The sequence below is a fragment of the Candidatus Polarisedimenticolaceae bacterium genome (assembly GCA_036376135.1).
Taxonomy (GTDB): domain Bacteria; phylum Acidobacteriota; class Polarisedimenticolia; order Polarisedimenticolales; family DASRJG01; genus DASVAW01.
The window spans coordinates 1-46,906 of the sequence record DASVAW010000102.1; the positions used below are offsets into that span (position 1 = coordinate 1).

The 46,906-nt window shown below is 71.6% G+C and carries 42 protein-coding genes; 16 read left to right on the forward strand and 26 right to left on the reverse strand.

All coding sequences use genetic code 11. The features are described from left to right. From VF139_10275 to VF139_10285, 3 genes are all read left to right on the forward strand, one after another. On the forward strand, window positions 1–453 hold a 453-nt coding region (locus tag VF139_10275), incomplete at its 5' end, for an elongation factor 4 (GenBank protein HEX6851776.1). Window positions 454–498: 45 nt separating this feature from the next. Continuing rightward, window positions 499–3,432 (forward strand): M1 family aminopeptidase, encoded by a 2,934-nt coding sequence (locus VF139_10280; GenBank protein ID HEX6851777.1) that lies wholly within the window; start codon window positions 499–501, stop codon window positions 3,430–3,432. 47 nt (window positions 3,433–3,479) lie between these two features. Beyond that, window positions 3,480–6,449 (forward strand): M1 family aminopeptidase, encoded by a 2,970-nt coding sequence (locus VF139_10285; protein HEX6851778.1) that lies wholly within the window; start codon window positions 3,480–3,482, stop codon window positions 6,447–6,449. Here VF139_10285 and VF139_10290 read toward each other — a convergent pair. The 3 genes from VF139_10290 to VF139_10300 are packed head-to-tail and all read right to left on the reverse strand — an operon-like array spanning window position 6,446 to window position 9,170. Then, the gene (locus VF139_10290) at window positions 6,446–7,120 is read right to left on the reverse strand and encodes a methyltransferase domain-containing protein (GenBank protein ID HEX6851779.1); all 675 of its coding nucleotides are present in this window, start codon (window positions 7,118–7,120) and stop codon (window positions 6,446–6,448) included. The genes VF139_10285 and VF139_10290 overlap by 4 nt on opposite strands. Continuing rightward, window positions 7,117–7,869: a polysaccharide deacetylase family protein gene (locus VF139_10295; GenBank protein HEX6851780.1), complete on the reverse strand. Its 753-nt coding sequence runs from the start codon at window positions 7,867–7,869 to the stop codon at window positions 7,117–7,119. The genes VF139_10290 and VF139_10295 overlap by 4 nt, the downstream gene beginning before the upstream one ends. Beyond that, the gene (locus VF139_10300) at window positions 7,866–9,170 is read right to left on the reverse strand and encodes a fatty acid--CoA ligase family protein (protein HEX6851781.1); all 1,305 of its coding nucleotides are present in this window, start codon (window positions 9,168–9,170) and stop codon (window positions 7,866–7,868) included. Before VF139_10300 ends, VF139_10295 begins: the two co-directional genes overlap by 4 nt. A 63-nt stretch (window positions 9,171–9,233) precedes the next feature. Here VF139_10300 and VF139_10305 point away from each other — a divergent pair, with 63 nt between their 5' ends. From VF139_10305 to VF139_10325, 5 genes are read left to right on the forward strand one after another with little or no spacing between them, the layout of a single operon-like run. Next, window positions 9,234–9,521, forward strand: a complete 288-nt coding sequence (locus VF139_10305) for a phosphopantetheine-binding protein (protein HEX6851782.1) — start codon at window positions 9,234–9,236, stop codon at window positions 9,519–9,521. Further along, on the forward strand, window positions 9,511–10,734 hold the full coding sequence (locus VF139_10310; protein ID HEX6851783.1) for a beta-ketoacyl-[acyl-carrier-protein] synthase family protein: 1,224 nt from the start codon (window positions 9,511–9,513) through the stop codon (window positions 10,732–10,734). Before VF139_10305 ends, VF139_10310 begins: the two co-directional genes overlap by 11 nt. A 2-nt stretch (window positions 10,735–10,736) precedes the next feature. Further along, entirely contained in the window at window positions 10,737–11,930 is a 1,194-nt protein-coding gene (locus VF139_10315; protein ID HEX6851784.1) for a beta-ketoacyl synthase N-terminal-like domain-containing protein, read from the forward strand. Continuing rightward, window positions 11,927–12,628 carry a glycosyltransferase family 2 protein gene (locus VF139_10320; GenBank protein HEX6851785.1) on the forward strand — a complete coding sequence of 234 codons (702 nt, stop codon included), beginning with the start codon at window positions 11,927–11,929 and terminating at the stop codon, window positions 12,626–12,628. Before VF139_10315 ends, VF139_10320 begins: the two co-directional genes overlap by 4 nt. A gap of 38 nt (window positions 12,629–12,666) precedes the next feature. Continuing rightward, window positions 12,667–16,056 (forward strand): MMPL family transporter, encoded by a 3,390-nt coding sequence (locus VF139_10325; GenBank protein HEX6851786.1) that lies wholly within the window; start codon window positions 12,667–12,669, stop codon window positions 16,054–16,056. Here VF139_10325 and VF139_10330 read toward each other — a convergent pair. Beyond that, window positions 16,031–16,741, reverse strand: a complete 711-nt coding sequence (locus VF139_10330; GenBank protein HEX6851787.1) for a hypothetical protein — start codon at window positions 16,739–16,741, stop codon at window positions 16,031–16,033. The two genes, VF139_10325 and VF139_10330, sit on opposite strands and share 26 nt — an antisense overlap. Before the next feature lie 4 nt (window positions 16,742–16,745). Continuing rightward, the gene (locus VF139_10335) at window positions 16,746–17,507 is read right to left on the reverse strand and encodes a class I SAM-dependent methyltransferase (protein HEX6851788.1); all 762 of its coding nucleotides are present in this window, start codon (window positions 17,505–17,507) and stop codon (window positions 16,746–16,748) included. A gap of 102 nt (window positions 17,508–17,609) precedes the next feature. On the opposite strand from VF139_10335, the gene VF139_10340 reads away from it, so the two are divergent. After that, window positions 17,610–19,781, forward strand: coding sequence for a DUF1565 domain-containing protein (locus VF139_10340; protein ID HEX6851789.1), 2,172 nt, complete (start codon window positions 17,610–17,612; stop codon window positions 19,779–19,781). 14 nt (window positions 19,782–19,795) lie between these two features. Next, the gene (locus tag VF139_10345) at window positions 19,796–20,389 is read left to right on the forward strand and encodes a hypothetical protein (GenBank protein HEX6851790.1); all 594 of its coding nucleotides are present in this window, start codon (window positions 19,796–19,798) and stop codon (window positions 20,387–20,389) included. Between the two features lie 24 nt (window positions 20,390–20,413). On the opposite strand, the gene VF139_10350 is transcribed toward VF139_10345, so the two are convergent. After that, window positions 20,414–22,999, reverse strand: coding sequence for a prolyl oligopeptidase family serine peptidase (locus VF139_10350; protein ID HEX6851791.1), 2,586 nt, complete (start codon window positions 22,997–22,999; stop codon window positions 20,414–20,416). A 62-nt stretch (window positions 23,000–23,061) separates the two neighbouring features. On the opposite strand from VF139_10350, the gene VF139_10355 reads away from it, so the two are divergent. From VF139_10355 to VF139_10365, 3 genes are all read left to right on the forward strand, one after another. After that, window positions 23,062–24,435, forward strand: a complete 1,374-nt coding sequence (locus VF139_10355) for a phospholipase D family protein (protein HEX6851792.1) — start codon at window positions 23,062–23,064, stop codon at window positions 24,433–24,435. Window positions 24,436–24,817: 382 nt separating this feature from the next. Then, window positions 24,818–25,171 carry a hypothetical protein gene (locus VF139_10360; GenBank protein HEX6851793.1) on the forward strand — a complete coding sequence of 118 codons (354 nt, stop codon included), beginning with the start codon at window positions 24,818–24,820 and terminating at the stop codon, window positions 25,169–25,171. Beyond that, complete coding sequence (locus VF139_10365) at window positions 25,168–25,407, forward strand: hypothetical protein (GenBank protein ID HEX6851794.1); 240 nt, start codon at window positions 25,168–25,170, stop codon at window positions 25,405–25,407. Before VF139_10360 ends, VF139_10365 begins: the two co-directional genes overlap by 4 nt. On the opposite strand, the gene VF139_10370 is transcribed toward VF139_10365, so the two are convergent. After that, window positions 25,385–26,311: a LysR family transcriptional regulator gene (locus tag VF139_10370; protein HEX6851795.1), complete on the reverse strand. Its 927-nt coding sequence runs from the start codon at window positions 26,309–26,311 to the stop codon at window positions 25,385–25,387. The genes VF139_10365 and VF139_10370 overlap by 23 nt on opposite strands. A 102-nt stretch (window positions 26,312–26,413) precedes the next feature. On the opposite strand from VF139_10370, the gene VF139_10375 reads away from it, so the two are divergent. Next, complete coding sequence (locus VF139_10375) at window positions 26,414–29,410, forward strand: AIR synthase-related protein (GenBank protein ID HEX6851796.1); 2,997 nt, start codon at window positions 26,414–26,416, stop codon at window positions 29,408–29,410. Continuing rightward, a complete protein-coding gene (locus VF139_10380) occupies window positions 29,403–30,257 on the forward strand; it encodes a phosphoribosylformylglycinamidine synthase subunit PurQ (protein ID HEX6851797.1) in 855 nt (284 codons plus the stop codon). Before VF139_10375 ends, VF139_10380 begins: the two co-directional genes overlap by 8 nt. A 6-nt stretch (window positions 30,258–30,263) precedes the next feature. Here VF139_10380 and VF139_10385 read toward each other — a convergent pair whose 3' ends face one another. Genes VF139_10385 through VF139_10445 form a run of 13 tightly spaced genes read right to left on the reverse strand, consistent with a single transcriptional unit; the run spans window position 30,264 to window position 39,373 of the window. Further along, on the reverse strand, window positions 30,264–30,722 hold the full coding sequence (locus tag VF139_10385; GenBank protein HEX6851798.1) for a hypothetical protein: 459 nt from the start codon (window positions 30,720–30,722) through the stop codon (window positions 30,264–30,266). Beyond that, entirely contained in the window at window positions 30,694–30,885 is a 192-nt protein-coding gene (locus VF139_10390; GenBank protein ID HEX6851799.1) for a hypothetical protein, read from the reverse strand. Before VF139_10390 ends, VF139_10385 begins: the two co-directional genes overlap by 29 nt. A 28-nt stretch (window positions 30,886–30,913) precedes the next feature. Further along, window positions 30,914–31,621, reverse strand: a complete 708-nt coding sequence (locus VF139_10395) for a cytidylate kinase-like family protein (protein HEX6851800.1) — start codon at window positions 31,619–31,621, stop codon at window positions 30,914–30,916. A 53-nt stretch (window positions 31,622–31,674) separates the two neighbouring features. After that, window positions 31,675–32,922, reverse strand: coding sequence for an MFS transporter (locus VF139_10400; protein ID HEX6851801.1), 1,248 nt, complete (start codon window positions 32,920–32,922; stop codon window positions 31,675–31,677). Window positions 32,923–32,926: 4 nt separating this feature from the next. Then, window positions 32,927–33,469, reverse strand: coding sequence for a DUF1579 domain-containing protein (locus VF139_10405; GenBank protein HEX6851802.1), 543 nt, complete (start codon window positions 33,467–33,469; stop codon window positions 32,927–32,929). A gap of 21 nt (window positions 33,470–33,490) precedes the next feature. After that, window positions 33,491–34,063 (reverse strand): SRPBCC domain-containing protein, encoded by a 573-nt coding sequence (locus VF139_10410; protein HEX6851803.1) that lies wholly within the window; start codon window positions 34,061–34,063, stop codon window positions 33,491–33,493. Further along, the gene (locus VF139_10415; protein ID HEX6851804.1) at window positions 34,060–34,533 is read right to left on the reverse strand and encodes an SRPBCC family protein; all 474 of its coding nucleotides are present in this window, start codon (window positions 34,531–34,533) and stop codon (window positions 34,060–34,062) included. The genes VF139_10410 and VF139_10415 overlap by 4 nt, the downstream gene beginning before the upstream one ends. Beyond that, window positions 34,520–34,825: a metalloregulator ArsR/SmtB family transcription factor gene (locus VF139_10420; GenBank protein HEX6851805.1), complete on the reverse strand. Its 306-nt coding sequence runs from the start codon at window positions 34,823–34,825 to the stop codon at window positions 34,520–34,522. Before VF139_10420 ends, VF139_10415 begins: the two co-directional genes overlap by 14 nt. A gap of 42 nt (window positions 34,826–34,867) precedes the next feature. Continuing rightward, window positions 34,868–35,461, reverse strand: a complete 594-nt coding sequence (locus tag VF139_10425) for a 2-hydroxychromene-2-carboxylate isomerase (GenBank protein HEX6851806.1) — start codon at window positions 35,459–35,461, stop codon at window positions 34,868–34,870. A 2-nt stretch (window positions 35,462–35,463) separates the two neighbouring features. Continuing rightward, on the reverse strand, window positions 35,464–36,357 hold the full coding sequence (gene ilvE, locus VF139_10430; GenBank protein ID HEX6851807.1) for a branched-chain-amino-acid transaminase: 894 nt from the start codon (window positions 36,355–36,357) through the stop codon (window positions 35,464–35,466). 2 nt (window positions 36,358–36,359) lie between these two features. Next, entirely contained in the window at window positions 36,360–36,956 is a 597-nt protein-coding gene (pdxT, locus tag VF139_10435; GenBank protein HEX6851808.1) for a pyridoxal 5'-phosphate synthase glutaminase subunit PdxT, read from the reverse strand. Then, the gene (gene pdxS, locus VF139_10440) at window positions 36,956–37,846 is read right to left on the reverse strand and encodes a pyridoxal 5'-phosphate synthase lyase subunit PdxS (GenBank protein ID HEX6851809.1); all 891 of its coding nucleotides are present in this window, start codon (window positions 37,844–37,846) and stop codon (window positions 36,956–36,958) included. Before pdxS ends, pdxT begins: the two co-directional genes overlap by 1 nt. A gap of 12 nt (window positions 37,847–37,858) precedes the next feature. Continuing rightward, window positions 37,859–39,373, reverse strand: a complete 1,515-nt coding sequence (locus VF139_10445; GenBank protein ID HEX6851810.1) for a PLP-dependent aminotransferase family protein — start codon at window positions 39,371–39,373, stop codon at window positions 37,859–37,861. 112 nt (window positions 39,374–39,485) lie between these two features. Between VF139_10445 and VF139_10450 the strand changes: the two genes are divergently transcribed. Then, entirely contained in the window at window positions 39,486–40,127 is a 642-nt protein-coding gene (locus VF139_10450; protein HEX6851811.1) for an exopolysaccharide biosynthesis protein, read from the forward strand. Here VF139_10450 and VF139_10455 read toward each other — a convergent pair. The 6 genes from VF139_10455 to VF139_10480 all read right to left on the reverse strand — a co-directional run. Then, window positions 40,124–40,972 carry a DUF2785 domain-containing protein gene (locus VF139_10455; protein HEX6851812.1) on the reverse strand — a complete coding sequence of 283 codons (849 nt, stop codon included), beginning with the start codon at window positions 40,970–40,972 and terminating at the stop codon, window positions 40,124–40,126. The genes VF139_10450 and VF139_10455 overlap by 4 nt on opposite strands. Then, window positions 40,969–42,597, reverse strand: a complete 1,629-nt coding sequence (hflX, locus tag VF139_10460; GenBank protein HEX6851813.1) for a GTPase HflX — start codon at window positions 42,595–42,597, stop codon at window positions 40,969–40,971. Before hflX ends, VF139_10455 begins: the two co-directional genes overlap by 4 nt. A 155-nt stretch (window positions 42,598–42,752) precedes the next feature. Further along, entirely contained in the window at window positions 42,753–44,645 is a 1,893-nt protein-coding gene (locus VF139_10465; protein ID HEX6851814.1) for a hypothetical protein, read from the reverse strand. 19 nt (window positions 44,646–44,664) lie between these two features. Next, complete coding sequence (gene arcC / locus VF139_10470) at window positions 44,665–45,627, reverse strand: carbamate kinase (GenBank protein HEX6851815.1); 963 nt, start codon at window positions 45,625–45,627, stop codon at window positions 44,665–44,667. Window positions 45,628–45,692: 65 nt separating this feature from the next. Beyond that, window positions 45,693–46,616 carry a nucleotidyl transferase AbiEii/AbiGii toxin family protein gene (locus VF139_10475; protein HEX6851816.1) on the reverse strand — a complete coding sequence of 308 codons (924 nt, stop codon included), beginning with the start codon at window positions 46,614–46,616 and terminating at the stop codon, window positions 45,693–45,695. Continuing rightward, a partial coding sequence (locus tag VF139_10480) for a hypothetical protein (protein HEX6851817.1) occupies window positions 46,613–46,906 on the reverse strand: 294 nt, incomplete at its 5' end. The genes VF139_10475 and VF139_10480, both read right to left, overlap by 4 nt.

Here is a 46,906-nt window from a genome sequence, read left to right on the forward strand (position 1 = left end):
CCGCTCAACGAGATCGTCCTCGACTTCTTCGACAAGCTGAAGTCGATCTCCCGCGGCTACGCCTCGCTCGACTACCACCTCGCCGGCTACAAGCCCGACCGCCTGGTGAAGATGGACCTGCTCGTCAACGGCGACCCGATCGACGCGCTCGCCGTGATCGTGCACGAGGACAAGGCGGAGCTGAAGGGGCGCGCGCTCGCGGTGAAGCTCAAGGAGCTCATCCCCCGCCAGCTCTACGAGGTCGCGATCCAGGCGGCGGTCGGGTCGAAGATCCTCTGCCGGACCAACGTGAAGGCGATGGGGAAGAACGTCCTGGCCAAGTGTTACGGCGGCGACATCTCCCGCAAGCGCAAGCTCCTCGAGAAGCAGAAGGAAGGCAAGAAGCGCATGAAGCGCGTCGGGCGGGTGGACATCCCGCAGGACGCGTTCCTGGCGATTCTCAAGGTGGACTGAAGGCCGCTGCGTTATCCTCGCGTCACGCTCGCGAGGGATCGCACCGTGGCTCGAATCGTCGTCGCCCTGTTCCTCTCTTCCACGCTCGCCGCCGCCGCGGAGACGCCCGTCCTGAACGCCGCCAGGGCCGTCGTTCTCGAGAACGTCGCCTGGAAGGTCGGGGACGCGACGCTGCGGATCGAGAAGGGGTGGGCGGCACCGTTCGCCTCGAAGGACGGGAAGCCGCTCGAGGTCGCCTTCGCGGGACGCGCGACGCTCGAGTGCCTCCCCCGCGAACGGGTCGAAGCGAACTACCTCGCGGTCTTCACCGGATCCCCCGCGCTCTCGCTCGAGGTGGACGCGGCCGTGCTCGCGCTCGGCGACCCGGGGGCGGCGGAACGCTTGCTCTCCGGCCCCGTTGCCGCGGACTCCCCCACGGCGCCCGCCGCGGCAGAGTCGTTCGCGCGTGCGTGGCTTGACTCGCCTGAACGGCGCGGGCTCGAGCTGGAGCTGCTTCGGTGGCGTTCGGCGTTCGACGATCCCGTCGTGAATCGCTTTCAGGCCCTGGCCGTTCGAACTCCGCGCTTCGGTACGGTGTACGCCGCCGTCGACCCGGAGTCCGAGGAGCCCTTCCAGCTCGGCCGGTTCGTGCCGCTGCCGCTCGGCGATCACGAACTCGAGATCGCGCGACGCCAGATCGGTCGGGAGCGATGGGACGGACGTTACCTGGATCTCGACGTCCGCGACCTGGGGGACTGGGACCGATGGGTCCGGTATGCACCGCGACTTCCCGGGGGCGGCGTGGACTCCGGCGGCGACGGCTACGACATCGAGGACTACGTCATCGATGCACGCGTGATGCCCGGTGGCGAGACCCTTCGCGGCAAGGCGAGGATGCGGCTCCGCTGGTTGCACGACGGGCTGAAGACGGTTCGCTTCCGGCTCTTCCCGGACCTGAAGGTCGAGTCGGTCCGCGCCGGGGACGGCCGCGAGCTTCCGTTCCGCCAGGTTCGGGGTTCCTTCGCCGTCGCGCTGGCCGAGCCCTCGAGAACCGACTTACCCGCGACGGTCGAGGTGGAGTACGTCGGCGCCGCGCTCGAGAAGGACGCCGCCGGGTACTGGTGGCTGCGTTCCACGGGAGGTTGGTACCCGCAAGGCGGGTCCACGAGGGCGACGTTCGACGTCACGCTGCGTCGACCGAAGCGGCTCGACCTGTTCGCGGCGGGGCGCCGCGTGGACGGCGGCGAGAACGACGGCGAGGCGTGGGAGCGGCGCGTCCTCGACGTGCCCGGGCTCGCCTTCTCCTTCGAGGTCGGGAAGTTCGACGTCCTGACGGACCGCGCGGGAGACGTCGAGTTGACGTTCGCCTTCGGCCGGTCCCCCCGGCCGGTGCCGAACCCCTTGCAGCAGACCGTTGCGACCCACGTGAAGCAGGCCCTGTACGTCTACGAGACCCTGTTCGGCGCCTATCCCTACCCCACGCTCACGTTCGTGACGGTCCCGCGCTACTTCTCGCAGGGTTACCCGGGTTTCATCAGCTTCGCCCACCCGCTCCTCGTCGGGGATCCGCGCTACTCCATCTCGACGGATCGCGGGGAAGCCGTCGAGACGCTCGCCCACGAGCTGGCCCACCAGTGGTGGGGAAACAAGCTCGGCTGGCGCGGCTATCGGGACCAGTGGCTCAGCGAAGCGCTCGCGACGTACGCGTCGACGTGGTTTACCTACGCCCTGTTCCGCGGCGACGAGACGTACCTTCGGGACCGTTGCGGGAAGTGGCACGCCGAGCTCAACGCGATGAGCGACGCGGGCCGCCCGATCGGAATGGTCGGCCCGATGGTCCTCGGCGAGCGCCTCGACTCGAGCCTGGCCCACGCCTACGCCCCGATCGTGTACGGCAAGGGGGTGCTCGTCTTCAATACGCTCGTCCACGAGATCGGCGAGGACGCGTTCCTTCGAATCCTCCGTTCGCTCGCGGACGAGGTCCGCCACGGGACGATCGACTCGTCGAGCTTCTTCCAGGCTATCGAACGGGCCTCCGGGCGGGACCTGGGCCCGTTCATCCGAACGTTCGTCGAGGGAACGCTGCGGCCCCACCTCGACATCGAGAAGGTGGCCGTCGCCGCCGACGGAGGCCGCTGGAAGATCCGGGGCGAAGTCGAGGTCACGGCGAGCCGACAGCCCCGCGTGGTGGCTCGCCTCGACGCGTCGGCGCGCTGGTCGGTCGCCCCGGCCCGCCCGCCTGCCGAGGAACCACTCGAGATTACCCGGCTGGTCGTGCCGTGGGTGGCGCGAACGGGCGAGGGCGAGCCGGCGAAGCGACTCGAAGGCGCCGTGGCGCTTCCCGTCCCGTCGGGGGCGTTCGAGATCGTCGTCGAGCACGAGCCGAAGGAATTCCGCATCAACGCGATGGGCCTCGTCTACGCGGACCGGCGCGACGAATCGACGGCGGCCGGCAAGGACGAGCTCCTTCGTCGCGGGACTCGCCGCGCCCTCGAAGGGCGGGACGAGGAAGCCGAAGCCGATTTCCGGGCCGTCCTCGCGCACCCGCCCGAGCCGGGGCGCGGAGCGGCGCTTCAGGCGCGGTACGCGGACGGCGGAGCGCACGTCGGCCTCGCCCGCGTGGCGCTGGACCGCGGCCGCGACGAGGAGGCGCGCGCGGAGCTGGAGCTCGCGACGGAGGTTCTGGGTGCGGGGCACCGCCACGCGTTCGACGCGGAACGGAACCTGCTCCGCGCGCGACTCGAGCTCCGCTCGGAGGAAGCGGAGGCCGCGTACGCGCGGCTTGCAAAACGCCTCTACCTCCCGTTCCGACAACGCGCGACCGAAACGACGTCCGAGCGGGCCCGGCGGGTCCGGTTCGCCAGCGGCGAGGCGGGAACCGCCGAGTCCTACGCGGTCCTGGCCCTCGCCGCGCGGCTGACGAACCGCCAGGAGGTCGCGGACTTGGCCGCTCAGGAGGCGGTCAAGCGCGGCGCCGATCTCTCCGCGTTCCCTTGGTAGCTATGCCCGCGCACGATCCGCGCTCGACGCTCGCGAGGAGACGAACCATGGCCCTACGGGTCGCCGCCTTTTTCCTTTCGTTCACGCTCGCCGCCGCCGCGGAGCCGCCCGTCCTCGACGCCGCCAGGGCCGTCGTGCTCGAAAACGTCGCCTGGAAGGTCGGGGACGCGACGTTGCGAATCGAGAAGGCCGTCGCAGCACCCTTCGCGTCCTCCGACGGTCCACCGCTCGAGGTCGCGCTCTACGGGAGGGCGACCCTCGAGTGCGCCCCGCGGGAACCGGTCGAAGCGGCCTACCTCGAGGTCTTCACCGGAATGCGCGAGATCCGGCTCGATGGCGACGCCGCGGTGCTGACCACCGCCGACCCCACGCTCGTCGAGCGGCTTCTTCGGGACAAACCCTCGACTGCGGCGGCGGAGGGACTGTCGGGCGCCGAAGCATTCGCGAAGGAATGGCCTGCGTCCCCGGAGTACCGGCGCCTCGGCATCGACCTCGCGCGCTGGCGTTCGCGAGCGGGCGACAGCGGCCTCGCCGGATTCACGGCGGTCGTCGTGCGTACGGGCGCGTTCGGTCGGGTCTACGCGGCGCTCGACCCGGAGGATCTCGAGCCGTTCGCCCTCGGCCGATTCGTTCCGGTACCGATCGGCGACCACGACGCCGACACGTTGCGCCGGGCGATTCAGCGCGAGCGTCATGCGGGCCGGTACCTGGAATTCAACGTCGCCGACGTCGGCGACTGGGATTCGTGGGTCCGGTCCGCTCCGCGCGACGCCGCCGGGGAGCCGGCTCGAGGGGCGGCGGGATTCGACGTCGAGCGATACGAGCTCGACGTCCGCATCCAGAAGGGGGGCGAATTCCTGCGCGGCCTCGCGACGGTGCGGCTGCGCTGGACGGCACCTGCTCGTCGCACGGCCAAGTTCTCGATGTTGTCGGACCTCAAGGCGACCGCGGTGCGGGATGGCAGCGGCACTCCGCTTCCGTTCGTGCAGGTGAGGGGCGTCCTGGCCGTCGCCTTCCCCGCACCCTCGGCGCCGGGAACCCCGGCGGAGCTCTCGATCGACTACCAGGGCGCCGCGCTCGAGAAGGGAGACGGCGGCTACTGGTGGTCTCGGAGCACCAGCGGCTGGTACCCCTCGGGCGGCGACTCCCGCTCCACCTACGACGTCACACTCCGGTGGCCCGAACGGCTCGACCTCGTCGCCTCGGGGAAGCGGATCGACGGCGGGACCGACGGGGACGATCTCTGGGAGCGCCGCGTTCTCGAGACGCCGGGGCTCGCGTTCTCCTTCGAGGTCGGACACTTCGACGTCGTCCGCGAGAAGTATCGCGACGTCGACGTGACCTTCGCGTTCGGTGCCGCACCGGACCCTGTCGCGAAGGACCGGCAGAAGGCCGTCATCGAGACCACGCTCGAGGCCCTGAAGGCCTTCGAGTCGCTCTTCGGCGACTACCCATTCCCGACGCTCACCGTCGTGACCGTGCCGCGGGGGTTCTCGCAGGGATTCCCGGGATTCGTGAGCCTCGCTCACGGGTTGTTCGAAGAGGGCGGCGGCTGGCGAGTCCTCGGGGGCATCCCGTACGACCCGCGGAAGGGAATGGCGATCGCGACCATCGCCCACGAGCTCTCCCATCAGTGGTGGGGCAACAAGGTCGGGTGGTGGAGCTACAGGGACCAGTGGCTCAGCGAGGCGCTCGCGAACTTCTCGGGCACGTGGTTCACGTATTATCGGCTCAATCGCGACGACGAGTACCTGGCAGGTCGCGGATGGATGTGGCGGCAGGGATTCGACGACCTTTCCGACGGCGGCCGGCCGGTCGGCGAGCTGGGTCCCGTTGTGCTGGGAGACCGCCTCGATTCCAGCCTGAGCGACGACGCGTACCGCGTGACCGTCTATGACAAGGGAGCGCTTGTCTTCAACACGCTCGTGCAGGAGATCGGAGAGGCGGACTTCCTCCGCATGCTGCACCTGCTCGCCGACCGGGTGAACCACCGCCGCATCGACACCCCGACGTTCTTCAAGGCGATCGAGCGGATGTCGGGGCTCGACCTGAAGCCGTTCGTGGCGACCTTCGTCGAGGGCACGGTCTATCCCCAGATCGCCGCGCGTCACGAGATCGTCCCCGGGCAGAACGGGGGCTGGCTCGCTCGCGGCGAGGCGACGGTGACCGGGTCGAGCCTCGCGAAAGCGATGTTGCGACGCGACGCCGCAGGGCGATGGGACGTCGCGATCCTCGCGACCGCCCCTCCGCCGCTGGCCGTGACGCGCCTCACGGTGCCGTGGCGCGCCGGGTTCGGGGAAAAATCGGAGGACGTCGCGGACGGCCGCGTCACCCTCCAGGTCCCGTCTGGGACATTCGAAGTCGCCTTCGACCGAAAGCCCACGACGTTCCGCCTCGATCCCATGGGGACCGTGTTCGCCGACTGGAAGTCCGAATCGGGGAGCACCGCCAAGGCGGCCCTCGTGGCGCAAGGCATGCGCGCGACGCTCGGCGGGCGCCACGAGGCGGCTGCCGAGCTGTTCCGGAAAGGGCTCGCCGTGCCTCCGGGCGACGGGAGGGATGCGGCGGACGCCGCCCGCCACGTGGACGGCGGCGCACACGTCGGGTTGGCCCGCGCCGCGCTCGGCCTCGGCAACGACGCGGAGGCGCGGGAGCAGCTCGAGCAGGCGGACAAGCTCCTCACGGGCTGGCTGAGCAACCGCTTCCGCGACGAGCGGGACCTGCTGCGAGCGCGACTCGAAATACGCGCGGGCGATGCCGAGGCCGCCTACGACCGGCTTGCGCGACGGCTCTATCTGCCGTTCCGCCAGAGCGCGGGGGAAACCACCGTCGAACAGGCCCGTCGGGTGAAGTTCTCCGACGGCCGGGTTGGAACCGCGGAGTCGTATGCGGTTCTCGCGCTGGCCGCGAAGCTGACGAAACGCCCCGAGGTTTCGGAGATGGCCGCCGCGGAAGCCGCAAAACGCGGAGCCGACCTCTCCGCGCTCGAGGACGCGGAGCCGGAGCGCGGCCGCTAACCCTTCCGCCTCCCCTCGAACAGCAGGTTCGCGAACGGCGTCCCCGCTCCCATCGGCCGCACGGTGACCTCGAACCCCGCGCGCTCGAGTTTCATGCGCCACGCGGTCGCGGTACGCCAATGAAACCGTTGCGACAGGTCGCCCCGCGCGATCGCGGCGAAACGCTCGCCCAGGCGCACCGCCCAGAACGGCCACCCCGCCGCCGCATCGGCCTCGCGCAGGAGCAGCAGGCCCCCATCCGACAGCGCGGCCGACGCGCGGTCGATCAGCCGGTCCTGCTCCGCCTCGTCGAGGTAGTGCAGGACGTCGAGGATCGTCACGACCGAACACTCCGGGATCGCGACCTCCCCGGCGTGGCCTCGCACGATCGTCGCGTCGCCGCGCAGCGCCGTCCGGGCGACCGTCGCGGCGGCCTCGCGCGGCTCGATGCCGTGGAGCTCGAGCCGGTGCCCCGTGACGCCGCGCGCCTCGGCGAGCAGCGCCAGGAGGATGCCCCGGCCGCACCCGACGTCCACGAGACGGCCCTGCGTCGGAAGCGCCACGGACTCGACGATCCCCCGGTAGAGCGGATCCCCGGCGAGCTTGCCCTTCACGAAATGGAAGTCGAAGCGCCCCGCCGACGCGTAGCGCGCGGCGGCCCGGTCGACGACCTCGGGGGGAAGCGCGGTCACGGCAGCGGCACCGCGCGAAGCCCCGCGCGATCGATCGCGTCGAGCACGCGCGGGAGCGCGTCGAGGACGACGCGATGCCCGGGGCCGTCGTGCAGGACCAACACGTCCCCGGCACGCAATCCCCGCGTGAGCCGCGCGGCGACCCGCGAGGCGTTGGTGTCGACGGCGTCGAAGCCGCGACGCGTCCACGAGGCGAGGGAGATCCCGCGCCGTCGCAGCTGCGGATCGAGCCACGGCGGGCGAAGCCCGGCGGGTGCCCGGAACCAACGCGGCGCGCGCCCCGCGAGCGCCCCGATCTCGCGCTGCGCGCGATCGATCTCGCGCCCGACGGCTCCGGGAGGGAGCACCGAGAAGGCGTGCGAGTGGCTCCACGTGTGGTTCTCGACGCGATGCCCCCGCCGCACGATCGCGCGCACGACCTCCGGGTGCGCGACCGCGCGCGCGCCGACGAGGAAGAACGAGGCGCGCGCGCCGCGCGCTTCGAGCAGGTCGAGCACGCGCGGGGTCACGTCGGGGTCGGGACCGTCGTCGAACGAGACCGCGACCTCGCCCCGCGCCGCCGCGTCGGGCCCGAGCCGCACGAGGTTGTCGCCGAGAAGGCGGCTGCGCGGCCAGAGCGCCGCGCCGTAGATCGCGGCGTGGTCGGCGACGCAGGCCGCGACGACCCACGGCCAGCTCGACGGCGCGAGCGCGACCGTCGCGAGCCCCGCCGCGTGCAGCGCCGCGGACGCCTTCAGCAGCGCGGTCACGCGAGCGCGCTCAGCGCGGCGCGGTCGAGCTTGCCGCGTTCGGTGCGCGGGAGCTCCTCGACGAGCACGACGCTGCGGGGGACCTTGTGGGGGCTCAGTCGCTCGCGGCAGCGGGCGAGGAGCGTCTCGCGGTCCACGGCGCCGGGCTCGCACGCGACGACCGCCCGCAACACGTCCCCGTCGCCGATCACGACGACCTCACGCACGCCGTCGCAGGCCGCGATCACCGCCTCCACCTCGCGGGGGTGGACCTTGCGGCCGCGGACGCTGATCACGTCGTCCCGGCCGAGCAGGCGCCACTCCCCGTCGGCGGTCCGCTCCGCGGCGTCGCGGGTCCGGTACACGCCGCCGGAGACCGCGGCGGAGGCGACGACGACGGTCCCCGACTCGGGATCGAGGGTGACGCGCACGCCGTCCATGGGTGTTCCCACCGTGCCGCGCTCCCCCGCGCCGCCGAGCCGGTCGTAGCAGATCCCGCCCGTCTCGCTCGAGCCGTAGAAGACGTGCACGGGAAGGCCGAAACGCTCGCGGAAGCGGCGCGCCGTCGCGGGGTCGAGCGGGGCCCCCGCCGTGAGCACGAGGCGCACGGATCGCGGCGGAGGCGGAGGGGATTCGAGCCGGACGAGCGCCTGGAGGAACGCCGGCACGGTCGGGAAGACCGTCGCGCGCCACCGCTCGGCCGCCTCGAGCGCCGCCCACGGCCCCGCCCCCGGATCCGGGAGGACGGCGGGGCAGCCGCGCGTGAGGACGGGGACCGCGACGCTCGACAGTCCGTAGGAGTGGGACATCGGGATCGCGCCGAGGATCCGGTCCGCCGCCCCGATCCCCATCGTCGAGGCGATCTGCGCCTCGTCGGCGACGAGGTTCGCGGCGGTGGCCTCCACCCCGCGGGGCTCGCCGGTCGATCCCGAGGTCAGCTTCAGCGCCGCGATCCCAGGGTACGCGCGCGGTCTCCCCTCGCACGCTCGCCACGACCACGTCCCGCGCCACGAGAGCACCGCGCTCGCGCCGAGGCGATCGGCGACGCGCGCGACCTCCGCCCCGGGCATGCGCGCATCCGCGAGGATCGCGGCGAGCCCGGCACGGCGCAGCGCGAGGAACCCCGCGAGGAACGGGACGCCGTCCGGGGCCTGCAGGACGGCCGCCCCGGAGCGCGACGCGGAATCGACAGCCTCCCGCGCCTCGCGCGCCGCTGCGTCGAGCACGTCCCGCGAGATCTCCCGCTCGGGTCCGAGCACGGCGGGGGCGCCGGCGTCGGCGCGCCGCAGGGCGTCGAAGGCGTGCACGAGGACGTCGGTCATCGTCGCAAATCCGCGTGTTATATTGCGTCTCTCTCGCCGAACGGCGCGGAACCGCAATCTAACATGAGCCACGGCCCCGAACTTCGACTCCGGATCAAGGAACTCATCGTCGAGAGCCTCCGCTTCGACGGGATGGACCCCGCCTCGATCGAGGACGACGCGCCGCTCATGGGCGAAGGACTCGGCCTCGATTCGGTCGACGCGCTCGAGTTGATGGTCGCCCTCGAGAAGGAGTTCGGCGTCAAGCTCGAGAACGCCGAGGTCGGCCGCGCGGTCCTGAAGTCGGTCTCCACCCTCGCGGCCTTCATCGCCGAGCGTCGAGCGGCCGTGGGGAAGCCGGGTGAGGCCTGAGTCGACGGTCGTCGTCACCGGACTGGGCGCGGTAACCGCCCTCGGGGGATCGGCCGGCTCCACCTGGCGCGGCCTCCGGGCGGGACGCACCGCCATCGCCCCGTTCTCCCGCTTCGACGCCGCGCCGTTCCGGACGCACCTCGCCGGAGAGGCCGATGTCCCCGCAGGGGAATCGGACCTCCGTGCGGAGCGACTGACACTCGCGGATCGCTTCGCGCTCGCCGCGACGCGCGAGGCGCTCGAACAGTCCGGCCTCGACCTTCACGCGGCGCGGGCGACCCTCGGCGTCTTCTTCGGAAGCTCGACGGGCGGGATGTGGGAAACCGAGGTCTTTTTCGAGCGCGCCCTCGCCTCGGAGATGCGCCGGCTGCGCGCCGATCTTCTCGCGCAGCAGCAGTACAACGCCCCGGGCGACGCGGTCGCGCGGCGGTTCGGGGCCGAGGGCCCGGTCGAAACGGTCTCGGCCGCGTGCGCGTCGGGATCGATGGCGCTCGGGATGGCGCTCCACGCCCTCAGGCGCGGCGACTGCGACGTCGCGATCGCCGGCGCCGCGGACTCCCTCTGCCGCATCACCTACGGCGGATTCAACGCGCTGCGTTCGGTGGACCCCGAGCCCTGCGCGCCGTTCCGCGCGCGGCGACAGGGGCTTTCGATCGGCGAGGGCGCGGGCGTGGTCGTGCTCGAGCGACGCGAGGCGGCGTTGTCCCGAGGTGCCTTGCCCCTCGCGGAGCTGTGCGGCGCGGCGTGGTCCTGCGACGCGCACCACATGACCGCGCCTGCGCCGGACGGGTCCGGCGCGGCGCGCGCCCTGCGCTCGGCCCTCGCGGATGCGGGGGTCGGCGCCGAGGCGCTCGACTTCGTCAACGCCCACGGAACGGGGACCCCCCTCAACGACGCCGCCGAGGCACGCGCGATCCGCGAGGTGCTGGGCGACCGCGTCCTCCTCGTGCCCGTCGTGTCGACGAAGTCGATGGTGGGGCACCTCCTCGGCGCGGCCGGCGCCGTCGAGGCGGTGGTGACGATCCTCTGTCTCGCCGAGCGCGAGGTCCATCCGATGCCCTCCGCCGGCGCGATCGACGCCGAGATCGGGCTCGAGCTGGTGATCGGGACGCCGCGTGCGCTGCCGCACGCGCGCTTCGCGGCTTCGCTGAACCTCGCCTTCGGCGGCGCGAACGCCGCACTCGTGCTCGCCCGCGCCGACGCGAGGGGCTGACGGTGGCATCGGTCGTCACGGGAATCGGCCATGTCGGCGCCTCGGGGCTCGGGCTCGACGCGATCCGGCGCGCCCTCACGGAAGGCACGCCGCGCCCGGCGGTGGTCGACGCCTCCGCCGGCTGGCACGTTCCCGGGTCCGCGCGCACCGCGCTCCTCTGCGCGGAGGCGAACCTGACCCCGTGGGTGTCCCCGGCCGCGGCGCGGCGGATGAGCCGCCCCTCCCGCCTCGCCGTCGCCGCCGCGCGGATGGCCCTCGAGTCGGCGACCGCCGGGTGCGAGCCGGACGGCGTCGTGTTGGCGACCGCCTTCGGCCCGGCGGCGTTCACCGAGAAGCTGCTCCGCGAGATCCTCGCCGATCCCGAGACCGCCTCGCCGTTCCTGTTCACCGAATGCGTCGCGAACGCCCCGACCGCCGAGGTCGCGATCGCCCTCGCGGCCCGTGGGACGAACTGGACGATCACGCAGCGCGAAGCCGGCCCGTTGCTCGCCCTCGCCCGCGCGGCATCGGAGATCGACGAAGGCCGGGCGAGGGCGGTCGTCGCCGGCGCGGTCGAGGAGATGACGCCGATGCTGCACGGCGTTCTCGACCGGTTCCGTGCCCTCGCGAGGCCCACCCCGGACGGCGAGGCCGCACGTCCCTTCGACGCCCGCCGGAACGGGTTCCTCGTCGCCGAAGGCGCGACGATGTTCCTGGTGGAGGACGAACACGACGCCACCCGCCGCGGCGCGCGGCCGCTCGCCCGCGTGATCGCGAGCGGCGCCGCCTTCGATCCGACGGCCACGCCGGGAACGTGGGGAAGGAACGGAGCCGGGCTCGGGCGCGCGATGCGACGCTCGCTCGAGCGAGCGGGGATCGACCGGACGACGATCGGCGCCGTCGTCTCGGGTGCGTCGGGAGCGGTGGACGGGGATCGCGCGGAAGCGGAGGCGCTGGGCGCGATGTTCGAGGGGACGGCCGTTCCCCCGGTCCTCGCCCCCAAGGCGGTCGTGGGAGAGTTCGCGGGAGCGTATCTCGCGGCGCCGTTCCTCGCCGTCGAACCGTCGACCTTCCCGGCCACCCCGGGTTTCCGTACCCCGGATCCGGCCCTGGGCGTCGTCCCGTGGCAGGGGGGCCCGATCTCCGCCTCGCGCGTCCTCGTCACCGGGCTGGCGTCGGGGGGCGCCGCCGCCTGGGTCGTCCTGGAGCGTCCGTGATCGCGCGGGTCGCCGCGGCGATCCCGGCGTACCAGGCTGCGGCCACGGTCGCCGCCGTCGTGACCGGTACGCGGCCGCTCGTGGCCGAGCTCATCGTGGTGGACGACGGTTCGACCGACGGCACGGGGAATGCCGCCCGCGCCGCCGGGGCCGAGGTGCTCGTGCACGCGAGCAACCTCGGCAAGGGGCGGGCGCTGCGGACGGCGTTCGACGCGCTCTTCGCGCGGGGCGCCGACGCCGTCGTGACCCTCGACGCGGACGGGCAACATCGCCCCGACCAGATCCCCAGACTGATCGACGGCGCCTCGGGGGGAGCCGACCTCGTGCTCGGGACGCGCGACCACGTCTTCTCCGCCATGTCCCCGGTGCGGCGGGCGAGCAATCGGGTTTCGTCGTTCGTGATCTCGGCGGTCGCCGGCGTGCAGCTGCGCGACATCCAGACGGGCTTCCGCCTCTACACCCGCAGGCTCGTCGACGCGTGCGGCTTTCCCGAGCCGCGTTTCGAGGCGGAGAGCGCGGTGATCATCCGCGCGGCGCGACGGGGCCTCCGGATCGAGATCGTTCCCGTGAGGATGGACCTCGTCGACGGCCGCGCGACGAGCCACTACCGCCCGCTCGTGGACAGCCTGCGCATCGCGTTCGCCGTCGCGAAAGCCCGGCTCGAGCCTGCGGCGGAGCACCCGCGGGAGCGTCCCTGAGCCGCGCGGCGCGGGGTCTCGCGACCCGGGTCGCGACGGTGCTCACCGGTCGCGCGGGAGCGATCCTGCTCGCGGCGGGCGCGGTGACGGCGCTCGCGCTCCTCCCCGCGTCGAGGCTCACGCTCGAGTCCGATCTCCCCTCGCTGCTTCCCGAAGGGTCACGGGCCGCCGACGACTACCGGGTGTTCCTCGACTCCTTCGGCGGGCTCGAGAAGGTCTTCGTCCTCCTCGAAGCGCCGGAGGGCGCCGCCCCCGAGGCCCTCGGCGAGGCGGCGTTCGCGTTGGCCGACCGCCTCTCGGCCTGCCCTGAGGTGCGGTCGGCCCGGGCGGGGCTCGGCGACGACGACGAGCGTTTCTTCCTCGACTCGATCGCGCCGAATGCGCCGCTGCTGGAACCCGCCGGCCGCGTCGCGGCCGCTCTCGCCCCGGGAGCGGTCGAAGCGCGCATCGACGCCTTGCGCCTGGCTCTGGCGTCCCCCGGCGGCTCGGCGACGGCCTCGTTGGCCGCCGCCGATCCGCTCGGCCTCGCCGCCGAGCGCCTCGGTCGCGAAGGTGCCGGCTCCAGCCTTCCGGTCGATCCGACGACCGGAGCGTTCCTGTCCGGGGACGGCCGCGCGGCGCTGGTGATCGTGACTCCCGCGCGCGCCGAGACGGACGCCGCGGGGGGGCGCGCGTTGCGGGTCGCGCTCGACGCCGCCTGGGACGACGTCCGCGGCGCGCTCCCGGCACACGTCACGATGCGCGCGACCGGCGGTCCGCTCTACGCCGCGCACGACGAGGAGGCGATCCGGAGGGATCTCGTGCGCGTGTCGGGAGGGGCCGTCCTGGGCGTGGGACTGCTCATCGTCCTCGTCTGCGGCGGGATCGCGATCCCGCTCGCCGCCGCGGCCGCGGTGGGGTGCGGCCTCGCGTGGACCGCCGCGGCGGCCGGTTTCGGCCTCGGCTCGGTGACCGCGGTCGGGGTCGGCTTCGGGGCGATCCTGATCGGGATGGGGGACGACTACGTCAACCATCTCGGCGCGGACTACCGGGACCGGGTGCTTCGCGGAACCTCCCGGTTGCGCGCGACGGCGGGGGCCCTTCGCCGCGCCGCGCCGGGGACGATCGCCTCGGCGCTGACGACGTCGGCGGCGTTCGGGGTCCTCTCGCTCGCGCATTTCCGGCCCCTGCGGGAGCTCGGCATCGTCGTGGCGATCGGGATGCTGCTGATGCTCGCCTCGGCGTACCTCGTCGCCGCGCCGGTGCTCGTGCTGACGCTGTCGCGTGCTCCGCGGAAGGCTTCCCTGCTCGGCCGGCTCTCCGGCGCCGGCTGGCGCGCGCTCGGCGCCGCGGTCGACGCGACGGTGGGGCTCGCGCGACGGCATCCGCGCGGGACGCTCGTCACCGCCATGGTCGCGACGCTCGTCGCGGCCCCGGGGCTTGCGCGCCTCTCCCTGGATACCGACCCCCGGCGACTGCGACCCGACGACCATCCCGGAGTGGAGGCCGCCGGTCGTCTCGCACGCCTGTTCGGCGTCGGCATGGAGACGACCACGGTAGTGGTGCGCGCGCCGGACCTCGTCACGGCCCTCGACCGCGCCGAAGCGGTCGCCGCGCGCCTTCGCCGCGAGGTCGGCGACCGGGGGGAGGTCCGCTCTCCCTCGGACTGGCTCGTTGCGGGGGAGCGCCTCGAGGCGCGGCGCCGCGCCCTCGCCCCGTTCGATCCCGCCGGAGCGGCCGACCGCCTCGGCGCGTCGCTCGACCGCGCCGGGTTCAGCGTGGCGCCGTTCGCAGGGACGATCGCCGCCCTCCGGGTCCTCGGCGGCGCGCCCGCCGAACCGCTGCCGCCTCGCGAACGCTGGCCCGACTGGCTGCGCGACGCCGTGCGTGAGGACGCCTCGGGAGCCGCCGTGGCGGTGCACGTCCGCCACGCCGCGACCCTTCCGGGATGGGAGCACGGTCCTCCCGAACCCCTCGTGCGGGACTTGGGAGAGGCGGCCGTCGCCTCGATCCCGCGGCTGGGTGCGGATCTGCGGCGCGTGGCCATGTCCGACCTGCGCCGCCTGGGTGGGATCGCCCTCGCGATCGTTGCCGGAATGATCCTGTTGTCGTTCCGCGGGCGGCCCTTTCCCGCGGTGCTCGCGCTGACCCCGGCGGTGCTCGGCGCGGTGTGGACCTTCGGGGTCTGGGGGTGGCTCGGCCGGCCGATCGACCTGTTCGCCCTGGCCGTCATCCCGATCCTCCTGGGGCTCGGCGACGATCACGGACTCCACGTCGTGCACCGCGCCCAGACGGTCCCTTTCGAAGGGCTCGCCGGGGCGGCGGCCGGAAGCGGGCGTGCGATGGTCCTCAGCACGCTCACGACCTGCGCGGGATTCGCGTCGCTGCTCCTCTCCGCCGTGCCCGGGTTGCGGGACGGCGGCGCCCTCGTCGCGCTCGGCCTCGCGTGCGGCCTGGCCGCGGCGCTCCTGGTCCTGCCGGCGATCGGCGCGCTGCGCTCCGAGGGGGCGGAACCGGCACCCCCGCCCCACGCCCCCGAAGGGGGTCGCGCCCGTCGCTGGCTCGGACGGTTCCACGTCACGGGGGTCTTCTGGTTCCGATTCCACCTGTTCGGCGTCCGCCACTTCTCGTGGGGTGCGCGGGTCGGCGTGCCGGCCTTCACGGTGGTGTTCTTCGTCGCGCTGCGACGGATCCGGCGAGCGGTGGCGTCGAATCTCGAGGCGGTGCTGGGACCCTGCGGCCCGATCGAGCGCGAGCGCCGGATCTGGCGCACGTTCCTCTCCTTCGCCTGGTGCCTCACCGAGCGCTACGAGAATCTGGCCGGGGTCGCGAAGATGCGGTTCGAGATCGAGGGGCTCGAGCACTGGACCCCGATGGCGGATTCCCCCGGGGGGTTCGTGATGCTGACCGCGCACGTCGGCAACTGGGAGAGCGCCTCGATGCTTCCCGCCTCGAGATTCGACCGTCGCGTCCACGTCGTGCGGGAGGAGGAGCTCGACCCGCGTGCGCAGGAGTTCGTCCGGGGGCTGCTCACCTCCCGCGGAGCGACCCCGTATCTCACCCATTTCGCGACCCACGACACGTCCCTGGGACTGGAGCTCGTGGACGCGTTGCGCGCCGGGGACGTCGTGGCGCTGCAGGGGGACCGCCCACGGCAGGCCGGTCGCTCGATCGAGGGAACGTTGTTCGGAAGGTCGTTCCGGATCCCCAACGGGGTGCCCGCGCTCGCGCGCGCCGCGGGAGTGCCGCTGCTTCCCGTGTTCGTCCTGCGCGAGGGACGGCGCCGATACCGGATCGTCTTCCACGAGCCGATCCGGTTCGCGCCGGGGCTCTCGCGGGCCGACTCGGAGGCGGCGTTCGCCGCCCGGGTCGGCGCGAACCTGGAGGCGGCGATCCGGCGCGCCCCCGAGCAGTGGTTCTGTTTCAGGGAGCTGTGGCCGCCGTCATGACGCCCAGCCGGGCGCGTGCGAGAAGGCGCCCGCCCGCCTCCAGCCGTCCCTCGAACAACGCCAGCGGCGGCGCGGACGGCATCGCGCGCGCCTGAACGACGAGAGGCACACCCGCCGGCAGCGCCGACACCTCGAAGACCGCGTCGGCGACGCTGACGAGCCATCCCCGCACCGGTCCGCCGGAAACCGCCCCCGCCTGCGCCATCGCCTCCAGCGCGAGCACGACGGGGGCGAACCCCTCTTCGGCGTGGCGGGGATCGATGCGCGCGAGGCAGCGAACGACGTCGCCCCGCTCGAGCAGACGCTCGATCAGGCGCATCGCCCCGCGATGCGGGATCAACGTCTCGATGTCGGGGGACGGAGCGGGCTCCGGCTCCGGCGCGTCGAAGCCGACCCGGTCGCGCACGGTCCCCACCCGCACGAGCCCGTCGCTCGCGATCGTTCCGCCCACGCGCACGGCGAAACGACGGCGATCCTCGGAGGTCGCCGCCTCGACCGCGACCTCCGCGGTCTCGCCCGGCAGGATGACGCGGCGGAAACGTGCGCGCTCGAGGCCGACGAGCGCGAGCCCGGTTTCGCGCAGCAGCCGGTCGACGCCGTCGAGCTGCGCGACCGCCGGGAGGATCGGGGCGCCGGGGAAGTGGCCGTCGAACCACGGCTCCGAGCCGTCGAAGACGACGCGCACGGCGTCAGGCCGCCGAGGCCTTGTATTCGCCGAACACGCCGAAGTAGGTCTCGGTCGTCACCCCGCGGAATCCGCCGGCTTCCATCGACGCGACGATCGTCTCGGGCGGAACGCACCGATGGACCGTGTCCCAGCAGTAGTGCATCAGGAGATCGGCCTTGTCGCTGCGCGCGGCGAGGCGCGCCACGAACGGGACCAGTGTCCCGAGGTAGATCCTCACCAGCCGGCGACCCAGGGCGGTCGAGGGCTTGCGGAAGTCCAGGATGAGGGCGGTCGCCCCCGGCCGGAGCACCCTTCGGTACTCCTCGAAAGTACCCTTCAGGTCGGCGACGTGACGGAGCGCGTACCCCATGCTGAGGAAATCGAACGAGGCGTCGGCGAAGGGAAGGCGCTCCGCGATCCCCTGCACGAGGGGAATCGGGAGGCGCCGCCGGGTCTGCGCGAGCATCCCGAAACTGGGGTCGAGGCCGGTCACCGAACCGGTCGGCCCCACCAGGGCCAGCGCGGCGGAGGCGACGGGGCCCGTCCCCACCGCGACGTCGAGGACGTGCATCCCCTCCCGCACCTGCGCCCGGCGGAGGGCATCCCTCCGGTACCAATCCCCCGAGCCGAACGACATCAGCCGGATGATCCGCTCGTAGTCCGGGGCCGTCTCGTCGAAGATGTCGCGTACGAAACGGCGCCGGCCCCTTTCGTCCTCGTAATAGGGGTCGAGGCGCGGGTGCGGCGCGACGGCGGCGTTTTCGGCCTCGTCCTTGCTTTTCATCGACCAGAGTGTAGCGCTACCGGTTGCGATGTCGGCTGCGGCTGGGCGAGAATCCGGTGTCTCGCCACGGGACCGTCGTTCGACCAGGAGGCCGAGAACCCCATGCGCATCGCCCTAGGCTTGGCGACCGTGCTGACGCTGGCCGCGTCGGCGGTCCCCGCGCGGGCCCAGTGCCCCCTCGACACGCAGACCACCGACGCCAACGATCGGACCTGTTTCGTCGCCACGACCGGGAGCGACGCCGCGGCGGGAACGCGCGCGGCCCCGCTGCGGACGATCCAGTTCGCCATCGACGTCGCCGCGGGGAGCACCGAGTTCCAGACCATCCGGGTGTTCCCGGGCACGTACACGGAGTGCCCCAACGCCTACTTCGGGGTCACGGTGCCGACGAACCTCGACATCGTCGCCGACGACTTCATCACGAACGCCTCGCGCGCGACCACCATCCTCGACGGCACGACGATCTGCGGGAAGAACACCGCGACCCCCGCGCCGGTCGTGACGATCGGGGACCAGACCAAGCTGCGCGGGTTCACGATCAAGGGCGGCGGGGACTCGGGCGTCTTCGGCCGGGGCCACGTGCAGATCACCAACAACGTGATCACCGGCAACAGCACGCCGCTCGAGGGCGGCGGCATCGCCGTCTACACGGGAAGCGCGATCGAGGATGCCGACTTCGATGCCGTCATCGCCTCGAATCGCATCGAGGCAAATGAGGCCGGGAGCGCGGGCGGAGGCGTGTACGTCTACGCGCTCTCCGACGAGACGCTCGCGAGCGACGTGACGATCCAGTCGAACGAGATCCTCTCGAACGTGGTGCGCAACGGCACCGACCTCGACGCGATCTACGGCGGCGGGCTCGCCGTCTTCACCGACACGATCGAGCCCACCGAGGTGTCGCGGGCGGTGATCACCGCGAACGTCATCGACGGGAACTCCGCGCAGGCGGGAACGACCGGCCTCACGACGTATGGAGGAGGGGTCCTCATCCAGAGCTTCGGGGCCGGGACCGAGACGATCGACCTGGGCGGCAGCACGACGGCGCTCGGAAACTCCATCCGCAACAACACCGTCGAGGACGGTTACGGCGGCGGAGTCGCGGTGCGCGGCCAGGCCTGGCCCGGCGCGACCCACCGGCTGCGGGTGCTGACCAACGCGGTCTCCGCCAACACGTCGGATCTCGGAGGCGGGGGGATGTTCCTCCTCGCGCTGACGCTGGACGTGAACTCGGCGACGACCCTGCAGGTGCTCGCGCGCGCGAACAGCGTCTCCGGAAACGAGGCGACCGCTCCGATCGCGCCGGCGCCCGTGAATCCCGCCGGAGGCGGCGGGATCTACGCGGATTATTACAACGAGCGCAGCGTCGCCTCGGCGGCCACCCTCGAGATCCTCGGGAACACCCTTCGGAGCAACCTGTCCGACTCGTACGGCGCCGGCGCGGCCCTGTACTCCCGCGCGTACAACTCCTCGCTCCTGGACACCGATCTCGCCCCCGCCACCTCGACGATCACGTTCAAGAACAACCTCGTCGTGCTCAACGACGCCAAGGGTCCCGTCCCCGGCGGGGTGCGCGAGGGAGGAGGGGTCTACGCGGTCGGGGTCGGTTCGGGGCTGACGGGAACCGCAAACCTCGACCTTCACCTGAACACGTTCGGCCGCAACCTCGTGGACGCGGGTGGCGGCGGCGGGCTCTCGCTCGAGGGAATCACCACCCCCGACACGAACGGGGCGATCGGTTCGGTGAACCTCGAGGTCGAGAACTCGATCTTCCTCCTGAACGACGCCTACGGGATCGGCGGACCCGCGGTGCCGGGGTTCACGAACGTCGCCGCCTCGATCCGCTACAACGACTTCTTCGGCAACGCCCAGGCCCCGATCTCGCCGAACCTCGAAACTTCGGCGACGAACTCGCTCACCGTGGATCCCGAGCTGGACGTGAACTACCTCGCCCCGTTCTGCTCTCCCACGATCGACGCCGGCGACCCGTCGTCGGGGACGTTCGTGGACGGGAAGCTGCAGGAGGAGGCGCAGCCCAACGCGCGGCGCGCCAACCTCGGTCACACCGGGCTGACCTCCTCGGCGACGGTCACCCTCCCCGACGTCGACGGGAGCGGTCGCGTCGACGGGGTGGACGTGCTCGAGCTGGCGTTCCGGTTCGCCTCGAGCTCCAGCCAGGCGCGCTACCACGCGAGCTCGGACCGGGACGGAGACGGGGACGTGGACGGCGAGGACCTTTCCTATGTCGCGGCCTACTTCGGCCGCACCTGCCCGTAGACGAGAGGGACGGCATGAACCGCAGATCGATCCTCCGGAGCTTCGCCTACGCGGCGTTCTTCGCGTGCGTCCTCACCACCTCGTTCGCCTGCGGCGGAGGAGGGGGCGACGACACGCCGTCGGGCATCCTCACCGCGACGTTCACCCCGGACAATCCGAACCCCGGCGCGAACACCGTCTCGATGCAGGCGGGAAGCAGCTCGGCGACCGACTTCAACATCGACGTCTCGGTCACGCAGACCAACGACGTTTTCGGGGCGGCCTTCGACGTCACCTTCCCCAGCGCGAGCGTCTCCTACCAGTCGTTCGACATGACCGGCTCCCTGCTGAACGGCGCGGGGGTGACGGTCTCCACCACCGTCGATCCGTTCGCACCCGGGCGGCTGATCGTCGCCGTCACCCGCGTGCAGAACGTGGGCGGGACCGTTCCGAGCGTCGACGTGGGGGCGACCGCCAAGCTGATCACGCTGCGCTTCCGGGCGCGGACGGCTTTCCTGCCGACGGCGATCTCCTTCGACGCGACGCAGCCGCGGCAGGTCCGCAACGAGTTGAACCAGTCGATCCCGGTGACGTGGTCGTCCGGGTCGGCCGCCGCGGCCATCAACTGACCCGTCGTTCCCGGGCCCGGAGGATCACTTCGGGCCCGGGAACAGCTCCTCCCAGCCTTCGGGCTGTCCCTTCAGCCAGCGGTCGAACCAGGCGACGATCCCCCTCGACCAGACGACGCGTTTTCCGTGGTCGAGGATCCAGTGGTCCTGGCCGTCGACCGTCAGGAGCTCGACCGGGGCCCCCGCGAGCTTGAGCGCCGTATAGAACGACTCGCTCTCGCCGACGGGCACGTTGGTGTCCGCCGAGCCGTGCGTGAGCAGGATCGGCGTCTTCACCTTGTCCGCGCGGTAGAGCGGGCTGCGATCGACGAAGAGCTCCTTGTTGTTCCACGGGAACGACCCGGCCGCGCTGACCGCGCCGTACCAGTATCCCCAGTATCCCTCCCCCCAATACGTCGCGATCGAGGAGATCCCCGCGTGGGAGACGGCGGCGGCGTAGAGGTCCGATTTCGTGACGAGCAGCATCGTCATGAACCCGCCGTACGACGCCCCGATGCACCCGACGCGCTTCGCGTCGACCGCCGGGTGCGCCTCGAGGAACCGGCGCGTCCCCTCGAGGATCTCCTCGGAGGTCGCCGCCCCCCAGTCGTTGACGTGAGCGGCCGAGAAGGCCTGCCCGTAGCCGACCGCCCCCGAGGGCTGCGGCACGTACACGACGTACCCCTGCGAGGCCCACCACTCCTTCGGGTACCGCCCGCCCCACTCGCGCGACACGGGGGTCACGCCGCCGTAGAAGTTCACGATCGCGGGATACGACCCCTTGCGGCTCGCGTCGTAGCCCGGCGGGAAGTAGACCCGGCCGTCGATCGTGCGTCCGTTCGCCGCCTTGAAGACGAACGGCGCGACCGTCCCCTTGCGGGTCGAGGCGAGCGCCTCGACCGCGGGGGCCGCGAGGACGCGCGCCGGCCCGCCGGCCAGATCGACCGCGACCACGCGCTCGGGTTCCCACGGCGACGAGCCGGCGATCACGGCGACCGGGGCGTGGGTGGCGAACGCGACGTTCTCGGTCACGTCCACGCCGGCGTCGAGCTTCGTGAACCGCTTCGAGGCGGGCTCCCAGCGCCACAACCCCTCGAAGTCCTTCTCCGCGGCCTCGAAGTAGATGTTCCCGTCCGCGACGTTCCACTGGACCGCGAGCACCGACGGGTCGAACCCCTTCGTGATCGGCTCGGCCGATCCGCTCACGGGGTCCCACACGTAGAGGTCGCCTTCGGCCTCGCTGGGGATCACCCCCGGCTTCACCGCGTGTCCGAGGGAGTCGAACTCCGACGGGCCGCCGCGCACGAGGATGCGGCGGCCGTCCGACGACCAGGCGACGGCGTCGGTGCCCCAGCCGTCCCGGAGCTTGCGGGAGGCGAGGGTCGCGAGGTCGACCTCCCACAGCTCGTTGCGCGAATACGGACGCCGCTCGAGGTCCTCGACGTTGCGGAGGAACAGCAGGCGGGCGCCGTCGGGGGAGATCGACGCGGCCGACGAGGTCAACGAGCCCGCGGTGAGGCGCCGCCGCATGCCGGTGGCGACGTCGAGGACGTGCAGCACCTGTTTGTCCCGCCAGCCGGCCTGCCGGTCCTGCAGGTTGATCCGCAGCTTGACGCCGCGCTTGTCGGGCTCGGCCTTCGCGGTCGTCGCGTAGACGACGCGGGACGCGTCGGGCGCCCACAGGTACCCCGCGAACGCCTCGACCCGCTCGAGCAGGGGCGACGTCGCCCCGGAGTCGAGGTCGGCGACCCACAACGTCGACAGCCGCTTGTCCCCCTGGGTCTCGGAGGTCACGTAGCTCAGGCGCGTTCCCTTCGGCACCCAGGCGACCTGCGACACCGGGAGACCGCGCCACGAGCGCTCGACCGCGCCGTTCCTCACGGAGCGCACCTCGAGCCACGACTCGGCGTCGTCGGTCCCCGGAAGCACGCGTTTCCAGGTGATCGCCACGCGCGCGCCGTCGGGCGAGACCGCAAGCCCCTCCGCATTGGGCACGTCGAGGACGTCCAGGATCTCGAGGGTTCTCTCGGGATCGACGCCCGGGACCACCGCCTCGGCGCCCTTGAGGACCGCACCGACGCTCCACTCCCCGGCGCGCCCGGGGTCGTAGACGGTCTGGACGAGGAGCACGTGCGTGCCGGTGGGCAGGCGCAGCTTCCCCTTCGCCTCCGACTCGGGCCCCTCGGTTGCCGTCCCGCCGGTGGCGACCGGCTCTCCGTCGAGCCACGCACGGCGGGGGTGGCGTCCGACGAGCTCGAGGTCGGCGGCGACGAAACGTCCGGTCGTGAGATGCACCGAAAGCCAGGCGATCGCGGGAGTCTTCGGGTCGGGCGGGGTCAGGACGACCGCCCCTCCCTGCCCGGCGTCGGACCGTTTCCATCCCAGCGCGTCGCCCGCCGCGGGGCGCGGGAACCCCCGCGGGAGGACCTCCTGCGCGAGCATCTCGGCGACGCCGAACTTCCCGCCCGGCTCGTCGGCGAAGGCGGGGAACGGCGCCCGGCGCGGCTCGAGCAGGAGCCAGGCGGGCACCGGCTTCGCGGGGACGTCGCTCACGGGCGCGTCCGCCGCGACGGCGGGAACGGCGTGGGCCGCGAACACCGCGGCGAGCAGCCACGACGAGGCTCGGCGCATGGGAGTTCCTTTCGGGAATGGCCTACGAGCATGGGGACCGTGAAGATACCATCCGCGGGCCCATGAAGCGGACCGCGATCGCAGCCTCACTGGCGGGGGTTCTCGCGCTGGCGAGGCCGGCGTCCGCGGACCGTTTCCGGCTGCTCGACGACCCCCAGGAAGCCGCCCGGGTCCGCGTCCGGATGATCCACGAGGCGCGGGCGTCGATCGACGCCATGTACTTCATCGTCGGCGACGACTCGGTATCGCTCGCGGTGCTCACGCTGCTTCGCGACGCCGCGCGGCGGGGCGTCGCGGTGCGCCTCGTCGTCGACGGCCACTTCAACCGGATCCCGAAGGAAGTGCAGGCCCAGCTCATCGACGAGGGGGTCCAGATCCGCGAGTACCACCCCTTCCGGCTCTACAAACCCCGCTGGTGGTCGCGTCGCCTGCACGACAAGTTGCTCGTCACCGACGGCGCGCGGCTCGTCACGGGCGGCCGGAACATCGAATCGCCGTATTACGGCCGGGGCGAGGAGGTCGGCCGCCGCGACTACCTCGACCGCGACGCGTGGGTCGAGGGGGGCTCCGCGGCGAACGCGAGCGCCTATTTCGATGCGCTCTGGAACGGGCCGAAGGTCCGCAAGGCCAACCTCGCGCAATTCAAGCGCTCGAGGCTCGAAAAGCGCTGCGAGCTCCTCCCGGCGGAAGCCGACCGCGACCGTTGCGAGCGGCTCCGGACGGAGGCGCTCGCCGATCTCCACGCCGCGGACCGCCTCCTCGACGACCATCGCGACCGCCTCGAGCGGAACCCCTGGTTCACCTCCGATCGCCCGGTCGGCGAGGGGAGCGCGGAGGTCGGTCCCGTGCGGTTCGTGCACGACCCCGCCGCGGGGAAAAGCCCCGGGGACGGCATCGGCGCGGCGCTCCTCGAGCTTCTCGATCGAGCGGAGACCTCGGTCGTCATCGAGTCGCCGTACCTCGTCCCGTCGAAGGCCCTCCGGGAGGGGCTGAAGCGTGCCGTCGCCCGCGGCGTTCGGGTGCGCATCCTCACGAACTCCCTGGCCGTGACCGACAATCTGCTCGCCCAGGCGGGGTACGTGGGAGACAAGGACAACGTGGTCCGCTGGGGGATCGAGTTGTGGGAATACGCCGGACCCGAGTGCCTCCACTCGAAGTCGGCGGTCTTCGACGGGCGCTGGGTCGTGGTGGGCTCGTTCAACCTCGACCCCCGTTCGGAGTTCCTCAACACCGAGACCGCGGTGATCGTCGACGACCCCGACGCGGCGAACGTCGCGAGCCTCGCCATGGACGCCCACCTGGCTCGCGCGTACCGCATCGACCCCCGGGGGAAACCCGTCCCCGGCCCCGTCGAACCCGAGGAGGTCGGCTGCGGCAAGCGCATGCAGCTCGGATTGCTTCGCCTGCTCGCGCCGTTCATCCGGAAGCAGATCTGAGTCCTGCGGGGGCGGCCACCGTGAAAAAAGTTGGGCCCGCGCCGGGGGGGTGGCGCGGGCCCTGGCAGGAAGAGGAGGGTGGAAGACCTGGGACATGGAGGAATACGCCGGAAGAGCGATTTCGTTGCTCGCTTCGGCGACGACCGCGGATTTCGTGCAGCGGGGTAAAAAGCGGGCGAGCGGAACTGACGTCCCGCCCGCCTCGAGTATGGGGAGGTCAGATGGACTTCTACGCCGGGGTGCGGCATCGACCCAAGCCCGGAAAATGCCGACCTCGGAGATCTGCTGCATTGGACCCGCGTTTCGCTGCAAAACGTTGCTTCAACGGCATGACCTTGGTGGAGCGGGAAGTTCCGGGTTAGCCTCGTCTGCAGGAGACGCCATGAAACCCTGCATCCCGTTCATCCTCGGCGCGGCTCTGATCGCCAACGCTCCCCCCGCCATCGCGGAAGAGAAGCCCGCCCCCGTGAAGTCCGTCGGGAAGGTCTCGAAGGACATCTGGGAGGACACGAAGGCGGTCGGCAAGGACATCGGCAAGGGCGCGACCGAGTTGGGGAAGGACACCGCCGAGGTGTCCAAGGACGTCTGGAAGAAGGTGAGCAAGGCGTCGGTCGCCGCCGCGAAGGACGTCCGCGACGCGACGGTTCAATTCTGGAACGCCAAGATCGTGGGCAAGGAGCGCGAGCGCGACCGGCTCAAGAAAGAAAACGCCAAGCTGCGCGAGGAGACGGAGTGACCGGTCGCCTCGCTCGGATCGCCTTCACCGCCGTCCTCGTCTCGTGCGGAAGCGACGAGCGCCGCCCCGCCCAGGACCTGATCGACCGCGAGAAGGACCCCGAGGCCCGTCGGGAGCTCGAAGCGATCCGCGATGCCGTCGAGCGCGAGATGCGGGAGCGGGAGGCCGCCCTCGACCGCGAGATCGAGCGGCTCCGCGAGGAAAACGCCGAGCTCAGGGAGAAGGCGGCGAGGTAGCGGTCCTCGGCTGCGCCAACAGGCCGAGAAACCGCAGCGTCCCCTCGCCCAGCGGAACCCCCTCGCGAATCGCGCGCGCGTAGCGGATCGGCGGCACGCCCGCGATCCGCGCGCGCCGCACCGGGGCTCCCTTTCCTTCGCTGTCGAACGCGATCGCGGGAACCAGCGCCACGCCCACACCGGCCGCGACGAAGCGGCGTACCAACGAGAGGTTTCCGACCTCCACGGTGGGGCGGAAGGGAATCCCCTCCGCCTCGAAGGCCCGCTCCACGTGACGCCGGAACTCCGAACCGGGCTGGAGGGAGACGAACCGCTCCGCCGCGAGATCCTCGAGGGTGCGGGGCCCCCGCGGAAGGCGGCGTGCGGCGGGGACGAGGAGGTCGATGGGGCTCTCCAGCAGCGGTTCGAATGCGAGCCCGGGAATCCCCGGCGCCGCGGGTCCGCGCGCCACCAGCGCCACGTCGATCTCGCCGTCGCGCAAGGCCTGGAGCAGTCGGGGCGTGGGCCCCTCCAACAGGCGCACGCCCAGCGCCCGCTCCCGCGAGAGAAGCTCGGCGAGGACCCGGGGCAGCAGCTCCCTTCCCAGTGCGTCCCCCGCCCCCACGCGGATCTCCCCCGGTCCGGAGACCGGGACGCCGGCGGCGACGTCGAGCGCCTCGAGCGAGCGAAGCGCCGCCTCCGCGAGCGGGAGCAGGCGGGCCCCCTCGGGGGTCAGCGTCATCCCGCGGGCGCCGCGACGAAACAACTTCGTGTCCCAGGCCCGCTCGAGGGCGGAGAGGCGCGCGCTGAGGCTGGGCTGGGTCCGTCCGAGCTCGGCCGCCGCGCGCACCACGCTTCCGGTGCGGGCGGTCGCGACGAAGGCCCGGAGGGCCGGGGCGTCGGTTCGCGGATCGGGGAGCGGCACGGAGCCCATGATATCGAAGTATCCGATTGGTCTGATCCATAGAATCGATTGGTTCGATGGGTCGCGCCGGCGCTACCCTGCGCCTCTTCCCGGAGGTTTCCGATGGTCCAAAGGCTCGAGATCGGCCTGAAGCCCGGGCGGCGCGACCCGCGGGGCGAGGACGTCGCCCGCACGGTGCGCGGGTTTCTCGGCATCCCCGTCGAGCGGATCCGCACCCGCGACGTTTACCGCATCGACGCGGAGATCACGGTGGAGGAGGCCCGTCGGGTCCTTCACGAGCTGACCGACCCGGTCCTTCAGACCGGCGCCCTCGGCCGGATCGACGACGGCCCGTTCGATCGGGCGATCGAGGTGGCGTTCAAGCCGGGGGTGACCGACCCGGTCGGCAAGTCCGCGCGGATCGCCGTCGAGGACACGCTCGGGCGGAAGCTCCCGGAGGGGGCCGCCGTCTTCACCTCGACCCTCTACCTCTGCGACGGCGTCGACGCCGGCGAGGCCGAGCGCATCGCGCTCGAGCTCCTCGCGAATCCGGTCATCCAGACGGTGACCCTGCAGCCGTACGCGGCGTGGCGGGAATCCGCGCCGGACGTCTCGGTCCCCCGCGTCGCCGCGCACTCCCGGCCGCTCGCGGAGCGGGTCTCGCTCGCGGGAGACGACGACGCGCTGATGGAGCTGAGTCGTCGACGCCTGCTCGCGCTGACCCTCGCCGAGATGCGTGCCGTGCGCGACCACTTCCGCGCCGCCGCCGCCGATCCGCGCCGTGCCGCGTTGGGCCTGGGGGCCGATCCCACCGACGTGGAGATCGAGGCGATCGCCCAGACCTGGAGCGAGCACTGCAAGCACAAGATCTTCAACGCGACGATCACCTACGAGGAGCCGGGCGGCGCCCCCGAGGTCGTGCGCTCGCTGTTCAAGACCTACGTGCGCGGCGCGACCGACGCGGTCGGGGCGGACTGGCTCGTCTCCGTCTTCCACGACAACGCCGGGGTCGTCGCCTTCGACGGGCGGGACCACCTCGTCTACAAGGTCGAGACCCACAACTCCCCCTCCGCGCTCGACCCGTACGGAGGCGCGATGACCGGGATCGTCGGAGTGAACCGCGATCCCTTCGGGACCGGGCTCGGCGCCGACCTGCTCGCCAACGTCTGGGGGTACTGCTTCGCCTCCCCGTACCACGACGGCCCGCTTCCCAGGGGGCTGCTCCACCCCCGCCGCATCCGCGACGGGGTGCACCACGGCGTGATCGACGGAGGAAACCAGAGCGGGATCCCCTACGGGCGCGGCTGGGAGGTCTTCGACGCACGTTTCCTCGGGAAGCCCCTGGTCTTCTGCGGCACGGTCGGGCGGCTCCCGGCGACGATCGCGGGACGTCCGGGACACGAGAAGGGAGCGCGGCCGGGGGACCTCATCGTGATGTGCGGAGGCCGCATCGGCGCGGACGGGATCCACGGCGCGACCTTCTCCTCCGCCGCGCTCGACGAGTCCGCCCCGATCCAGGCGGTGCAGATCGGCGACCCGATCACCCAGAAACGGATGTTCGACTTCCTCACGGAGGCGCGCGACCTCGGCCTCTACGAGGCGATCACCGACAACGGCGCCGGCGGACTGTCCTCGTCGATCGGCGAGATGGCGGAGGTCCCCGGAGGCGCGGAGCTCGACCTCGCGAAGGCCCCGCTCAAGTACGCCGGCCTCGCCCCCTGGGAGATCCTGCTCTCCGAGGCGCAGGAGCGGATGTCGCTGGCGGTCGCTCCTTCGAAGATCGACGCGTTCCTCGCCCTCGCGCGGCGCCGCGAGGTCGAGGCGTGCGTCCTCGGCACGTTCACCGACTCCGGACACTTCCACGTGCGCCACGGCGACGAGACGGTCGCGTTCCTGCAGATGGAGTTCCTGCACGAGGGGGATCCCGACCTCGACCTGCGCGCGCGCTGGGCGGCGCCGACCTGGCCGGAGCCCCCGACCGTCGATCGCGGCCCGCTCGGGAAGGCGCTCGCCGGGATGGTCTCCCGCCTCAACCTCGCCTCCGGCGAGGCCAAGGCCCGCCACTACGACCACGAGGTCAAGGGGCTCACCGTCGTGAAACCGTGGGTGGGGGTGAAGTCCGACGTCCCCTCGGAGGCGTCGGTCTTCCTCGCGCGCCACGGCGGCCGACGCGGCTACGTCCTCTCCGAAGGGGTGAATCCCTTCTACTCGGACCTCGACACGTACTGGATGGCGATGTCGGTGGTCGACGAAGCGGTGCGCAAGCAGCTTTGCGCCGGGGCGACCCTCGACCGCATCGCGCTGCTGGACAACTTCTGCTGGCCCGACCCGGTCGAATCCCCTTCGGTCCCCGACGGCGCCTACAAGGCGGCGCAGCTCGTGCGGGCGTGCCGCGGCCTCGCCGACGCGGTGAAGGCCTACGCCGCGCCGCTGGTCTCCGGCAAGGACTCGATGAAGAACGACTCGACGATGGGCGGCGTGCGGATCTCGGTCCCGCCGACCCTGCTCGTCTCGGCGATCGGCCAGATCCCCGACGCCGCCGAGGCGCTGTCGCTCGACCTCAAGGCGCCCGGCGACGTCGTCTACCTCCTCGGGACGACGCGCGACGAGACCGGCGGCAGCGAGTACCTCCGGTGGCTGGGAGTGTGCGACGGTGCGTCGCTCGAGACGGGGAAGCCCGCCCCCTACGTAGGGAACAAGGTCCCGAAGCTCGACCCCGCCGAGACCCTGCCGCTCTACCGCGCCCTCGAAGGCTCCGTCCGCGCAGGGATCGTCCGCTCGGCATCCACCCCCGCGAAGGGGGGCCTCGCCCTCGCCCTCGTGCGCAAGGCGATGGCCGGGGAGCTGGGGCTCGACCTCGATCTCGCGCCCTGTCCCGACCTCGCGGCGCTCCCCGCGGACGTCGCGATGTTCTCCGAGTCGAACGGACGCTTCGTGGTCACCGTCGCCGCCGACGACGCCGCGGCCTTCGAGCGGCGGTTCGCGGGGCTTGCCTGCCGGCGTGCCGGCGTCGTGACCGCCGCGGCGCGCCTGCGCGTCCGCAACGGCGACCTCGTGCTCCTCGACGAGGACGTGCTCGCACTCAAGAAGGCCTGGAAGGAGGCGCTCGCCGATGCGTGAGAGGTTCGACGCGCTCCCCGAGTCCGAGAAGGCCCGGCGTCGCGCCGAGGTCCGGGTGCTGGTCCTCACGGGGCTCGGCCTCAACTGCGAGGCGGAGACCGAGGCGGCGTTCCGCTCCGCCGGGGCCTCCCCCGAGCTCGTGCACCTGCTCGACCTGCTCGACGGCACCGCGAAGCGGCGACTGTCGGATTATCCGGTGCTCGCGTTCATCGGCGGGTTCGCCTTCGGCGACCACCTCGGCGCCGGCTCCGTCTTCGCGAACAAGATCCGCTTCCGCCTCTACGACGACCTCCTTCGCTTCGTGGAGCGCGGCGGGCTGGCGCTGGGGGTGTGCAACGGCTTCCAGACGATGACGCGACTCGGATTGCTACCGGGGCTGGACGGCGACTACCGGACGCCGCGCGCGACCCTCGCGCCGAACGACCGCCCCGGCTACCGCGACGCATGGGTGACCCTCGGCTTCGATGCGACCTCGCCGTGCGTGTGGACCCGCGGCCTCGATCGGATGGAGCTTCCCTCGCGCCACGGCGAGGGGAAGTTCCTCGCCGACGACGACGTGCGCGCGCGGCTCGAAGCCAACGGCCAGGTGGTCTGCCGCTACCTCGGTCCGGACGGCTCTCCGACGCAGGAGTGGCCGTTCAACCCGAACGGCTCCCCCGATGCCGTCGCCGGGATCTGCGATCCGTCGGGGCGCCTGTTCGGGCTGATGCCCCACCCCGACGCGTACCTCTACCCGTTCCACCACCCGCAGTGGACGCGGCGGAAGCTCGACGGACCGCTCCCCGTCGAGGGGGACGGCATGAAGATCTTCCGGAACGGCGTGGACGCGGCGGCCGGGGCGCTGTGAGACGGCTCAGAATTCTCGCGCGCGAAGGGTCGCCTCGAGCGCCGGGAGGACGGCGAGGTCCTTCGGGCGACGCGCCGCGCGCTTGCTTTCGATGATCCGATCGAGCGGGAGCACGGGCACGTCGACGCCGGCGACGTCCATCCGCGTCGCACCGGCGAACTCCTCGGCGAACGACCTCATGCCGCTCATGTGCACGACGAGATCGAAGAGGGCGACGTTTTCCCCGACGAGGAGCGGCGGCGACGCCGCCGTCGGGGCGACGTAGGCGCCTCCGACCTCGTGAAGCGCGGAGCGGAACCCCGCGCCGTCCAGGTCTTCGATCCAGAGATCCACATCGACGGTGGCGGTCGGGGCCCCCTGGAGCGCGGCGGCCGACAACCCGACCACGAGGTACCGGACACCCCTCTCGTTCAGCTCACGCAGGAACGCGAGCTCTCTATCGCGAATCAGGCCAGGGGCGTCCACGGGTCAGTGCCAGCTCCAGTCGTTCGATCGGGGGCATGTCGAGGCACAGGAGCGCATGCCACACGTCCTCGAAGTCGAGCTCGGGGTGACGCGACAGGATTAGCCGCGCCCGCTCGAGCCGGGCCTCGGCCTTCCGCACTTCCTCGGCGACGGCGGCGTTCACGCCCGGAATGTACTACGAGGGCGGCGCTCTAGCCGCCCCCCAGCTTCGCCCGATACGCCTCGAGGACGATCCGGCAGCCGGCCTCGAGTCCGACCGCGGGGCCGTTGACGACGAGGTCGTATCCGAGAGGGTCGTCGATCTCGCGACGGAAGACCTGGCGCACGAAGGCCCGGCGCGCGGCGTCGTCCTCGTCGATGCGGCGCGTCGCCTCGGCGATCGAGATCTTCGCTTCCTTCGAGAACGCGTCGATGCGCACCCCGCGATCGCCGAGGATCCGCACCCGCAGCCCGAACGTCGGATCGAGCACGAACTGCGCCCCGCGCCCGAAGAGCACCGCGCTCCCCCGCCGCCCGATCGACGACACGACGCGCATGAGCTCGACTTCGTAGGAGGCCCGGGAGAGATGGCCGGGGATGAGCAGGTGCGCGAGGTAGTCGTACATCCCGGAGGCGCCCCGCTCGTCGTCGTGGACCAGCACCCGCTCGCGCATCGTGGCGTGGTCGACGATCGACGTCAGGATCTCCCTGTCGAACAGCTGCCAGTCGAGCTTCCGGGCGATCCGTTCCGCGATCTCGCGCCCGAACGCCCCGAGCTGCGTGGAGACGGCGACCCACGGCCCCTCGCGGGGCTTCTTCCAGGCCGGCTCCTCGTCGCGCGGGTGCTGGATCTCCCAGAGCCGCTGCTGGCGATCGAGGAGCTGTTCGATGTGGTCGATCGAGGCGGTGGAGTGCGCCATGACGGGCCTCCTTCGGGAAGGTGGGACCGTCACGATTCTAGGCCTCGGGGCGGTCAGCCGTCCAAGGCGTAGCGCCGGACCGCGGGGGCGCGCCAGGCGACCCACGCCGTGAAGAGGACGGTGAGCACGCCGCCGGAGACGACCGACACGGTCGCGCCGAGCGCCACCGTCGCGAACAGCGACGCCACCAGCCCCGATTCCATCTCCCCCAGCTGCGGTCCCCCCATGAAGAAGATCATGTTCACGGAGGTCATCCGGCCCCGCAGCTCGTCGGGGGTGATCAGCTGGCGGATCGTCTGGCGGATGACGGTCGAGACGAGGTCGGCGAAGCCGGAGGCGAACAACGCGAGGAACGTGAGCAGGAAGCTGCGCGAGAGCCCGTAGACGATCGTCGCCGCGCCGAACGCCGCGACCGCGCCGAGGAACCACGGGCCCTGCCTGCGCGGGAGGGGCCTCACCGAGGCGATCAACGAGCCGACGAGCGCCCCGAGCCCCGGCGCCGCGCGCAGCCACCCGAACCCGACCGGCCCCACCTTCAGGATCTGGTCCGCGAAGATCGGGAGCAGCGACGTCGCCGCGGAGAAAAACGTCGCGACGAAGTCGACCGCCATCGTCCAGACCATGATCGGCGTGCCGAAGACGAATCGCAGCCCCTGGCGCAGGGCGACGAGCGGCGGCTCGAAGGAGCCCGGCTCCCCCTCGGGTTTCCCCGACGTCCGCATTCCCGCGACGGCGGCGATCACCCCCGCGAAGGACAGCGCGTTGATCCCGTAGATCCACGCGAGGCCCTTCGTCCCCCCGTCGGACGTCGCGATCATCAGCCCCGCGAGCGCGGGCCCGCCGATCATCGCGGCGTGGAAGATGGTCAGATTCATCGACAGCGCGGCGGGGAGCTCGGCGCGGGGAACGAGCTTCGGGATCAGCGCCTGGCGTGCGGGATTGTCGAACGAGCCCGCCGCCGAGGTCAGCGCGGTCACGGCGTAGAGGGCCGCGAGGGTCTCGCCGCCCGTCCACGTGAGCCACGCGAGGATCGACGCGGCGATCAGCATCGCGCTCTGCGTGATCGCCATGATCCGTCGCCGGTCGCGGCGGTCGGCGACGACCCCGCCCCACAACGACAGCGAGAGGATCGGGATCATGCGCACCAGCCCGACGGTCCCGAGCGCGAGCGGCGATTTCGTCAGCAGGTAGATGTGCCAGTCGATGGCCGCGTACTGCATCTGCGAGCCGGTCAACGACACGAGCTGGGACGTCCAGAGCCACCGGAAATCCCGGTGGCTCAGGACGCGGTAGGGCCTCACGCGATCAGGCCGTGCGCTTGTACTCGACGAGCATCATGCGGAAGAGCTTCCGCCCCGGTCCCCGGGTCCACATCTCGTACGAGTGACGATCGCGATCCTTGATGCGGACCTTGCAGAGGAACTTGACGGTCTTGCCGTCCGGCCCGCAGGACTTCCCTTCGAACTCCATCACCTTGGGGGTCGGCTTCCCGATGCCGACGCTGTCCATGATCCCCGTGCCGAAGGAGTCCATCCACGTGCCCACGTACCGCTGCCGGACGTTGTCGTACCCGGTGAAGCCGATCCCCTCGAAGGGCATCCCCATCGAGGTCCCCTTGTAGATCTGCTCGAGGTAGCGGCCGCCCAGGACCCAGCGGTGGACCGAGGTCCCCTCGCTGACCTGCTCCGGCAGCCCCGGCCCCATGACGAATGTCGTCTTGGTCGCGAACGTCCCGACCATCGGCTCGAGTCGAGCGTGCCCCTTCGACGGGGTCATCGCCTTCTGCCAGAGCGCCATCATCGCCGCTTCGTCGTTGGCCTTCGTCTTCTTCTTCGTCTTCGCAGCCATCGGTCACCTCCGCCGCGCAGACTATCGCGGGACGAGCCCGACGCGCATCGTCCCGGCGAGCGGCTCGGGGGACTCCCCCTTCGCCCAGTCCACCGGCCCCTTCACGAAGCGCTGCTTCAGGTGCGGCAGCACGAAAGTGCTCCACGCCTTGTCGAAGTACGCGTACGCCGCGTCCCAGTCCGTCCCCTCCCCCCAACCGAGATGGGTGAACCGCAGCCTCGTGCGCCCCTCGCCCGCCGGTTGAAGCTCGACGACGACCATCGTGCGCTGCCCACGGATCGCCGGGATGGACGGCGGCGCGTTCCAGGTGAACGCGAGCCGCCGCTCCGGCTCGAAGGCCAGGATGCGCATCCCGTCGGCCCCGCGCATCCCCGGCTCCGCCTTCGGGTTGAAGAAGATCTCGTACGCTCCGTCCACCCGGGGCTCGATGTGTGCGCCGGGGGCGAAGAAGCTCGTGACCCCGGCCTCGGTCGTCCAGACCTTCCAGACCTCGGAGACCGGAGCGGGAAGCTCGAACTCCGCGCGCAGGATCCGATCGGAGGCCGCGGCCCCCGTCACCGTGAAGATCGCCGCCAGCACGCACGCCGCCCTCATCGCGCACCTCCCGCCGCCGCCGTGTAACGGCCGAGCACCCCTTCCCATCCGCCGCTGTACCCCTCGCGGGTCGCGGCGGCCTCGGCGCCGAGCTTCTGCCATCCGCGATGCTCGAGTTCGACGCGCGTGCCGTCCCCCTCGGGAACGAAGCGGACCTCGAGCTCCTGGGCCGTGTCGGCCCCGCGGCCGGGGTGCCAGGTCACGACGAATCGCCCCGGCGGCTCCCAGGCGAGGATCGTCCCCCAGACCGAGCGCTCCCCCGCGTCGCTTTCCTCGAAGAGGGCGCCCCCCACGCGCGGCTCGAAACCGCATCGGACCGCCTTCCCCTCGAACACCGAGTGGGTCGCCAGCGGCCACCACGACGCCATCCTCGCGGTGAAAAGGTCGAAGGCCTGTGCCGGCGGGATCGGCACGACCCGCGTCTTGCGCAGCGGCTCGAGGTACGGGGCGATCGGCTCAACGTTTCCCACGGCGCGCCTCCTCCTCGAACGCCCCGAGGGCGTCGCTCCAGAGCGCGTCGAGATAGCGGCGGAGCTCCTTCAGCCCCTTCACCTCGACGCGGTAGATCCGGCGCGTGCCTTCGGCCCTGGCCTTGACGAGCCCGGCCTCCTCGAGGACGCGCAGGTGCTGGGAGACCGCCGGGCGCGAGACGTCGAGCCCGTCCGCGAGCTCCCCCACGGCCCGCGGCCCCTTGCGCAGCCGTTCGTAGACGGCGCGGCGCGTGGGGTCGGCGAGGGCCTCGAGCGCTCTTTGGTAAGCCATGGCTAACTGTTACTGCCGGCTTACCGAGTTGTCAAGGAAAAATCAGGGCCGCTCGAGCCAGTCCAGCGCCGCCTCGAGCCGGTCGTTCCCCCAGAACAACTCGTCTCCGGCGAACCAGGTGGGAGCACCGAACACCCCGCGACGCTCCGCCTCGTCCGTCCGGGCTCGGAGCAGGTCCTTGGCCGGCTGCGCGCCCGCGGCCGCGAGGGCGCGTCCCGGGTCGAGGCCGAGCGGCTCGAGGCACGCCGCGATCGTCGCGGGTTCGGCGATCTCGCGGTCCCGGGCGAAGTTCGCGTCGAACACCGCCCGGACGAACGCCGGAATCCAGGGCTCACCCTCGTGCGCGCAGCAGACCCGGGCGGCGAGAAGTCCGTTCCGGGGGAACGACGAAGGCCTCCGGAACGGGATGCCCAGCCCCGCGCAGATCCTCTCGACGTCGCGCCACATGTACGCGCCCCGCCGCGGGTTCAGGTTGAACGGGGAGTCGCTCCACCCCTGCAGCCGGAAGATCGGGCCGAGAAGGAACGGCCGGTACGCGAGCGCGACCCCGCGTGAGGCGGCGAGCGCCTCGACGCGCATCGCCGCCGGGTAGGAGTAGGTCGATCCGAAGTCGAACCAGAACTCGAGGGTGCGCACCGCTACCGCGCCGGCGCCTCCGCCGGGTAGTTCACCTTCGTCCCCTCGGCGACGCGCAGCTTCCGGAACTCCGCCAGGATCCGCTGCGTCATCGGACCGGGCTTCCCGGTGCCGATCGTGCGGCCGTCGATCATGACGACGGGAACGATCTCGGCTCCGGTCCCGGTGAGGAAGACCTCGTCGGCGTTGTAGAGGTCGTGCAGACCCATCTTCGTCTCGCTCGACGGGATGCCCTGCGCCTTCGCGATGTCGAGGACCGCGTCGCGGGTGATGCCGCCGAGCGCCCCTTCGAGGAGGTCGGGGGTCTTCAGCGTGCCGTTCGCCCAGATGAAGATGTTGTCCGCCGTGCACTCGGCGACGCGCCCCTGGTGGTTGAGCATCACCGCCTCGACCGCCCCCGCGCGCTTCGCATCGAGCTTGGCCATGATGTTGTTCAGGTAGTTCAGCGACTTGATGCGGACGTCGAGCGCCTGGATCGGGATGCGGCGCACGTGCGAGGTCACGAGCGGCACGCCCTTGTCGTAGAACTCCTGCGGGTAGAGCTTGATCGAGGCGACGATGATCACGACCGTCGACCGCGGGCAGTTGGCGGGGTCGATGCCGAGGTCCCCCGGGCCGCGCGAGACGACGAGGCGGATGTAGGCGTTTTTCTGCTCGTTCGCCGAAACCGTCTCGCAGACGGCCTGCATCATCTCGTCCTGCGTCATCGGGATCTCGAGGGCGAGGGTCTTCGCCGAGCGGTACAGGCGCTCGATGTGCTCCCTGAGCCGGAACACGTTCCCCTCGTAGACGCGGATCCCCTCGAACACGCCGTCGCCGTAGAGGAACCCGTGGTCGAACACGGAGATCCGGGCGTCGTCCTTCGGATGGAGCTTGCCGTCGACGTAGATCTTCACTGCTAGAACCTCCTGAGCGTCGTGGGCTCCGATGCAAGCATCGAATCCAGGAAATACCGGTGGACCTTGGCCTCGGCGGTGAGCTCCGGGTGGAACGTCAACGCGGTCACGCGCCCCTGGCGGACCGCCACGGGCTCCCCCTCGAGGCGGGCGAGGACCTCGACGTCGCGCCCGAGCTCGACGAACCGGGGCGCGCGGATGAACACCGCCTCGACCTCTCCGCCGAACGCGGGAGAGGCGAGGCGCGTCTCGAACGAGTCGATCTGGCGGCCGTAGCCGTTCCGCTCGACGACCGCGTCCAGCAGACCCAGGCTCGGCTGCGCCGGATGCCGCACCTCGCGGGCGAGCAGGATCGCTCCGGCGCACGTGCCGAGGATCGAATTCCCGCGGGCGTGGAACGCACGAAGCTCCTCGAACCAGGGCTCGTCCTCCATCAGGTTGAGCAGCGTCGTGCTCTCGCCGCCGGGGATCACGAGCCCGTCGAGGGCGTGAAGCTCGGCGACCCTGCGCACCTCGACGGCGGTCGCGCCGACGCGACCGAGCGCGCGCACGTGCGCGGCGAAGTCCCCCTGCAAGGCGAGCACGCCGACCGTCGCCACTACCAGCCCCGCGTCTGCATCAGCTCCGACTCCGGGAGCTTGCCGGTCTCGAGACCGGGCATCGCCTCGCCGAGTCCCTTCGAGACCTCGGCGACGACCTTCCAGTCGCGGTGGTGGGTCACGGCGCGGACGATCGCCTTCGCGCGCTTGGCGGGATCGGCGGACTTGAAGATGCCCGACCCGACGAACACCGCCTCGGCGCCCAGGTGCATCATCAGCGCCGCGTCGGCCGGAGTCGCCACCCCGCCCGCCGCGAAGTTCGGAACGGGGAGCTTGCCTTCCGCCGCCACGAGCCGGACGAGGTCGTACGGGGCGCCGAGGTTCTTCGCCTCGGTCATCATCTCCTCCGGCCCGAGCGTGGTGAGCCGCTTGATCCCCGAGACGACGGCGCGCATGTGGCGCACGGCCTCGACGATGTTGCCGGTCCCGGCCTCGCCCTTCGTCCGGAGCATCGCCGCGCCTTCGCCGATCCGCCGCAGCGCCTCGCCGAGATCGCGGCAGCCGCACACGAAGGGCACCGAGAAGGCGAACTTGTCCACGTGGTACGCCTCGTCCGCGGGCGTGAGGACCTCGCTCTCGTCGATGTAGTCGACGCCCAGCGACTCGAGCACCCGCGCCTCGGCGAAGTGCCCGATGCGGCACTTCGCCATCACCGGGATCGAGACCGCGTCCATGATCTCGAGGATCATCTCCGGGTCGGACATCCGGGCGACGCCGCCGTCCTTGCGGATGTCGGAGGGGACGCGCTCGAGCGCCATCACCGCCGCGGCGCCCGCGTCCTCCGCGAGCTTCGCCTGCGACGCGTCCACGACGTCCATGATGACGCCGCCCTTGAGCATCTCGGCGAGCCCGGTCTTGAGCCTCAACGTTCCCTTGTTGCCTTCGGTCATGGGGCCACCTCGTCAGACGAGCGGCACGGCTTCCATCGCCGCGCCCTCGCGTTCACGCCAGCCGCCCGGGACGCGCTCGCGCAGCAGCGCTCCCAGGACGGAAATCCCTCGTTCGATCTGTTCGGGGGTCACGGCCGAGAAGGTCAGCCGCATCGTGTTCCTGCCGCCGCCGTCGAAATGGAACAACGACCCGGGGTTGAGCAGCACGCCGCGCTCGCGCGCCGAGGCCGCGATCTCGTCGCCGTCGACCCCCCGGGGGAGCGTCACCCAGACGAACAACCCCCCTTCGGGGCTCGACACCTCGACGCCCTCGGGGAACGAGGCGGCGATCGCCCGCAGCATCGTGTCCCGGCGGCTGCGGTAGGCGACGCGCGTCGCCTCCAGATGATCGGCCAGCGAGCCCTCCTCGAGGAACGCGTGCAGCGCCGCCTGCAGCAGCAGGCTCGTGCCGTGGTCCTCGATCTGCTTGAGGAGCGCGAGCCGCGAAAGCACCGGTCCGGGCGCCGCGAGCCACCCGATGCGCAGCCCCGGAAGGAGCTTCTTCGAGAAGGTGCTCAGGTGGATCACGTGCCCGCCGCCGTCGAGGGCGTGCAGCGTCGGGATGTCCTCGCCCTCGAGGCGCAGGTCGCCCGCCCAGTCGTCCTCGACGACGGGACAGTAGTGCCGGCGCGCGAGGTCGAGGATCTCCCGCCGGCGACCCTCGGGCATGACCCGGGTCGTGGGGTTGTGGAACGTCGGCTGCAGGTAGAGCAGGCGCGGGCGGTGGCGCTCGAGCGCGCGCTCGAGGAGGTCGGGGCGCATGCCGTGCGCGTCCGACGGGACGCCCACCAGCCGCGCGTCGAGCGAGGCGAGCACGCTCAGGGCGCCGGTGTAGGTCGGCTCGTCGAGGACGACGGCGTCCCCCGGATCGACGAACGCCCGGAAGACGAGCTCGATCGCCTGCTGCGAGCCGTTGGTGATCAGGATGTCCTCGGCCGCGGCGCGGCTGCCCCGACGGCGGAGATCCGCGGCGATCGCCTCGCGCAGCGGCGGGTACCCCGCGGGAGGACCGTAGGCCAGGACGTCCCCCCCCTTCTCCTTGAGCACGCGGTTCATCGCGCGCCGGAACGCCTCGGCGGGCATAAGGTCGGGTGCGGGGAACGAGCCGGCGAACGAGATCCCTTCGTTGGAGATCGCGACGCGGTAGACCGACGCGAGCCCGGCGACTCCCGGACCCTCGACCGCGCGCGAGAAGGCGGTGAACCACGACGCGCTTTCGGCCCCGCGCTCGACGGGAGCAGGCGCTCCGACGAGGAAGGTCCCTCGGCCCGTGTGGCTGCGCGCGACCCCTTCCTCGACGAGCAGGTCGTACGCCGCAACCACCGTGTTCCGGTTGACCCCCAGCTGGAGCGCGAGGTCGCGCGTGGGCGGGAGCTTCCGCCCCGCCAGCACGCGACCTTCCTCGAGCGCGCGGCGGATGCCGTCGGCGATCTGCCGGTAGACCGGCGTCTCCGCGTCGAGGTCGATCTTGAGGCCGGGTACGGTCACTTGGACTCCCTGAACCGGTCTACTTGGCCTAGCCCTGACCAGATAATACGACGATTCTGCGCCGCTGCAACTGGTCCAATCTGGTCCAATCGATCTGTTAGAGTCTCGCGCGGTGAAGAACTGGGAAGAGCTGCACGAGGCCTTGCGGGATTGCGCGCGCCGCGCCCGCGACAAACACCTCACGATCGGGGAGGTCCTCGACGGTCTGGGGGAGGCGAGCTATCCGTTCCTGGCGATCCTCTTCGCCGTTCCGATGCTCGTCCCGGTGAGCCTCGGCCCCGTCGCCACCGCCGCCGGCATCAGCCTCGCGGCGCTGGGATTCCAGTTGATGACCGGGCGTCCGGAGCCTTGGCTCCCGAGGCGCGTCCGCGCCATCGTCCTCCCCGAGAAGGTCTGGCTCGTCCTGATCGGCGGGGCGCTGCGGCTGTTCACCTTCTGCCGGAGTTTCACGCGCCCCCGCGGCGAGCGATGGGTGACCGGACGGCGCGGCCGGATCCTCGGCGGCGCGGTCATCGGCACCGCGGGGTTCCTGATCGCGATCCCCTTCATCGGCGTGCCGCTGAACAACACGATCCCCGGGTTCGCCGCCGTCTTCGCGTGCATCGCCGAGCTCGAGCGGGACGCGGCGATGCTCTGGGTCGCGCTCGCGTGGCTCGTGCTCTCGGTCGCCTACTTCACGTTCGTCGTGTGGCTCGTCTTCGTCGTCGGCGTGAACGCCTTCGAGTGGCTGGGCTGGGGGAAGGGCTCCGCCTAGCGCTTCAGCGCCTCCGCGAGGGCGGCCTTCGCCTCCTCCGCCGCGCCGGACAGGTCGAGGCCGACGTAAAGCGACAGAAGCGCGGCCTTCGCGTTCAGGGCCGCCGCGTGTTTCGCGGGATCGAACGGCGTCGCCTTCCAGACCGCCGCCTCGAGCGCCGCCAGGCGATTGGCCCAGGATGCAAACGCCGCGACGTCGAAGTCCTTCCGCCGCGTGAGGGAGACCACCGCCGCCGCCAGGCGCTCGGGCTCTGCGCGCACGAACGGCTCCGTCGTCGTCTCGAGCTTCGCGGCGATCGCCTCGAGGATCCGCGCGGCCTGCGCCGGCGCGAGGTGCGGGCTGCGACCGAGGAACTTCAGCCAGTCGGCGGTGTGCGCGGCCGCATGCGCCCAGCCCGCCCCCTCGACCCAGCCGCGCAGGTCCTTCTCCCCGGCGAGGTACGTCAACGCCGCGTCGAGGTCGGCGTCGAACGCCGCCTTGTCGCGCCAGGGCTGCTTCAGGTCGGCGGCCGCGGCGATCGACAGCGCCAGCGCCGAGAACGAGCGCAGGAACACGCGGTCGTCCCCCGTCGCTCCGAGGCCGCATCGCAGGTGGTCCCGCCAGCGCGCCGTCGCCGCCGCGAGCGCGGCGTCGGAGACCTTCCGCTCGCGGTAGACCCACGCGACCACCGTTTCGAACCCCACGCCGTCGCGCACGTCCGGATCGCGCGAGGCGAACAGGGCGTCGAGCTCGAGGAACGCGGCGTCGGAAGGCGCGATCGACTTCCACGCCGCGGCGTCCCGCGTCGTCGGGAGGGTGCACGCGTCGAGGGAGGCGGCGGCGGCGAGCACGACGGCGGCGATCACGGGGCCGACGTTACCGCGGCAAGCGCCCTCGGTCGCGCCGGGAGCAGCGCGTCGATCTTCCGGAGCAGGGAATCGAGCCCGAGCCGGGTCGTCGCGGAGATGGCGAGGGCGCCGTGCCCGCGCGCGAGGGACGCGCGTTCCTCCTCGGGGACGAGGTCGATCTTGTTGAGGACCGTCAGGCGCGGAATCTCGTGGTACCCGAGGTCGGTCAGGATCCCCACGACGGCGGCGATCTGCTGCGGATGGTTCGGGTGCGAGGCGTCCACGAGGTGGACCAGCAGGTCCGAGCCCTCGATCTCCTCGAGCGTCGCGCGGAACGCGGCGACGAGGTCCTTCGGGAGATCGCGGATGAACCCCACGGTGTCGTTGATCACCACGTCGCGCTCGCGCGGCAGCCGCAGGCGCCGCGACGACGGATCGAGGGTCGCGAACATCCGGTGCTCGACGAAGACCTCGCTCTTGGTGAGGACGTTGAGCAGCGTGCTCTTCCCCGCGTTGGTGTAGCCCACGAGCGACACGACCGGGACGTCGCGCTCGCGCCGGCGCGAGCGCCGCTGCTCGCGCCGCGTCCGTTCCGCGTCGAGCATCTTCTCCAGGTTGCGGATACGGTCGCGTACGCGCCGGCGGTCGACCTCGAGCTTCTGCTCGCCGGGACCGCGGCCGCCGATGCCCCCCTCCAGGCGCGACAGCCCCGAGTCGCCGCGCGTCATGAGGCGCGGCAGCAGGTACTTGAGCTGCGCGAGCTCCACCTGGATCTTCCCCTCGTGGGTGCGGGCGCGGCGCGCGAAGATGTCGAGGATCAGCTGCGAGCGGTCGAGCACCTTGAGCGCGGTCGCCTCGGCGATCGCGCGCGCCTGCGCGGGGGTGAGGTCCTGGTCAGCGACGATGAAGTCGGCCTGCAGGCGCGTCGCCCGGACCATCAGCTCCTCGAGCCGCCCGGCCCCCATCCACGTCCGCGAGTCGTAGGACTGGCGGCGCTGGAGGATGCGGTCGACGACGGCGAGATCGCTCGAATCCGCCAGCTCGGCGAGCTCGTCGAGCGACTCCTCCGCGGCGTCGCGTTTTCCGGTCGTGACGTGGACGAGGATCGCGCGGCCGGCCTTCCCCGAGACCTTGGTCCTCGAGCGCCTCCGCTCGAACTCCTTCTCGAGCGCGCGGATCATGTCGAGGAAGTCGTCGTCGAGCTCGTACGCGGGGCGCGGGGGGAACAGGCGGTACCGGGCGCCGTCGGCGACGACGTCCCGGGACTCCCGGCGGCTCTCCTGCGGCGCCGACGGTTCGGCCTTCACCGACTCGTCGGCGGGGAGCAGGTGAGCGACGCGCACGGGGCCCGCCTCGCCCTCGGAACCGAGCGCGATCGCGGCCATCGCGTCGAGGCGGTGCAGCGCGATCGGCGTCAGGTCGGAAGGCGCGAGCGCCTCGTCCTTCTCCCGCGTGTAGACCCAGCGCAGGGTGCTGAACCGCTCGCGCCCCTTGGGCGCGCTCGGCTCGCGCGGGACCGCGACGCGTTTGGCGTCCCCCACGGCGACCGCCTCCACGCGCCCGAGCCGGTCGATGAGGACGCCCACACGACGGCCCACGAGCCGGTCGAGCTGCACGATCTCCCGCGCCAGGTCGTGCGACACGACGACCCCCGCGGGGATCCGGCGGCGGTAGAGGCGCTCGAGGCGGTCCTTCTGGATGGGGGAGAGTCCGGTCAGGTGGCCGTGAATTTCGGGAATCGGGCGGTACCTCCTGCGGTCGATGTTCTACGGTCGGCGCGGGAATTGCGCAACGTGGTTCACGGCTTCGCCCGGTCGCCCCCCTCCCGGGAGGTCGAACCCGGCGCGACCGGCGGCCGGAGCGGGGTCGCGATCGCGGTGAGCAGGTCCGGCACCGAAGGGTCGCGCTCGAGGCGCGGGTAACGCTCTCCCCCCGCGTAGTCGATCGCGAACGTGCGGAAGAACTCGCCGTTCCGGACGAGCACCTCGAACGGTTTTTTCGCCTTCACGGCCTCGCGCAGCCAGACCGGCTTGAAGCGCCGTCCGTTCACCGCGACGAGCTCCATGCCGGGTCCCACCCCCGCGGCGTCCGCGGCCCCGGCGCCGACGTCGACGAACGTCCCGGTCTTCGTGTCGACGACCGCGCCGATCGACCAGGTCAGGTCGAGCTGCTCCTTGACCGACTCGGCCGCCTTGGTGATCCGCGGGACCTCGGGTCCATAGGCGAGCTTCCACCCCGCCGCGGTGAGGCCGCCGAGCGGGGCGCGCTCGGCGACCCGCCGCACCCTCGCGTCGAAGAAGCCGCGCCAGTCGTACGCGACGACGTCCTGGAGCCCGGAGACGAGATCCTCGTACGTGTACGGCTTCACCTCGGGTTTCCCCTCGCCGCGGAAGAAGGCCTGCAGGAAGTCCTCGAGGCTTTTCTTCCCCTGCGACCGGGAGCGGATCACGACGTCCGCCTCGAGCCAGATCAGCACGCTCTCGGGGTAGAAGTCGGTGGAGCGGCGCCGGCTCTTCCACCCCGTCGACGCCTCGTAGAGCGACTGCGCGGAGGCGGCGGTGTCCACGATCGGCCGCCACGCCCTTCCGGCGCGCGCATCCTGCTCGGCGGCGGTGAGCGCGAGCTCCTCGCGGAAGTCCTCGACCGTGGCGAACCCCGCGCGCGCCGTGAGCACGGCGTCGAGGTAGCTCGTCAACCCCTCGTAGACCCACAGCAGCGAGCTGTCGATCGTCGCGCCGAAGTCGTCGAAGGTGACGCCGTCGGGACGGCGGTACTTCCCGCACCAGGCGTGCACCATCTCGTGGGCCAAAAGGCCGCGGCTGAGGATCATCACGTCCTCGTCGAGGAAGAAGCGCTCGCGGACGCGGTTGTCGCTCGACTCGTGGTGCTCGAGGCCGAAGTGCGCGACGTGGTCGCTCAGCGCGAGCAGGAAGCGGTACTTCCGGTACGGCCGCCCGCCGAACATCGCGCCGGTCTCGTCCACGAGCCGCCGCAGCGACGCCTCGAACGCCTTCGGGACGGCGAGCGCCTCCTCGGAGTCGGCCGCGATCGTGAGGAAGTGTCTCCCGGCGTCGTCGAGCGCGAGCTCCTTCACGTGTTGCCCCGCGATCACCGGCGAGTCGATCAGGGTCGCGAGGGAGACCGTCTCGAAGGTCACGACGTCGCCGTCGCGTTTCGCGGCGGCGAGCGCGCTCCCGTGTTTCCATCCCGCCGGCAGCCGGATCGACGGCTCGACCTGGACCTCGCCGCCCTTTTTCCCTTCGGGGTAGAGCGCCACGTAGTTCCACGAGAACACGGCGAGCTTCCCCGAAGCGGCGACCCCTCCGGTGAACTTCCCGTCCTCGGACGGGGAGAGGTACTCGACCGCGATCTCGAGCCGGTCGGCCCCCTCGGGGACCGTGCAGCGGAACCGGTAGAGGTCGAGCGGATCCCGCTCCCATCGGACGGGTTTCCCCCCCGCGGTCATCCGGATCCCCGCGAGGTCGGCGATCGGCCCCGTCGGCCCGTGCTCGCCGGGGAGCCACTTCGCGTAGCGCAGGGTCGTCTCGCCCGGCGCCGCCGGGATCGACAGCGTCGCGAGGAACAGCCGCCGCGGCGCCTCCGTCGCGTCCACGGCGATCCGGATCGGCGCGTCGGCGGCGAACGCCGAGGCGGTGAGGAACAACGTCGCGAACGTCGCGAATCGATTCACGATGGGAGCTCCTGTCCGTTCAGATCTTCCCCACGAAGTGCGTCCCGGCGCGCCCTTCGATGGCGAGCGGGAGGCTCTCCGGGTTCGTGATGAGCGCGCGCCGCCCGCCTCCGCGCAGGAACTGGATCACGGCCTCGATCTTGGGGCCCATGCTTCCGGCCGCGAAGTGCCCCTGGGCGAAGTAGTCCTCGACCTCCTCGAGCGTCACGGCGCCGAGCGGCCGCTGCTCGGGCGTTCCGAAGTTCACGTACACCTGCGGCACCGCCGTGAGGATGATGAGCAGCGCCGCGCCGATGTCCGAGGCGAGCACGCTCGAGGTGAGGTCCTTGTCGATGACCGCCTCGACCCCGACGTAGTGGTTGTGCTCGTCCTTGGTGATCGGGATGCCCCCGCCTCCCGAGGCGATCACGATGTGCCCGTGCCGGGCCGCGTCGCGGATCATCTCGCGCTGCACGACGCGCACCGGCCGCGGGGAGGGAACGACCCGCCGCCACCCGCGCCCCGCGTCCTCCTTGATCTTCCAGTTCCGCTCGTCGCGGCGGCGCTCGGCCTCCTCCTTCGGGAGGAACGGACCGATCGGCTTGGTGGGGTTCGAGAACGCGGGGTCCTTCGCGTCGACGAGCACCTGCGTGACCATCGTGACGACGTAGCGGCGGATGTCGCGCTTGCGCAGCTCGTTGAGGAGGGACTGCTGGAGGATGTACCCGAGGCTCCCCTCGGTCATCGCGACGAGCACGTCGAGGGGCATGTCCGGGACCTCGGTCTTGGAGAGCTCCTGCTGGAGGAGCAGCGCCCCGACCTGCGGACCGTTCCCGTGGGTGATGACCAGGTGATAGTCGCGCTCGACGAGGCTCATCAGCAGCGTCGCGATCACTTCGGCGTTGCGCTCGTGCTCGCCGATCGTCCCCGTCTCCCCCTTCTGCATGAACGCGTGGCCGCCCATCGCGACGAGCACGATGGGTCTTCCGTGCGGTTCGCCCATGGATCCTCCGGCGGGGAGTATAGAGGGGGTGGAAGCCCGGATTCACGAGACAGGGCGGCCGGCGATCATGCGTGGGTGCCTCCACGCGACCACGGCCCGCCCAGCGCCCAGCTTCCTACGAATCGCTCGCCGCGAGCGACCGCGAGGAGGATGGGTCCGGCGAAGACGGCGATCGCGTCGATCACGGCCGGGAGTTCCGGCGGTGGAGCGCTGCCGAGGAGCCGCCGGGTGAATCCCGCCCATTGAGCCGACTTCCCCGGAATCGCCGCGAACTCCCGGGTCAGGGCCAAGGGAAGCTCGCGCGGCACCTCCGTCCGACGCCGGGCAAAGGTGGCCTTGATGGCATCCGCGAGCACCGCCCCATCAAACGGCAGGCCGAGTGCGAGCGCATGCACGTCGAAGAAGTCCCGCATGCGGCTGTTGGCTGCGCCGAGGGCAACCATGGCGTGCACCTTCTCGGCAATCGCCGAGTCGGGCCGGTAGGCGCGCAGTCGCGGTCGCGGCAGATCCAGCAGGCTCGGGTACTCGATCCATTGGGGCTCCGGCACGACCGCGTCCCCGATACCGATGTCGACCTGCACCCGGAGTCGGGCTTTCCCGATTCGCGCTGTGAGCTCCACCCGCTGCCCGCCGTAGGCGTCCTCGACGCGGATAGCGCCAACCCGCAGGGACGCCGGGTCGAACTCGATGCCGTCGGGCTCAACCTGCTGCCCGCAGATCACGAGGAAGGTGTTCCGCAGCGATTCGGCATCGAGCTCGCCGAATCCGAGCAGGTCGGCGTCGCGCGTGGGGCGGATCGTCTCGCCCAGCCAGACGTAGAGCAGCAACGCACCCTTCAGCACGAATCGGCCGGCGTGCGGCGATCGCGCGAGCCGGTACAGCAGCCGCTCGCTCGCATAACGCACGAGCACGAGGTTGGGATCGATGCCGAGCCTCTTCGCGTGCTGGACGAGCCGGACCTGGACGGACTGAGCCAGCCCCGTCGTCACGCGACCACACTTTCCAGGTACGGACGCATGACGCGCTCGACGCGGCAGGCGCGGGCGGCGCGATCGAGGTCGGCCATCGTGAAGCGGCGATCGCGCCACGCCTCGCGCAGCGCCTCCACGGCAACGTCGATGCCGACACGGTTTCGGGCCTTGAAGAGGTCGGCGATCGTCTTGGCGACGCCGTAGACGCGAACGCGCTGGCGCTCGATCTCGTGGACCTCGATCCCTTCGCGAAAGTCGGGTCCGCTGAAGTGGACGATTCGCAGGCGGAGATTCGCGACCTTCGGCGA

Excerpts from the sequence above, each read along its gene's own strand:
- VF139_10285 (HEX6851778.1), top strand. The coding sequence starts at position 3,480 with ATGGCCCTACGGGTCGCCGCCTTTTTCCTTTCGTTCACGCTCGCCGCC.
- VF139_10395 (HEX6851800.1), bottom strand. The coding sequence starts at position 31,621 with ATGGCGCACTCCACCGCCTCGATCGACCACATCGAACAGCTCCTCGAT.
- VF139_10375 (HEX6851796.1), top strand. The coding sequence starts at position 26,414 with ATGGTCCAAAGGCTCGAGATCGGCCTGAAGCCCGGGCGGCGCGACCCG.
- VF139_10380 (HEX6851797.1), top strand. The coding sequence starts at position 29,403 with ATGCGTGAGAGGTTCGACGCGCTCCCCGAGTCCGAGAAGGCCCGGCGT.
- pdxS (HEX6851809.1), bottom strand. The coding sequence starts at position 37,846 with ATGACCGAAGGCAACAAGGGAACGTTGAGGCTCAAGACCGGGCTCGCC.
- VF139_10345 (HEX6851790.1), top strand. The coding sequence starts at position 19,796 with ATGAACCGCAGATCGATCCTCCGGAGCTTCGCCTACGCGGCGTTCTTC.
- VF139_10405 (HEX6851802.1), bottom strand. The coding sequence starts at position 33,469 with ATGGCTGCGAAGACGAAGAAGAAGACGAAGGCCAACGACGAAGCGGCG.
- VF139_10340 (HEX6851789.1), top strand. The coding sequence starts at position 17,610 with ATGCGCATCGCCCTAGGCTTGGCGACCGTGCTGACGCTGGCCGCGTCG.
- VF139_10335 (HEX6851788.1), bottom strand. The coding sequence starts at position 17,507 with ATGAAAAGCAAGGACGAGGCCGAAAACGCCGCCGTCGCGCCGCACCCG.
- VF139_10305 (HEX6851782.1), top strand. The coding sequence starts at position 9,234 with ATGAGCCACGGCCCCGAACTTCGACTCCGGATCAAGGAACTCATCGTC.
- VF139_10360 (HEX6851793.1), top strand. The coding sequence starts at position 24,818 with ATGAAACCCTGCATCCCGTTCATCCTCGGCGCGGCTCTGATCGCCAAC.
- VF139_10350 (HEX6851791.1), bottom strand. The coding sequence starts at position 22,999 with ATGCGCCGAGCCTCGTCGTGGCTGCTCGCCGCGGTGTTCGCGGCCCAC.
- VF139_10355 (HEX6851792.1), top strand. The coding sequence starts at position 23,062 with ATGAAGCGGACCGCGATCGCAGCCTCACTGGCGGGGGTTCTCGCGCTG.
- arcC (HEX6851815.1), bottom strand. The coding sequence starts at position 45,627 with ATGGGCGAACCGCACGGAAGACCCATCGTGCTCGTCGCGATGGGCGGC.
- VF139_10410 (HEX6851803.1), bottom strand. The coding sequence starts at position 34,063 with ATGAGGGCGGCGTGCGTGCTGGCGGCGATCTTCACGGTGACGGGGGCC.
- VF139_10420 (HEX6851805.1), bottom strand. The coding sequence starts at position 34,825 with ATGGCTTACCAAAGAGCGCTCGAGGCCCTCGCCGACCCCACGCGCCGC.
- VF139_10300 (HEX6851781.1), bottom strand. The coding sequence starts at position 9,170 with ATGACCGACGTCCTCGTGCACGCCTTCGACGCCCTGCGGCGCGCCGAC.